Origin of the sequence: Sphingomonas sp. BK235 (genome assembly GCF_004345855.1) — a bacterium.
In the GTDB taxonomy this organism is placed as follows: domain Bacteria; phylum Pseudomonadota; class Alphaproteobacteria; order Sphingomonadales; family Sphingomonadaceae; genus Sphingomonas.
The window spans coordinates 619,581-675,465 of sequence record NZ_SLXN01000001.1; the positions used below are offsets into that span (position 1 = coordinate 619,581).

Here is a 55,885-nt window from a genome sequence, read left to right on the forward strand (position 1 = left end):
TGAGGCCGCGAACAACGCCGCGATTCTCTCGCGCAGCCAGTATCGCACCGGGCTGACCGATTTCACCACGCTCAGCCAGCAGGAGGCGACGCTGCTGAGCACGCGCAACAGCGCGGCGCAGGCGCAGGCCGACGCGGCGACCGCGCTGGTGCAGCTGTTCGGCGCGCTGGGCGGCGGGTGGGACTCGGCCGTGGTACCGGAGGCGCCGCCGCGCGCCGCCGCGGCGCCGACGCTCGCTCAACCCGCGCCGACGCCCGCCCCCATCACCACGCCCAGCGACGGACAGCCCTGATGCCCGAGACACAGCTTGACGACTTCCTGGGCGTCCAGCCGCAGCCGGCGTGGCGGCGCTGGGCCAAGTGGGTGCTGGTGCTCGCCGGCCTGGTCGTGGTGCTGCTGCTGCTCTCGCGCTGTGTCTTCGGCGGCGACGAGCCGGTGCGCTACGCCACCGCCACGGCCAAGCGCGGTGACCTCACCGTCACCGTCTCCGCCACGGGCAAGCTCGTCCCGACCAACCAGGTGACGGTCGGCTCGCAGCTCTCCGGGCTCGTCACCAAGGTCGTGGTCGACGTCAACGACCGCGTCAGCGCGGGCCAGCCGCTCGCGCTGATCGATCCCGAGCAGATCGACGACCAGATCCGCGCCGGGCAGGCGCAGCTCGCCGCCAACGAGGCGCAGGTAGCGCAGGCACGCGCCACGGTGGCGGAGTCGCAGGCGCAGCTCGCCCGCCTCAACGAGGTGTTCAAGCTGTCGAAGGGACGCGTGCCCTCGCGCACCGAGCTGCAGACCGGTCAGGCCGACGCGCAGCGCGCCACCGCGGCGCTGCGCGTCGCCGAGGCGAACGTCGCCGCCGCGCGCGCGACGCTGTCGCAGTCGCAGACGCAGCGCGCGCGCGCGATCATCCGCTCGCCCGTCAACGGCGTGGTGCTGGCGCGGCAGGTCGATCCCGGCCAGACCGTCGCCGCCTCGTTCAACACGCCGACGCTGTTCGTGATCGCCGAGGACCTCTCCAAGATGAAGCTGGAGGTGGCGATCGACGAGGCCGATGTGGGCGAGGTGCAGATCGGGCAGAAGGCCGATTTCACCGTCGACGCTTTCCCCGGCCGCACCTTTCCGGCGACGATCACGCGCGTCGACCTCGGCTCGAACCTGACGGTCAGCAACGCCACGGCTTCGTCCTCGTCGTCGACCAGTTCGAGCACCAGCACCAGCGGGCAAGTGGTGTCCTATGCCGCCGATCTGACGGTGGCGAACCCGACGCTCCAGCTGCGCCCCGGCATGACCGCGACGGCGGACATCGTCACCGCGGACAAGCGCAACGTGCTGCTCGTCCCCAATGCCGCCTTCCGCTTCAAGCCGAGCGCGCAGGGCGGCGGGCGCAGCGGGATCACGGGCACGATCCTGATGGGGCCGCCGCGTCGCGCGCGCGCGGGCGAGCGCAGCGCCACCGTCGGCCGCGGCGCGGCGCAGACCGTCTACGTCAAGGGCGAGGACGGCACGCCGCAGCCGATCCAGGTCACCACCGGCGACACCGACGGCACGCAGACCGAGGTGCTGTCGGGCGGGCTCAAGCCGGGCATGGAGGTGATCACCGGTCAGCTCGCCGCGGGCACCGACCAGGCCGGCGCGGCCAGCGCGAGCGGGCGCGGGCGTCGCAGCGGGGGAGGGGGCGCGGCGGGTGGCCAGTGATGCGCCCCTGATCAGCCTGCGCGGCGTCACCAAGGTGTATGGCGAAGGCGCGACGCAGTTCCAGGCGCTCAAGGGCGTCGACCTCGACATCGCCGCTGGCGACTTCGTCGCGGTGATGGGCCCGTCGGGCTCGGGCAAGTCGACGACGATGAACATCCTCGGGTGCCTCGACGTGCCGAGCGGTGGCACCTTCCTGTTCCAGGGCCATCACGTCGAAACGCTCGACCGCGACCAGCGCGCTCTGCTGCGGCGCCGGCATCTCGGCTTCGTGTTCCAGGGCTTCAACCTGCTCAGCCGCACCACCGCGCTGGAGAATGTCGAGCTGCCGCTGCTGTACCGCGGCGACGAGAAGCGCGCGCGGCGCCAGGCGGCGATGGCGGCGCTGGAGAAGGTCGGGCTCGACCAATGGTGGGACCATACCCCCGCCGAGCTCTCCGGCGGCCAGCAGCAGCGCGTCGCGATCGCGCGCGCGATCGTCACTTCACCCGACGTGCTGCTCGCCGACGAGCCGACCGGCAACCTCGATTCCGAGCGCTCGGTCGAGATCATGGAGCTACTCACCGGCCTCAACCGCGACAGCAACATCACCGTGCTGATGGTGACGCACGAGCCCGACATGGCCGCCTTCGCGCGCACCGTGATCCACTTCAAGGACGGGCTGGTGGAGCGGATCGAGGCGCAGCACCGCCCCGGCGAGACGCCCGAGCGGGTCGAGGCGAACTGATGCTGGGCACCACCTTCCTGCTCGCGCTCCGCTCGATCCGGCGGCACCTGCTGCGCTCGTTCCTGACGATCCTCGGCATCGTCATCGGCGTCGGCGCGGTCGTCACGATGGTCACACTCGGCAAGGCGACCACCGCGGCGGTGCAATCGCAGATCGCGGCGCTGGGCACCAACATCCTCCAGATCCGGCCCGGGCAGGGCTTCGGTCGCGGCGGCGGCGGACCGCGCCCGCCCGACTTCAAGCCCGAGGACGTCACCGCGATCGCGGGGCAGATCGCGGGCGTCACCGCGGTGGCACCGCAGGCGCAGGCGAGCGCCACCGCGATCTACGAGGGTGCCAACTGGTCGACCACGATCAACGGCACCACCGCGGCCTATTTCCAGGTCCAGCCCTGGCCGCTGGTGAGCGGTCGGCAGTGGACGCCGCAGGAGGAGCAGGCGGGCAAGGCGGTCTGCATCATCGGCAACACCGTGCGGCAGAACCTCTTCCGCGGCGGCGAGGCCGTGGGCGAGCGCTTCCGGCTCGGCGACGTCAGCTGCGACGTGATCGGCGTGTTGTCGACCAAGGGGCAGGCCGGGTTCGGCGGCGATCAGGACGATATCGTGATCATGCCGATCAAGACGGTGCAGCGCCGCTTCACCGGCAATCGCGACGTGCGGCTGATGCTGGTCGGGGTCGACCAGGCCTATGCCACCAGCACCGTCCAGGCCTCGATCACCCAGCTGCTGCGCGAGCGCCGCACCATCACCGACGGGCGCGAGGACGATTTCAACATCTTCGACACCAAGCAGATCAGCGACACGCTGACCGGCACCACCACCGCGCTGACCCGCATCGTCGCGGCGGTGGCCGCGATCAGCCTCGTGGTCGGCGGGATCGGCATCATGAACATCATGCTGGTGTCGGTGACCGAGCGGACGCGCGAGATCGGCATCCGGCTCGCGATCGGCGCGGTGGCGCGCGAAGTGCTGCTGCAATTCCTGGTCGAGGCGGTGGCGCTGTCGTGCCTCGGCGGGCTGATCGGGCTGGTGCTGGCGCAGGCGGTGATCGCGGGGCTGACGCCGCTGCTCCAGGTGCCGTGGACGTTCGATCCGCGGATCAACCTGGTGGCGTTCGCGATCTCGGCGGTGATCGGCGTGGTGTTCGGCTATTTCCCGGCGCGGCGCGCGGCGGCGCTCAACCCGATCGACGCGCTGCGGCACGAATAGGGGCGGGGCGGCACGACTAGGGCGGGGCATCTTCTCCCGCGACCCACCCGGCTTTCGCGGGACCTTCGCAAGACCTTCCCGTCATCCCGGACTTGTTCCGGGATCCACCGTCCCGCGAATGCATGGCGCGTTGGTCTCGCGGTGGAGTGGATCCCGGAACAAGTCCGGGATGACGGAAGAGTTTCGCAAAGTATGCCTCAAGGGGAGGGATAAGCCCTCACTCCCCCAGTTCCGCTCTCAGCTCGGCGCGCAGAGCCGCCAGCGCCTCCTCGTCGCCACCGCGCAGCAGGTGCGAGTCCGGCCGCGACAGCGCCTCGGGCGCGTGGACCAGCTCGCGCAGCGCCTCCAATTCCTCCGGCGTGTCGACGTCGATCAGCTCGGCGCCGTTGGTGACGACGTGGCGGCCCGACTGGATCAGGTCGCGCGCGCCCTGGTCGCCGCTGATCGCGAGCAGCTCGTCGAAGCGCGCCCGGCCGAACAGCGCGGGCGGCTTGGGTGAGCGGCCGTCACTCGACGCCACCACCGCCTGCTCGCCCATCTCGCTCGCGTCGAATAGCCGGTAGATATGCGCCGCGGTGACGCGCGGCATGTCGGCGAGCGCGATCAGCACCGCCTTGGCGTCATGCGCCCGCGCGCAATCCACCCCGATCCGCACCGAGGACGCCATGTCGCGCTCGGGATCGTCGTTGTGCGTGACGAAGAAGCCGAACTGCGCGAAGTCGATCTTGCAGCCGTCCACCACCGCGACGCGCTGGCGGAACGGCATGTCCTCCAAGGCCACCGCGACGTGCAGCCCGAGCGGGCGCGCGAGGAATGGCTGGTCCAGCTTGCTGCCGATGTCGCCGAACCGCTCCGAGCGGCCGGCGGCGAGCAGCACGAGCACGGTATCCTCAACGGCGATCATTGAACGCTCCCACCATCGCCGCCGCGATCGACAGCGCGATCTCGGACGGGCCGATCGCGCCGATGTCGATCCCGACGGGACCGTCGATCCGGTCGAGTTGATCCGCATCAACGCCCGAGGCGGCGAGCCGCTCCCGCCGCGCCGCGTGGCTGCGTCGGCTGCCGAGCGCGCCGACATAGCCGGTCTCCGCGGCGAGCGCGGCGATCAGCGCCGGATCGTCGATCTTGGTGTCGTGGCTGAGCGTCACCACGGCGGTGGATGGGCCGGGCTTCCACGCCGCGACCGCCTCGTCGGGCCAGCGATCGTCGAGCGTGACGCCGGGGAAGCGCTCCTCCGTGAGGAAGCGCCCGCGCGGATCGATCACCACCGTCTCGATGCCGAGCGCCTGGCTGAGCGCGGCGAGGCCCTGCGCGATCTGCACCGCGCCGACGATCAGCAGCCTCCGCGGCGGATCGTAGCGGTTGGCGAAGACCTCGCCCGTCTCGAGCGGGCGCAGGTCGGCATGGCCGGTGGCGAGATCGGTGGTGACGGTGAGCGAGCGGCCCTCCGCGCGCGCCTCGGCGATGCGGTCGAACAATTCGGGGTCGAAGCCCTCCGCCGAGACCGGCTGCACCATGACGCTGATCTCGCCGCCGCAGGGCAGGCCGACCTCCCAGGCGCTGTCGTCGGCGACGCCGTAGCGCTTGAGCTGGAACGGGGCGCCCGCGATCACCTGCGCCGCGGTGTCGAGGATGTCGCCCTCGACGCAGCCGCCCGAGACCGAGCCCTCGAAGCGCCCGTCGGCGTGGACCAGCATGTGGCTGCCGCGCGGCCGCGGGGCCGAGCCCCAGGTGGAGACCACCGTGGCGAGCGCGAGCGGAGCGCCCTTCCAGTTCTGCGCGGCGGCGAGGACGGTGTCGTTGTCGGCCATGAGTCAGATGATCCTAGAAGGCGTTGTGCTCCTGCGCACGCAGGAGCCTAGGGGCAAGCGCCGCGCTCGCGGCTCTGGGTTCCTGCGTGCGCAGGAACACGGGGGCTGGCGGTCGGGCGTGGCGAACCCCTCCGTGGAGATGGCCCACCCCGCGCCGATCCTCATCGTCATGCCGGGCTTGACCCGGCATCCAGGCGTCCACGCACGTCGCGCCCAGTTGCGCTCGTGGCGCCATGAATCCCGGCGCAATGCCGGGATGACGGGAGGAGGGTGGTCAGTCGTCGCCCGCTCACACCGGCGGCAGCGCGGCGAGCAGCGTGTCGAGCGTCGCGGCGACGTCGCGCACGCGTACGCCCGTCGCATTGTGGATCGCGTTGATCACCGCCGCGCCCGCGCCCGAGATGCCAAGCTCGCCCACCGCCTTGGCGCCGGTCTGGTTGGCGGCGTCGTCGATCTCCTCGACGAAATGGCACTCGATCCGAGGCACGTCGGCGTTCACCGCGACGTGATACTCGCCGAAGTCTGGGTTGACGAAGCGGCCCGAGCGCGGGTCGACCACCGCTGCCTCGCCGAGCGCGTAGCTGATCCCCCAGATCATGCCGCCGACCAGCTGGTTGGTCGCGGTGGCGCGGTTGAGCACGCGGCCGACGTCGAACACGCCCACCATCCGGCGCACGCGCACCTCGCCGGTGACGGCGTTGACCGCCACCTCGGCGAAATGCGCGCCGTGGCTGGCCTGGCTGGTGCGCTGGGCCTGCTGCCCCGGCGTGCTGCGCCCGCGCGCGACGATCGGCGCGTCGCGGACGAGGTCGGCGAGCGGCACCGTGCGCGGCCCGGCGCTCACCATACCATCGCGCAGCACCAGCTCCTCGGGCGCGGCGTTCATCCGGCGCGCCAGCTCGGCGAGCACCTCCTCGCACGCCAGCGCCGCGGCGGAGGTGGCGCTGCCCGCGCCGAACGACCCGCCCGAGCCCGCGGTGGGCGGCAGGTCGGTGTCGCCGAGCCGGACCGTCACCGCGGCGGGCGCGAGGCCGAGGATCTCGCCCACGGTCTGCGCCATGATCGTGTAGGTGCCGGTGCCGATGTCGGTCATGTCGCACGACACGGTGGCGGCGCCGCCGGCGTCGATCCGCACCTCCGCCTCCGCCGAGACGGTGAAATTCCCGCGCAACGCGGTCGCCATGCCGATGCCGATCAGCCACTCGCCGTCGAACGTGGTGCCGGGATCGGGCACGCGCGCGGGCCAGCCGAAGCGTCGCGCGCCCTCGGCGTAGCAGTCGAGCAGGCGACGGGTGGAGAAGGGACGCGACGTCGTCGGGTCATAGGCCGGCTCGTTGCGGCGGCGCAGCTCGATCGGATCGAGCCCGAGTTGCTCGGCGAGCTCGTCCATCGCGCATTCGGTGGCGAAGGTGCCGATCGCCTCGCCGGGCGCGCGCACCGCGCCGGTCGGCGGCAGGTCGACGCGGACGAGATCGGTCGTCATCCGCCGCGCCGCGCCGGCGTAGAGCGGGATCGTGCCGAATGGCACCGGCTCGACGAAGCCGGCATCGTCGTTCTGCTGCGCCACGCTCTCGTGCGCGATCGCGGCGATGTGACCGTCGCGGTCGCAGGCGATGCGGACGCGCTGCGTCGTCGGGCTGCGATGGTGGACCAGATAGGCGGTGTCGCGCCGCGGCAGCGCCACCTTGACCGGGCGCCGCAATCGCTCGGCGGCGATCGCGGCGAGGATCACCTCGGGGCCGACGCCGGTCTTGCCGCCGAAGCCGCCGCCGACATAGGGCGCGAGCACGCGCACCTTGTCGGGCGCCATGCCCAGCGCGGTGGCGATCGTGTCGCGCGCGGCGCCGATGATCTGGTTGCTCGAGCGGACGGTGAGCACGTCACCCTCCCACCAGATCGTCGAGGCATGCGGTTCGAGCGCGGCGGGGAAATGCGCCGGGGTCGTATAGGTGCGATCGAGCACGACGTCGGCGTCGCGCAGCGCGGCGTCGAGGTCGCCGGTGTCGACGGGCGCGAGGAAGGCGGACGTGGGCCGGCGCTCGATCGGCAGGTCGGCGGCGTCGTAGCGGCCCAGCGCCGCTTCCGCCTCGACGCGGACGAGCGCCGCGGCCTCGCGCGCGATCGCCTGCGTCTGGGCGACGACGACCGCGACGGGCTGGCCGTAGTGGAAGACGCGATCGGTGCCCTGGTGCGGCATCGCGCGCGAGTTGGCGCCGCCGGCGGGAATGCGCGGGTCGTCGTCGATCACCGCGAGCACGCCGGGCAGCGCGCGCGCCGCCGCGGCGTCGATGCGGGTGACGCGGCCGGCGCCGGCCGGGGCGCCGACCACCGCGGCATAGGCAACGCCCTCCGGCGCGCGCTCATAAGCGTAGGTGGCGGCGCCGGTGACCTTGAGCGGCCCCTCGACGCGCGGCACCGCGGCGCCGAGCACGCCCTGCACCGCGCGCGCCAACCCGCCCGGCCGCTCCGCCGTGTCGATCGCCTGTTCGATCATCCCGTCCGTCCAGATTATCCTGCGTTATCCTTAGTATCGGATCCGTCGAAGCGGAAGCGTGCTCCGGCGGACGCGACACCTTCGTGAACGTTGCGGAACGTTCGTCATCGTCCATCATCCGGGGCTCGACCCGGGATCCATCCTTCCACGAGAGCAACGCTCGTGGCGTTCGCGACACGATGAATCCCGGAGCGAGTCCGGGATGACGAAGAGGTTACGCAAAGTACGTGTGAAGGCCCGAGGCCAGCGCCCCGGATCCGGCGTTCGTGGCTCTGGAATCCCTCTTGCACAGTGGACCAGATGCTAGTCCGGCAGGCCGGGCAACAATTTGTCGAGCGTGATCGGATAATCGCGCACGCGCACGCCGGTGGCGTTGTAGATCGCGTTGGCGATCGCTGCGCCAGCGCCCGAGATGCCGAGCTCGCCGATGCCCTTGGCGTGGATCGGGTTGGCATGGTGGTCGCGCCCGTCGAGGAACTCGACCTCCAGCTGCGGGATGTCGGCGTTGACGGGCACGTGATATTCGGCGAGGTCGCGGTTCACCACCTTGCCGTTGCGGCGGTCGTGGACCAGCTCCTCGCTCAGCGCCGCGCCAATCCCGAAGGTCATGCCGCCGAGACACTGCGAGCGCGCGGTCTTGCGGTTGAGGATCCTCCCCGCCTCGAACACGCCGAGCATGCGGACGACGCGCACCTCGCCCGTCACCGCGTTCACCTTCACCTCGGCGAAATGCGCGCCGTAGCTCGCCTGGCGGACCGCTTTCTCCTGGTGCCCCGGCTGGATCGTGCCGACGACCTTCATGCCGTCGCCGACCAGCTCGGTGATCTCCACCGCGCGGTTCTCGGCGATGGCGCGGCCGTCCTTGAGCGTGAGCTCGTCGGGGGCGACGCCCATCGCCTTGGCCAGCTTCTCGCGCAGCGCTTCGCAGGCGACATAGACCGAGGAGCCCGACGAGCCCGCGCCCCACGAACCGCCCGAGCCCGCCGCGGGCGGCGCCTCGCCGTCGCCGAGGTGGACGATCACGCGGTCGAGCGGCAGGCCCAGCGTCTCGGCGGCGATCTGCGCCAGGATCGTGTAGGTGCCGGTGCCGATATCGGTCATGTCGGTCGACACGATCGCGCGGCCGTCCTTGGTCAGCTCGACCGAGGCGGACGACTTCTGCAGCATGTTCGAGCGCACCGCGGCGGCGACGCCCATGCCGTAGAGCCACTCGCCGCGCCGGTCGCCCGCGGTCTTCTTGCGCGCGGACCAGCCGAACGCTTCGGCCCCGCGGTCGAGGCACGGGATCAGCTGGCGGCTGGAGAAGGGCACCTTCTTCTCGGGATCCTGCTCGGGCTCGTTGCGGCGGCGCAGCTCGATCGGGTCGATCCCGATCACCTCGGCCAGCTCGTCCATCGCCGCCTCGAGCGCGAGCATGCCGACCGCCTCGCCCGGCGCGCGCATCGAGCCGGAGAGCAGCCAGTTGAGCCGCACCAATTTGTGATCGGTCAGCCGGTTCTCCGCGGCATAAGCGAAGTGCGTGCCGATGCCGGCCGGCTCGAAATAGTCCTCGCCGGGCAGATTGCTCGCCAGCGTCTCGTGCGCGATCGCGGTGAGCTTGCCGTCATGGTCGGCGGCGAGACGGATGCGCTGCTCGGTATTGGAGCGGCGCACCGTGGCGTCGAACACCTGCTGGCGCGCCATCGCCACCTTCACCGGCCGGTCGAGCCGCTTGGCGGCGATCGCGGCGGCGACGCTCTCGGGCGCGATGCCGAGCTTGGAGCCGAAGCCGCCGCCGACATAGCGCGAGATGATCCGCACCTGATCGTTCTTCACGCCGAGCGCCTGGGCGAGCTGCATCTGGTCCGACGCGACCATCTGATACGAGCCGTGCAGCGTCAGCTTGCCGTCCTTCCACTCGGCGATCGAGGCGTGCGGCTCCATCGCGGCGGAGTTCTGGCTCGGCGTGGTATAGGTCTGGTCGACGGTGTAAGCGGCGGACGCCATCGCCGCCTCGACGTCGCCCTGTTTGGAATGGGGCGGGATCTGGTCGGGCGGGGGGCGATCGGCCTCGTCGCGATGCTCCGCGAAGACGAAGGCGCCTTCCGCCGGCTCATAGGCGACCTTGATGCGCGCCGCGGCATCGCGCGCCGCCTCGAACGTCCCGGCGACGACGATCGCGACGATCTCGCCGTGATAGTCGACCTTCTCCACCCCCTGCGTCGGCGCCTTCTTCTCGCCGCCCTGCTGCGGGTTGCGGATGAAGCTGGGGTAATCGGTGATGACGTCGATCACGCCCGGCAGCGCCTTGGCCTCGTCCGCGACGACGTCGGTGATCTTGCCCGAGCCGAACGGCGCGCGCACCAGCACGCCGTAGCTGAGCCGCTCGGCCGAATATTCCGCCGCATAGGTGGCGCGGCCGGAGACCTTGAGCGGTCCCTCGACGCGGTCGATCGGCTGGCCGATCACGCCCTGCGCGCCGCGGTCGAGCAGGCTGTCGGGGAGGGGCTTGTCCATGCGGAGCGAGCGATGCTCGTCGCGGCCCAGGACGGTGTCGAGCAGGGTCATTGCGTGAGATCCCGGAGCGTGGCGATGAGGACGCGCCGCGCGAGCGGCAATTTGAAGTCGTTGCTGCCGAAGCCCTTCGCCCCATCGAGCAGCGCGTCGGCGGCGGCCTCGAAGGCGGCGGTGCCGGGCGTCTGGCCGATCAGCGCCGCCTCGACCGCGGGATTGCGCCACGGCATGTGCGCGAGGCCGCCGAAGGCGAGCGCGGCGGAGGCGATCCGCCCGTCCTCGACCGCGATCACCGCGGCGACCGAGACGAGCGCGAAGGCATAGGAGGCACGGTCGCGCACCTTGCGGTACGTCTGCTTGCCCTGCGGCGGTGCGGGCAGCTCGACATGGGTGATCAGCTCGCCCGGCTCGAGCACGTTCTCGATGTGCGGCGTGTCGCCGGGCAGGCGATAGAAGTCCGCGATCGGGATGCGGCGCTTGTCGCCGTCGCCGCGCTGGGTGACGATCACCGCGTCGAGCGCGCGCATCGCCACCGGCATGTCGCCGGGGTGGGTGGCGATACACTGGTCGCTGGTGCCGAGGATGGCGTGAATGCGGTTGAAGCCGCCGATCGCCTCGCAGCCGCTGCCGGGTGCACGCTTGTTGCAGCCCGCTGCGGTGTCGTAGAAATAATAGCAGCGCGTGCGCTGGAGCAGGTTGCCGCCGGTCGTCGCCTTGTTGCGCAGCTGGCCGCTCGCGCCCGCGAGCAACGCGCGGCTGAGCACCTCATACTTCTCGATCACGCGCGGGTCGGCGGCGAGGTCGCTGTTGGGCACGAGCGCGCCGATGGTCAGCCCGCCGTCCTCGCGCTCCTCGATCCGGGCGAGATCGAGGCGGCTGATGTCGACCAGCTTCTCGGGCGTCTCGACCTGGAGCTTCATGAGGTCGAGCAGGTTGGTGCCCCCCGCGATGAAGCGGCCGCCCGCCTGCACCGCCTCGGCGACGCTGCCCGCACGGGCATAGTCGAAGGTCTTCATGCCGTCACCTCGCGCTGCTCGGCGGCGACCTCGCGAATCGCCTCGACGATATTGGGGTAAGCGGCGCAGCGGCAGATATTGCCGCTCATCCGCTCGCTGACCTCGTTCTCGTCGAAGGTGACGTCGCTCAGGTCGGCGGAGGCGTGGCTGGGCCAGCCCTTCTTCACCTCGTCGAGCATGCCGACCGCGGAGCAGATCTGCCCCGGCGTGCAATAGCCGCACTGATAGCCGTCGTGCTTGACGAAGGCGGCCTGGAGCGGGTGGAGGTTCTCGACCGTGCCGAGACCCTCGATCGTCATGATCTCGTCATCCTGGTGCATCACGGCGAGCGTGAGGCAGGCGTTGATGCGGCGACCGTTCACCAACATGGTGCAGGCGCCGCACTGGCCGTGGTCGCAGCCCTTCTTGCTGCCGGTGAGCCCGAGATGCTCACGGCACAGGTCGAGCAGCGAGGTGCGGACATCGACCTCGGCCTCGTAAGATTTCCCGTTGATGGTGAAGTGCATGGACCGGCCCCTGACTAATGTGTGCCAAACGTCGCGGCCGCTCGGCGGGTCCGTGCGAACGATTCTCATGGGGCTGGCGCTGGTGGCGCCCGGCACGGCGCTGGCGCAGAAAGCGGGGATGACCGCACCGACTCGCCCGCTCATCATAGCGCACCGCGGCGCCAGCGGCGAGCGGCCCGAGCATACCATCGCCAGCTACACGCGCGCGATCGAGCAGGGCGCCGACGTGATCGAGCCCGACCTGGTGCCGACCAAGGACGACGTGCTGGTCGCGCGTCACGAGAACGAGATTTCCGACACGACCGACGTCGCGCAGCATCCCGAGTTCGCCGACCGCCGCACCACCAAGACGATCGACGGCCAGTCGTTGACCGGCTGGTTCGTCGAGGACTTCACGTTGGCCGAGCTGAAGACGCTGCGTGCCAAGGAGCGGCTGCCGCAGCTGCGCCCCGCGAACACGGCGTGGGACGGCAAGGAGGCGATCCCGACCTTCGCCGAGGTGATCGCGCTGGCCAAGCAGCACCATGTCGGCATCTATCCCGAGACCAAGCACCCGACCTATTTCCGCTCGATCGGCCATCCGACTGACGCGCTGCTGGTCGCGCAGCTGCGCGCCGCCGGCTGGGACTCGCGCGCGGCGCCGGTGTTTATCCAGTCGTTCGAGGTCGACAATCTCAAGCGGCTGGCGACGATGACCAAGATCCGGCTGATCCAGCTCGTCGCCGCCAAGGGCGCCCCGGCCGACGGCGCCGCGCCGAGCTATGCCGCGATGGTGACGCCGGAGGGGCTGCGCGCGGTGGCACGCTACGCTTACGGTCTCGGGCCGGAGAAGGCGATGCTGTGGTCGGGCGCGACCGCGACGCCGCTGGTGCGCGACTCGCACGCGGCGGGGCTCAAGGTGCACCCCTGGACCTATCGCGCCGAGAACGTCTTCCTCGACCCGCGCTTCCGCCGCGGCGACCAGCCCGCCGCGCACGGCGACCTGGTCGGCGAGATCCGCGCCGCGCTGGGGCAGGGGATCGACGGGTTTTTCACCGATTTTCCTGCTATCGGGGCGGAGGCACGGGCGCGGGAGACGAAGTGATGCGTGGGTTGTTGGTGATGGTGGCAGCGGTGCCGCTGCTGGCGACGGGCGGGTGCGTGCGGACGGCGTGGAATGTCGCGACGCTGCCGGTGAAGGCGGTCGGCAAGGGCGCCGACGTGATGACCACCAGCGCCAAGGAGCGCGACGAGAAATACGTCCGCCAGCAGCGCAAACAGGCCGAGCGCGACGAGAAGGAGCGGCGCGAGCGTGAGAAGGAATGCCGCAAGCACCCGGACCGGTGTGAGGCGGCGCCCGGCTATGCAGGGGCGGGGCGCTGAGCCGGTCGGCCGGCGCGGGATGAGGTGAAGAGCGGGCGACCCGTGTTCCTGCGCACGCAGGAACGCAGGGCCGCGAGCGGTATGCTGTCTGACTCTGGGGTCCTGCGTGCGCAGGAGCACGGTAGTTGATGGGACAGCGCGTTCGCAGCGCGCGTCGACCCGGCGGGGGCCGGGGGCGGGGCCGAGCTGGGAAGACCGATGTGAGATCCATCGCGGTCCCTCGCATGGAAGGCGTCCGTGCGGGACTTTTATCAAATCCCTTCGCCATCCCGGACTTGTTCCGGGATCCACGGGTCCGCGAAGTCAGCGCGCGTTGCTCTCGCGGTGGAGTGGATCCCGGAACAAGTCCGGGATGACGGAAGAAGAGGAACGTTCCGCGACGTTCGCAGATACCGCGTCCTTCGGGTGACGATCGGCACGGTATCGATCCGCTTACGCTTATTAGATCGTAAGAGAGCGCGTGCGCGGGACGCTACGCCTTCCCCCGCCACGTCAGCGACTGCCGGTTCAGCACCGCAAGGTCCGCCTCGCCCGCCACCACCGCCTCACCCAGCGCGACGGCGGCGTCGAGCTGCGTGTCCGTCGCGTGACGATACGCAGGCCGCGCCGCGATCGCGTCATACCAGCGCCCGCCACAAGCATGATCGAGCAGGATGCGCTGGAAGCAATGATCCGCGCGCACCGGCCAGCCACGCTCGGCCGCGAGCCCCGGCATCACCTCGCGGGTGAGCGCGAGCCAGCGGCGCTCGCGCTCCTCCCGCGTCACGCGCGTCGGCTCACTTGCCGATCAGGACGTCGCTGGCCTTCACCACGACCGTGACGATATCCCCTACCGCGAGCGCGAGCTCGGCGATCGCCTCCTCGGTGATCGCGGCGGTGACGATGTTGCCCCCGCCAATGTCGACCTTCACCGTGCCGTTGACCGCGCCCGGCGTGATCGCGGTGATCGTGCCGCTGATCTGGTTGCGCGCGCTGAGCTTCATGCTGCCCGTCCTCAGATATGGATCGGCTTGCCGGTGACCGCCATCGCGGCCTCCTTGATCGCCTCCGAGTGGGTCGGGTGCGCGTGGCACGTGTAGGCGATGTCCTCGCTGGTGGCGCCGAACTCCATCGCCTGCGCCGCCTGCGCGATCATCGTGCCGCCGACCGTGGCGATGCACCACACGCCGAGCACGCGGTCGGTCTTGGCGTCGGCGATCACCTTCACGAAGCCGTCGGGCTCGTGGTTGGTCTTGGCGCGACTGTTGGCCATCATCGGGAACTTGCCGACCTTCACCTCGCCGCGCTCGCGCGCGACCTCCTCGGTGAGGCCGACCCCTGCGATCTCGGGCCAGGTATAGACCACCGAGGGGATCACGTCGTGGTTCACGATGCCGTGCTGGCCGGCGATGTTCTCCGCCGCCGCGATGCCCTCGTCCTCGGCCTTGTGCGCCAGCATCGGGCCGGGGACGACGTCGCCGATCGCCCAGATGCCGTCGACCTTGGTGCGGAAGTCGTGATCGATCTCGACCTGACCGCGCTGGTTGGTCGCGAGCCCGGCGGCCTCAAGGTTGAGCCCGTCGGTGTTCGGGCGGCGCCCGATCGACACCAGCACGCAATCGGCCTCGAGCGTGGTCGCCTCGCCGCCCTGCGCGGGCTCGAGCGTCAATACTGCCTTGCCACCCTCGACCGCGACGTTGGTCACCTTGGTCGAGAGCTTGAACTCGATACCCTGCTTCTTGAAGATCTTGTTCGACTCCTTGCGGATATCGCCGTCGAAGCCGGGCAGGATCTGGTCGAGAAACTCGACGCAGGTCACCTTGGCGCCGAGCCGGCGCCACACCGAGCCGAGCTCGAGGCCGATCACCCCGCCGCCGATCACCACCATATGCTCGGGCACGCGCGGCAGCTCGAGCGCGCCGGTGGAGTCGACCACCACCTGCTGGTCGATCGTCACGCCCGGCAGCGCGGTGACCGACGAGCCCGTCGCGATCACGATGTTCTTCGCGGTGACGCGCTGGTCGCCGACGGTGACGCTGTGCGCGTCCTGGAAGGCGGCGCGGCCCTTGAGCCACGTCACCTTGTTCTTCTTGAACAGGAACTCGATGCCGCCGGTGAGCTGCTTCACCGCGTCGCGGCGCTGCCCGTGCATCGTCTCGAGGTCGAGCTCGACCTGGGTCCTGATCCCCAGCTTCGCCATCGCACCGTTGGCGGCATGGTCGTACAGCTCGGAGGCGTGGAGCATCGCCTTGGAGGGGATGCAGCCGACGTTGAGGCAGGTGCCGCCCAGCGTCTCGCGGCTCTCGGCGCAGGCGGTGCGAAGCCCGAGCTGCGCGGCGCGGATCGCGGCGACATAACCGCCCGGCCCGGCGCCGATCACGAGGACGTCATAGTCGTACTGCTGTTCGTCAGCCATCGTCTTCCTCCGCCGCCATACCGGCGTAGGCCGGTATCCAGTCCGACCGTCGAACTGGACCCCGGCCTTCGCCGGGGTGACGGTCATCGCGTATATAGGGAACTTACAGGTCGATCAGGATCCGGGTCGGGTCCTCGATCGCGTTCTTGAGCGCGACCAGGAAGGTCACCGCCTCGCGGCCGTCGATCAGGCGGTGATCGTAGCTGAGCGCGAGGTACATCATCGGGCGCACCACCACCTGGCCGTCGCGGACCACCGGGCGCTCCTCGATACGATGCAGGCCGAGCACCGCCGACTGCGGCGGGTTGATGATCGGGGTCGACATCAGCGATCCGAACACGCCGCCGTTCGAGATGGTGAAGGTGCCGCCCTTCATCTCGTCCATCTTGAGCGTGCCGTCCTTGGCGCGCTTGCCGAAGTCGCCGATCGTCTTCTCGATGCCGGCGACCGACAGCGCCTGCGCGTCGCGGATCACCGGGACGACGAGGCCGTTGGGCGCCGAGACCGCGACCGAGATGTCGGCGTAATCGTGGTAGACGATCTCGTCGCCCTCGATCGAGGCGTTGACCGACGGGATGTCCTTCAGCGCCATCGTCGCGGCCTTCACGAAGAAGCCCATGAAGCCGAGCCGGACGCCGTGCTTCTTCTCGAACAGGTCCTTGTACTTGGCGCGCGCCTCGATCACTGCGGTCATGTCGACGTCGTTGAACGTCGTCAGCATCGCGGCGCTGTTCTGCGCCTCCTTGAGGCGCTTGGCGATCGTCTGGCGCAGCCGCGTCATCTTGACGCGCTCTTCCTTGCGGCCGCTCGACGCGGCGACCGAGGGGGTCTGCGGCGCCGGCGCGGCACTCGCCTCGGCGGGCTTGGTCGAGGCCGCGGCCGCGACGTCCTCCTTGGTAAGGCGGCCGTCCTTGCCGGTGCCCTTCACGGTCGAGGGATCGACGCCATGCTCGAGCACCGCGCGGCGCACCGACGGCGACAGCGCGGCGGGCGCGTTGGTCGTGACCGGCGTCTCGCCGTGATTGCCATAGCCGCCCGCGACCGGCGCGGCCGACGCCGCCGCCGCTTGGGGCGCGCTCGCCGCCGGGGCGGGAGCGGGGCTGCCCGACGCGGCGGCGCCGTCGCCGCTCTCGATCGTGGCGATCAGCGCGCCGACTTCGACCGTGTCACCGACCTTCACCGCGTGCTGGCCCATCACGCCCGCGACGGGGGAGGGGACCTCGACCGAGACCTTGTCGGTCTCGAGGCTGGCGATCGGCTCGTCGGCGGCGACCGCCTCGCCCGGCTGCTTCAGCCACTCGCCGACGGTGGCCTCGGTGATCGACTCGCCCAGCGTGGGGACCAGAACTTCGGTTGCCATTGTGTACCTCGTCATCCCGAGCGCGGGGTCTAGCATCAAACGGGGCGCCCCGGCACGATGCCGGGGCGCTGGATCGATCAGGCGGTCGGCTGCGCCGCCTTCTTGGTCGTGTCGAGCTCGCGCGTGCGGCGGATCTCGTCGCGCACATTGTGTCCGAGCGCGTCGGCGATCAGCGCGCCCTGCTCGGCCTGGTGGCGCTTCATCAGGCCAGTCGCGGGCGAGGCAGCGGCGGCGCGGCCGGCGTAGCGCGGGCGCGCGACGCGCGACTTGGCGAGACCGAGCGCCTCCTCGATCAGCGGCTCGACGAAGAACCAGTAACCGTTGTTGCGTGGCTCCTCCTGCGCCCAGATCACTTCCTCCAGCGCGGTCAGGCGCGAGAGCCGCTCGGCCAGCGCGTCGGTCGGGAAGGGATAGAGCTGCTCGATCCGGACGATCTGCGTCTCGGTGTCACCCGCCGCGTCGCGCGCCTCGATCAGGTCGTACGCCACCTTGCCGGTGCACAGCACCAGCCGCTTGGTCTGCGCGTCGGGCGCGCCGTTGGTGTCCGACAGGATGCGGCGGAAGTGCGTGTCGCCGACGAAGTCCGCTGCGCTGCTGACCGCCAGCTTGTGCCGCAGCAGCGACTTGGGCGTAAACACGATCAGCGGCTTGCGGAAGTTGCGGTGCATCTGCCGGCGCAGCAGGTGGTAATAATTCGCGGGCGTGGTGCAGTTGGCGACCTGGATATTGTCGCCGGCGCACAGCTGGAGGAAGCGCTCCGGGCGCGCCGAGCTGTGCTCGGGGCCCTGGCCCTCGTAGCCGTGCGGCAGCAGCATCACCAGGCCGTTGGCGCGCAGCCACTTGGCCTCGCCCGCGGCGATGAACTGGTCGATCATGATCTGCGCGCCGTTGACGAAGTCGCCGAACTGCGCCTCCCACAGCACCAACGTCTTCGGGTCGGCGAGCGCATAGCCATATTCGAAGCCGAGCACGCCATATTCGGACAGCGGGCTGTCGAGCACCTCGAAGCTGCCGTGCGGCACGGTCCAGAGCGGCACGTATTTGTGCTCGTCGTTCTGGTCGACCCAGACGGCATGGCGCTGCGAGAAGGTGCCTCGGCCCGAGTCTTGCCCCGACAGGCGAACGCCATAGCCCTCGTGGAGCAGCGAGCCGAAGGCCAGCGCCTCGCCGGTAGCCCAGTCGAAGTTCTCACCGGTCGTGAACATCTGGCGCTTGGCGTCGAGCACGCGCGCGAGCGTCTTGTGAATCGCGATGCTGTCGGGGACGGTCGTCAGCGTGCGGCCGATCGAGTCGAACAGTTTCTGCTCGATCCCGGTGTCGACGCTGCGGCGCGAACTCTCCGCATCGGCCGGCGCGTGCAGCCCCGACCAACGGCCCGCGAACCAGTCCGCCTTGTTGGGCTTGTAGCTCGCGCCCGCCTCGAACTCGCCCTCGAGCAGCGTGGTGAACTGGCCGACATTGTCGTCGATGAAGGCCTGGTCGACCACGCCCTCGGCGATCAGGCGCTTGCCGTAGATCTCGCTGACCGGCGGGTGGCTGCGGATCGCCTTGTACATCAGCGGCTGGGTGAAGCCGGGCTCGTCGCCCTCGTTGTGGCCGAAGCGGCGATAGCACCACATGTCGATCACGACGTCGCGGTGGAACTTCTGGCGATACTCGATCGCGATCTTGGTCGCGAAGGTGACCGCCTCGGGATCGTCGCCGTTGACGTGGAAGATCGGCGCCTGGACGCCCTTGGCGACGTCCGACGGATAGGGCGACGAGCGCGCGAACTGCGGGCTGGTGGTGAAGCCGATCTGGTTGTTGATGACGAAGTGGACGCAGCCGCCGGTGTTATAACCGCGGATACCCGAGAAGCCGAAGCACTCCCAGACGATGCCCTGGCCAGCGAAGGCGGCGTCGCCGTGGATCAGCACCGGCAGCGAGCGCGCGTGCGTGTCGAGGTCCTTGGCGATCGTCTGGATCGCGCGGATCTTGCCGAGCACCACCGGGTCCGCCGCCTCGAGGTGCGACGGGTTGGCGACCAGCGACATGTGCACATGGTGCCCGTCGAACTCGCGGTCGGTCGAGGTGCCGAGGTGGTACTTCACGTCACCCGAGCCGCCGATGTCGTCGGGGTGCGCCGAGCCGCCCGCGAACTCGTGGAAGATCACGCGCAGCGGCTTGGCCATGACGTTGGCGAGCACGTTGAGCCGGCCACGGTGCGCCATGCCGAACACGATCTCGTTGACGCCCGCGGCGCCGCCGTACTTGATCACGCTCTCGAGCGCGGGGATCATGCTCTCGCCGCCGTCAAGCCCGAAGCGCTTCGTCCCGACATACTTGCGGCCGAGGAACTTCTCCCACTGCTCGGCCTCGATCACCTTGGTGAGAATGGCCTTCTTGCCGGCGGTGGTGAACTCGACGCCCTTGTCCTTGCCCTCCATCCGCTCCTGGAGGAACTTGCGCTCCTCGACATCGGCGATGTGCATATACTCGAGGCCGACATTGCCGCAGTAATTGGCGCGCAGCGTGTCGACCACCTCGCGGATCGTCGCCCATTGCAGCCCGAGCGAGCCGCCCAGATAAACCGGACGGTCGATGTCGGCGTCGGAGAAGCCGTGATAGTCGGTCTTGAGGTCGGCGGGCAGCTCGCGCGCCGAGGACAGGCCGAGCGGGTCGAGGTTGGCGGCGAGGTGACCGCGGACGCGATAGGTGCGGATCAGCAGCTGCGCGCGGATCGAGTCCGCCGCGGCCTTGACGATCGCGTCCTGCGACGGGGCGGGGGCCGCCGGCGCGGCGGGGGCGGGCTTGCCGCTTTTGGCGGGCTTGGGCGCGGGCTCCATCTGCGTCGGGTCGAGCCCGGCGGTGAGGTCGTCGGTGGTGGTGAGCGGCCAGCGCTTGTTCTGCCACGACGGCGCGCTCATCGATCCCTCCAGCCCCTCGAAGAAGCTGCGCCAGCCGGTCTCGACCGAGTCGGGCGATTCCTTGAAGCGGGCGTAGAGCGCGTCGATGAACGCCGGGCTGACGTTACCCGCGATATCGCTGAAATCCTGGCCTTCGTAGCCCATGACGCCTCTACCTTCGTCGTTCCGGCCCACGCCGGGATCATGCCGCGCGTTGCCCCGGCGGACACCGGGGCAACGGCTGGGTCGCTTACTTGTTCAGCACGCTCAGCAGCGTCGAGCCCAGCTCGCTGGGGCTCGCCGCGACCTTGATGCCGGCCGCCTCCATCGCCGCGATCTTGTCCTCGGCGCCGCCCTGGCCGCCCGAGACGATCGCGCCGGCGTGACCCATGCGGCGCCCCGGGGGGGCGGTGCGGCCCGCGATGAAGCCCGCCATCGGCTTGCTGCGGCCGCGCTTCGCCTCGTCGCGAAGGAACTGCGCCGCCTCTTCCTCGGCCGAGCCGCCGATCTCGCCGATCATGATGATCGACTGGGTCGCCTCGTCGGCGAGGAACAGCTCGAGCACGTCGATGAAGTTGGTGCCGTTGACCGGATCGCCGCCGATGCCGACCGCGGTGGTCTGGCCGAGCCCGGCGTTCGAGGTCTGGAACACCGCCTCATAGGTCAGCGTGCCCGAGCGCGACACGACGCCGACCGAGCCCTTCTTGAAGATGTTGCCCGGCATGATGCCGATCTTGCACTCGCCCGGCGTCAGCACGCCCGGGCAGTTCGGGCCGATCAGCCGCGACTTGCTGCCCGACAGCGCGCGCTTGACGCGGACCATGTCGAGCACCGGGATGCCCTCGGTGATCGCGACGATCAGCGGCACCTCGGCGTCGATCGCCTCCAGGATCGAGTCCGCGGCGAAGGGCGGCGGCACGTAGATCACCGACGCGGTGGCGCCGGTCTTGGCGACCGCCTCGGCGACGGTGTCGAAGTTCGGCAGGCCGAGCTCCTCGTGCGTGGTGCCGCCCTTGCCGGGCGTCACGCCGCCGACCATCTGCGTGCCATAGTCCAGCGCCGCCTTGGTGTGGAAGGTGCCGGTCTTGCCGGTCATCCCCTGGGTGATGACCTTGGTGTTCTTGTCGACGAGGATGCTCAAGTCCGTCTCCCTAGATCGGGCGATGTTCGTGCCCCGGCGAAGGCCGGGGCCCAGTTGCGATGGCGGTCATGGCGACGCGATGCGATCGTACAGGTCGTCCCAATCGGGATTGAGCCCTTCGATCTCGCGCAGCTTCCACGCCCGCTTCCATTCCTTCATCTGCAGCTCGCGATGCCGGGCTGCCTCGATGCTCTCATGCGCCTCGTACCAGACGAGACGATGACAATAATGCTTTTTGGTAAAGCCGCCGATGACGCCGCTGCGATGCTCCCCAACACGTTTGGGCAGATCGCTGGTGACGCCGATGTAGATCGTGCCGTTTCGTCCGCTCGCCATGATGTAGACGAAGCCGGCCTTCTCCACCTCGGGACTTCTCCCAACTGGGCCCCGGCCTTCGCCGGGGCACAGCTATTCGTTCAAGCCCCCAGCGAGCCGTCGATGCCCTTGCACGCCACGAGCAGTTCCTTGACCGCGTCGACCGAGACCTGGAGGTTGGCCTTGGCCTCGTCCGAGAGCGAGACCTCGACGATCTTCTCGACGCCGCCCGCGCCGATCACCACCGGCACGCCGACGTACAGGTCATCGATGCCGTACTGGCCCGAGAGATGCGCCGCCGCGGGCAGGATGCGCTTCTGGTCGTAGAGATAGGCCTCGGCCATCGCGATGCCGCTGGTCGCCGGCGCATAATAGGCCGAGCCGGTCTTGAGCAGCGCGACGATCTCGCCGCCACCGCCGCGCGTGCGCTTGATGATCTCGTCGACCTTCTCCTTGGTGGAGAAGCCCATCGCGATCAGGTCGCTGACCGGGATGCCGCTGACGGTCGAATATTCCAGCACCGGCACCATCGTGTCGCCATGGCCGCCGAGCACGAAGGTGTTGACGTCCTTGACCGACACGCCGAACTCCTCGGCGAGGAAGTGGCTGAAGCGCGCGGAGTCGAGCACGCCCGCCATGCCGACCACCTTCTGGTGCGGCAGGCCGGAGAACTCGCGCAGCGCCCAGACCATCGCGTCGAGCGGGTTGGTGATGCAGATCACGAAAGCGTCGGGCGCGTTGTCGCGGATGCCCTCGCCGACCGCCTTCATCACCTTGAGGTTGATGCCGAGCAGGTCGTCGCGGCTCATGCCGGGCTTGCGCGCGACACCGGCGGTGACGATGATCACGTCGGCGCCGGCGATGTCGGCATAGTCGTTCGAGCCCTTGATCGAGGCGTCGAAGCCCTCGACCGGGCCGCACTGGCTGAGGTCGAGCGCCTTGCCCTGGGGTACGCCCTCGACCACGTCGAACAGGACGATGTCGCCCAGACCCTTGAGTGCCGCGAGGTGCGCGAGCGTGCCGCCGATATTACCGGCGCCGATCAGCGCGATCTTCTTCCGGGCCATCCCATCCCTCTCTGATGCCGAGCCGTGAATGGAACAGCCGCCTACGCCCTTCGGGCGCATCCGGCAACCCGCTAAAACCGCCTAAGCCAAAGTTAAGTTGCACATCGTTCGCAGGAGCAATAAGGGTCAACCGGTGCCGTGCCCCTCGCTCAAGTAGCTCTCGGAGCGCATCTCCTCGAGCCGGCTGGCGGTGCGGCGGAACTCGAACGCGCCGTCGCCGCGCGGGTAGAGCTGGTCGGGCTCGGCGTCCGCGGCGGCGAGCAGCTTGACCTTGTGCTCGTACAAAGCGTCGATCAGCGCGACGAAGCGCGCCGCCTCGTTGCGGTTATCCGGACCCAGGATCGGGATGCCGACGAGGATGACGGTGTGATAGCGCCGCGCGACCGCGAGATAGTCGGCGGCGCCGCGCGCCTCGCCGCACAGTTTCTTGAACGCGAACACCGCCACGCCTTTGAGCGTCTTGGGAACACGCAATGTGCGACCCTGCACCACCAGCTCCTCGCTGGGGACATGGTCGCGGTCCTCGGGCGGATAGTCGGTGAGGCGGTAGAAAGCGGCGGAGAGCTCGGCGGTGGCCTGCTCGCCATTGGGGACGAGCCAGGTCTGGTGCGCGCCGAGCCGGTCGCGGCGGTAATCCACCGGGCCGTTGAGCGCGAGCACGTCGAGCCGCTGCTCGATCAGCGCGATGAAGCCGAGGAAATGCTCGCGGTTGAGGCCGTTCCTGTAGAGGTCGGCGGGGGCGCGGTTGGAGGTGGTGACGACGGTCACGCCGGCCTCGATCAGCGCGGTGAACAGCCGCGACAGGATCATCGCGTCGGGCGAGTTGGTCACCATCATCTCGTCGAAGGCGAGCAGCTGCGCCTCGTCGGCGAGCGCCTCGGCGACGGGGAGGATCGGGTCGCCTTCCTCCTTGCGCCGCTCGACCGCGATGCGGGCGTGGACCTCGAGCATGAACTCGGCGAAATGGACGCGGCGCTTCCTCGCCACCGCGACGTTGGCGAAGAACAGGTCCATCAGCATCGACTTGCCGCGGCCGACGTCGCCCCAGAGGTAGACGCCCCTGGCGGGGACGCGACGGCGGCGGAACAGGCCGATCGTGCGCGGCTTCTCCAGCTCCTGCGCGAGCGCGTCGAGCCGCAGCGCCGCGGTTTCCTGCTCGGGATCGGGGCGGAGTTCGTCGTCGGCGATCAGCCGCCGGTAGGCGTCACTTACTTTTCCCATCGTCACCCTTCGCGGCGCTGCACCGCAGCATGGTGACGTCTGTGGGGATAGCGGGCGAGGGGATCAAGCCTCACGATGGTGACGTTGTGTGGCGTGGAGGGAGCGATACCTGACCCACGACGGGGATGATGCGGTGGGTGGCGCCTTCCGGGCCGCCATCAGACCACCCCGCCGAATGCGGGACTTGTGCGCAACCTCTCCATCATCCCGGACTTGTTCCGGGATCCACCGTGCCGCGCATTCCGAAAGCATTGCTTTTGCGGAAGAGTGGATCCCGGAACAGGTCCGGGATGACGGAAAGTCGGGAGTGTTGCGCGCCTCTTGCAAAGGTCGCGCGGACGCCGAGCTTCCGGTGGGAGGGCCGCGATGGCCTCAAGCAACGTCCCCCAACTGGACCCCGGCGTTCGCCGGGGTGGTCGGGAAGGGGAGGCGAGGAGGGCGCGTCTAAGATAAGGGCGGAGGAGCCGACTTCACGAGCCCGCCACGCTCACCCCGCCGATCACACGATCCGCTCGACTTCCATCTTCTTGATCTCGGCGATCGCCTTAGCGGGCGACAGCCCCTTCGGACAGACGTTGGCGCAGTTCATGATCGTGTGGCAGCGATACAGGCGGAACGGGTCCTCGAGCGCGTCGAGCCGCTCGCCGGTCATCTCGTCGCGGCTGTCGGCAAGCCAGCGATACGCCTGGAGCAGGATCGCCGGGCCGAGGAACTTGTCCGAGTTCCACCAATAGCTCGGGCACGAGGTCGAGCAGCAGGCGCACAGGATGCACTCGTACAGGCCGTCGAGCTTGGCGCGCTCCTCGGGCGACTGGAGCCGCTCCTTGCCCGCGGGCGGCGGCGTCACCGTCTGCAGCCACGGCGTGATCGAGGCGTACTGAGCGTAGAAGCGCGTGAAATCGGGGACGAGGTCCTTGATCACGTCCATCGCGGGCAGCGGGGTGATCTTGATCTCGCCCTTCACGTCCTCGATCGCGGTCGTGCAGGCCAGGCCGTTGCGCCCGTCGATGTTCATCGAGCAGGAACCGCAGATGCCCTCGCGGCACGAGCGGCGGAAGGTCAGCGAGCTGTCCTGCTCCGACTTGATCTTGATCAGTGCGTCGAGGACCATCGGGCCGCACTCGTCGAGATTGACCTCGAACGTGTCGTAGCGCGGGTTCTCGCCCGAATCGGGATCGTAGCGATAGACCTTGAAGTTGCGCATCGTCCCGCCCGGCTGCGGCGAGGCGACCTTGCGGCCACCCTTGATCTTGCTGTTCTTGGGGAGCGTGAACTCGGCCATGCGCGTCTCTACTTCGTTGGGCCGTCGGCGCGCAGGAGGCGCACCGGCGCCGTTCGTGGGGCGGGTACACGATCGCGGGGCGGGCCGCAAACGTGACCGAGGCCGCCTTCCTAGAGATTATGGCCGCGCGCTCAAGAGGCGATCGCGCGCTCCAGCGCGGCGACGTCGATCCGCACCATCGCCATCATCGCCTGCATCGCCTTGGGCCCATGCACCGGATCCTGCATCAGCTCGGTGAGGCGACGCGGGACGATCTGCCACGCCACGCCCCAGCGGTCCTTGATCCAGCCGCACGCCACCTCGGTCCCGCCGTTCGCCAGGATCGCGTCCCAGCAGCGGTCGACCTCGGCCTGGTCGATGCAGTCGACCTGGAGCGACATCGCCTCGCTGTGCGCCGGACCGGCACCGCCGTTGAGCATCGCGAACGATCGCCCCGCCAGCGTGAAGGTGACGGTGAGCACGTCGCCCGCCTTGCCCGCGGGATAGTCCGCCGGCGCGCGCGACACGCCCGTGATCGCGCTGCCGGGGACCAGCCCGGTGTAGAAGGCGGCCTGCTCTTCCGCGGTGCCGTCGCACCACAGCCACACCGACACCTTGTCCATCACGCCCGCCGCTCGCCGACGAAGCCGAACGCCGCGCCCTCCGGATCCGCCGCGACCACCGAGAAGCTGCCGCCGGGGATCTCGTCCGGCCCCTGTACCACACGCCCCCCCCGCGCCGGTCAGCCGCTCCACCGCGGCGTCGACGTCGTCGACCATGAAGTAGAACTGCCAGCCCGGTCCTTTGCCGGCGAAGCTGTTCATCGTCGCGCCGAGGCAGGTCGTGCCCGAGTGGACGAACTTATAGTCGCCGAGCTCGCCCATCGGCAGCGCGCCCTCGTGCCGCCAGCCGAACAGCCCGGCGTAGAAGGCCAGCGCGGCGTCCTGATCGGGCGCGGTCAGCTCGTTCCACACCGCGTGACCCGCGGTGGCGGTATCGGCGGTGCGGAAGGCGCGCGACTCATCGCCGTCGCCGCGCATGACGTAGAAGAGCGTGCCCTGCGGGTCCGCCACCAGCGCGATCCGGCCCACCTCGGGGATGTCGGTCGCCGGCATCGCCACCGCGCCGCCCGCCGCGGTGACCCGCTCCACCGTCGCGTCGACATCGTCGGCGGCGAGATAGAACAGCCAGCCCGGCGCCATCGGCGCGCCCGGCGGCACCGCCATCAGCCCCGCCACGCCGTCGCCGTCGGGCGCGGCGAGCACGCGATAATCGGGCGCGGCGGCAAGCTGCGGCCGCTCCACCGACCAGCCCAGCACGTGCGTGTAGAAGCGCTCGGCCGCGTCGGGGTCGCGGGCGAGCAGCTCGTACCAGATCGGCAGTCCTTCCCGGTCGGTCATCCTCTTCCTCCTCACTTGTCGTTGAGTATGGCGAAGCCGCCGTAGATCATGCGCTTGCTATCGAACGGCAGCGGCGTCGGCAGGTTCGCCATGCGCTCGTCCGCCATCACCAGCGGGGTCGCGCGATCGCGCGTGGCGCGGTCGGGCCACTCGACCCAGGAGAAGACGACGGTCTCGTCCTCCTGGGCTAGCGCGGCGCGGCGGAAATCGACCGTCTCGCCGGCGGGAAGGTCATCGCCCCACGCCTCGACGTGGCGGAGCGCACCATGGTCGAGGAACACCGGCGAGGCGGCTTCCGCCAGAGCCACATAGTCGGCGCGGCGCGTCAGCGGCACCGGCAGGACATAGCCGTCGACGAAGCCCGGCGCTGCACCGCGCCCGGTGTCGACGATCACCTCGAAGCCGCCGAGGATCATGCGCGAGACATCGAACGGCGGCAGGCCGAGCGCGGCGAGCCGCTCGTCGGTGACGATCGCCTCGCCGAAGGCGTCGCGCGCGGCGCGGTCGGCGAACTCGATCCACCCGAAGCTGGGCGTCTCGTCGTTGCCGAGCCGTACCGCGCCGGCGATGTCGTTGCGCTCGCCCGCGGGCACGTCCTCGCCCCAGGTGTCGACCACGCGGTGGGCGCCATGCTCGCGCACGATCGCCGCGGCGACGCGCGCGTGCTCGGCGAAGCGCTCGCGCGCCGCGGTCGCGACCGGGGTGATGAAGCCGTCGACGTAGCTCATGCCGGTTGCTCCGCCATGGTCGCCCGCTTCGCGATCCATTCGGCGAAGCCCGGCGGCGGGCTGCCGGTGAAGCCGGCGAGCTGATCGGCGAGCGCGCGGCGGAAGGCGGGTCGCGCCTCGCCGCGCGCGACATAAGCGGCGAGCGTCGGCTGCGCGGCGAGCAACGGGTGGTCGCGCAGGATACGCAGCACCGCGACCATCAGCAGGTCGCCGGCGGAGAAGGCGCCGTCATACCATTCGCGCTCACCGAGCCGCGCCGCGACCTCGCCGAGTCGCTCGGCGATGCGCGCCTCCACCGCGGGCAGGCGCGGCTTCGACCAGGGCTGGTCCGCCTCGAACAGCGTCGCGATCGCATGGTCCATGATCGGCGGCTCGACCGTGTTGAGCGCGGCGAAGGCCCATTCGGTGGCGCGCGCGCGGCCGAGGCGATCGTCGGGCAGCAGCCCGTCGCGGCTGTCGGCGAGATGCAGCACGATCGCGCCCGACTCGTAGAGCACGAGCTCGCCTTCCTCATAGGTCGGCACCTGGCCGAACGGCTGGCGCGCGCGGTGCGGCGGTGCTTTCTGCTCGCCCTGCGCGAGATAGCGGACACGATAGGGCTGGCCGACCTCCTCAAGCGCCCAGCGCACGCGCAGGTCGCGTACCTGGCCGCGCGCGAAATCAGGGACCCAGTCGAACGCGGTGATCACGGGTTGCATGGGAGCCTCTCCTCTGGCTTTCCCGTCATGCCGGGCTCGACCCGGCATCCATCCCGCCGCGCGCACTACGACTGTTTCGTCGGCGGGACCATGGATCCCGGCTCGAGGCCGGGATGACGGTCTTCTACTCTCCGTTGTCTCGTCAGCCGCCGACGGCGGCGGCCTGCCACAGCAGCGCCGCGGTCGTCACGAACGCGGCCAGCCCGAGCGGCAGCGGCCGGTCGAGCACGCGCCGCGCGGCGCCCGGCTCAGGCCGGCACCGCGGCGTCATGCTGCTCGGCCGGCATGGCGTTCGCATCCATGTGCATCACTTCCCAGCCGTGGCCGTCGAGATCGTCGAAGGCGCGGCCGTACATGAAACCCTTGTCGTCGGCACCGTGCAGCTCGCGCCCGCCCGCCGCCAGCGCCGCCGCGCCGAGCTGGTCGACCTCGTCGCGCGAGGCGCAGGAGAGGCACAGCAGCGCCGCACTGGTGCTGCGCGTGTCCGCGATCGTCTTGGGGGTGAACGTGCGGTAGAAATCGTGCCCGAGCAGCATCACCCAGATCGAGTCCGACCAGACCATCCCGGACGCCTGATCGTTCGAGAAGTCCGGGTTCCGCTTGAACCCCAGCGCCTCGTAGAAGCGGGTGGAGGCGGCCACGTCGGCCACCGGCAGGTTCACGAAAATCATCCTCTCCATGGTGCGATCTCCCTCGCTCGTCTCTTGTGGAACGATGAACCGTGTGGTTATTTAAAGCAACCATGAAGTTAGAAAATGTAACAAAAAGGCCGGCGGCCCGCGAGCGCTGGTATGACGACGCCTGCGGCACCGCGCTGGCGATGGAGCTGCTCGGCGAGCGTTGGGCGCTGCTGATCGTGCGCGAGCTGATGTTCGGGCCGCGCCGCTTCACCGAGCTGCGCGCCGGCCTGCCCGGGATCAGCGCCAACGTGCTGACGCAGCGGCTCGAGCGGCTCGCGGCGACGGCGGTGCTGGAGAAGGTCGAGCTGCCCGGCCGCGCCACCGGCTATGCGCTGACCGAATGGGGCTATGAGGCCGAGCCCGCGATCATGACCTTGGGGCGCTGGGCGGCGCGCTCGCCCGACCACGATCCGACGCTGCCGCTGTCGGCCGCCTCGATGATGATGTCGCTGCGCACGATGGTCGACGTCTCCCGCGCGCGCGGGCCGATGACGATCGGCTTCCTGTTCGGACGCGACTCGTTCGTGGCGCGACTCGCCGACGGCGCGCTGCCGATCGAGCGCGCGCCCGCTTTCGGCGACGCGGTGTTCGACACCGACCCGCAGACCATGGCCGCGATCGTCTACGGCAAGCTGCCGATCGCCGCGGCCGAGGCGGCGGGCAGTCTGCGCTTCGGCGGCGATCGCGCCGCGGCGGAGGCGTTCATCGACCTGTTCCACCTGCCGGCCAAGGCAACCGCGGCGCCCGCGGCGGGTTGACGCGGGCGCGTTCCGTTCCCACTGGAACGGCATCCTCCAGCGAACGGCGTGCCCGCGAATGACCGATCTGCCCAATACCCAGCCCGACAGCCGCGACACGACCATCCTCGACGCGCCCGACAAGATGGTCAGCGTCCGCGACCTGTTCGGCATCGACAGCGACATGCAGGTGCCGGCGTTCAGCGAGGCGGACGAGCGCGTCCCCGATCTCGATCCCGCCTATGTGTTCGATCCCGACACCACGCTGGCGATCGCCGCCGGCTTCGCGCACAACCGCCGCGTGATGGTGCAGGGCTATCACGGCACCGGCAAGTCGAGCCATATCGAGCAGGTCGCCGCGCGGCTGAAATGGCCGTGCATCCGCATCAACCTGGACGCGCACATCAGCCGCATCGACCTGGTCGGGCGCGACGCGATCGTGCTGCGTGACGGCCAGCAGGTCACCGAATTCCGCGAGGGCCTGCTGCCCTGGGCGCTGCAGACGCCGACCGCTTTGGTGTTCGACGAATATGACGCCGGCCGCCCCGACGTGATGTTCGTGATCCAGCGCGTGCTCGAGACCGAGGGCAAGCTGACGCTGCTCGACCAGAATCGCGTGATCCGGCCGAACCCGTGGTTCCGCCTGTTCGCGACCGCCAACACGGTCGGGCTGGGCGACACCAGCGGGCTCTACCACGGCACGCAGCAGATCAACCAGGGCCAGATGGATCGCTGGAACGTGGTGGTCACGCTCAACTATCTGCCGGCCGCGACCGAGGCCAACATCGTGCTCGCCAAGTCGGGCGAGTATGACAAGCCCGAGGGCAAGAAGCTGGTCGAGAACATGGTGCGCGTCGCCGACCTGACCCGCCGCGGCTTCGTCAACGGCGACATCTCGACGGTGATGAGCCCGCGCACGGTGATCAGCTGGGCGCAGAACGCGCTGATCTTCGGCGACGTCGGCTTCGCGTTCCGGCTGTCGTTCCTCAACAAGTGCGACGAGGCCGAGCGTGCCCTGGTCGCCGAATATTACCAGCGCGTGTTCGGCAAGGACCTGCCGGAGAGCGTCGCGGCGAAGGCGTGAGGTGAGGCGAAACGAGGCGATCGACCTGCTCCGTGCGCGCGAGCCGGAGCTGCGTGCGCTCGGCATCCGCGCGCTCTCGCTCTTCGGCTCGACCGCGCGCGACGAGGCGGGCGCGGAGTCGGACATCGATCTCGCCGCTGCGCTCGACTATGACACGGTACGTGCTGCGGGCCCGTTCGCCTTCTTCGGATTGAGCGACACGATCGCCGGGATGATCGGTCGGCGAGTCGACCTTGTCACCGAGCCCGCGCGCAAAGCAACGCTCCAGGCCGAGATCGACCGGGATCGTGTCCGTGTCTACTAAGGACGTCGCGCGGCGCTTGCGCGACATCGTCGACAATGCCGACCGCATCGACGTCTACGCCGATGAGCGTGCTCCTGCAGACGCAGGAGCCCAGGGTCACAGGCGCGACGTTCGTGGCCCTAGGCTCCTGCTTGCGCAGGAGCACGGCTCAGCTGAGGCGGCGCAGGCGAGAGAGCGGATCGCCGAGGCGGTGGTGAAGCTCGGTCCCGAGCAGTTCGCGGCGATCGCCCCGGACGTGCCGTTTGAGCGTGTGCGCGGGCTCGGCAACGTGCTGCGCCACGCCTATGATGACATCGACCTGACCATCCTGTTCGGATTGGTCCGCAATGACGTGCCCGCGTTGCGCCAGGCGGCGCTGCGCGCGTTGGAGGGCTGATGGCCACGGATACCCCGCTCGACCGCTTTAAGTCCGTGCTCGGCGGCACCGCGCGCGCTTTGTCCGACGTGGCCGAGGTGGAGCTCGCCTTCACCGCCGACGCGCCGGCGCAGTCGGGCAAGCACCTGCGCGTGCCGATGCCGGCGCGCACCTTGCCCGCCGACCAGGTCGCCGAGGCGCGCGGCTTCGCCGACTCCTTCGCGCTGCGCCTTCGCCACCACGACACCGCGCTCCATGCCCGCGGCGCGCCCGAGGACGCCACCGCGCGCGGCGTCTATGACGCGATCGAGGACGCGCGCGTCGAGGCGCTCGGCAGCCGCGGCTATCAGGGGATCACCGCCAATCTCGCCACCGCGCTCGACGTGCGGTTGCGCGCCGACCCGATCCTGCGCGCGCGCAACCGCAGCGAGGTGCCGCTCGCCACCGCGCTCGGGCTGATGGTGCGCGAGGCGCTCACCGGCGAGCGACCGCCCGTCGCGACCGAGCCCGGGCTGGCGCTGGTGCGCGAGTGGGTCGAGGAGCGCGCCGATCTCGCGACGCTCGCGCTCGCGCTCGACGACCAGCGCGCCTTCCAGGGGCTCGCGCGCAAGCTGCTCGAGGATCTCGAGCTGGTCGAGGGTGATCGCACCCCCGAGCAGAGCGACGAGGGCGGCGACGAGGAAGAGGGCGAGGAGGGGCAGGACACCGACCAGCCCGACGAGGGCGATGCCGAGGGCAGCGAGGGCGAGTCCGAGGTGGAGGCGCGCGGCCAGCAGCGCGACGACGAGTCGAGCGAGGGCGAGAGCGAGCAGCTCGAGGGCGACGATCTCGACGACGACGCCGAGGGCGAGCCCGGCGACGACGGCGAGGAGGGGATGCAGCCGGTCCGCCCCAACCGCCCCACCGCCGATCTCGGCCCCGACTTCGACTATCGCGTGTGGACCACCCAGTTCGACGAGGTGATCGCCGCGACCGACCTGTGCGACAGCGACGAGCTGGCGCGGCTGCGCGGCTATCTCGACCAGCAGCTGGTGCACCTCCAGTCGGCGGTGTCGCGCCTCGCCAACCGCTTGCAGCGCCGGCTGATGGCGCAGCAATCGCGCTCCTGGGACTTCGATCAGGACGAGGGGCTGCTCGACGCGGCGCGGCTGGCGCGCGTCGTGGTCAACCCGACCCAGTCGCTCAGCTACAAGGTGGAGCGCGACACCGAGTTCCGCGACACGGTGGTGACGCTGCTGATCGACAATTCCGGCTCGATGCGCGGTCGCCCGATCTCGATCGCGGCGATCAGCGCCGACATCCTCGCGCGCACGCTCGAGCGCTGCGGCGTCAAGACCGAGATCCTCGGCTTCACCACGCGCGCCTGGAAGGGCGGGCAGAGTCGCGAGACCTGGCTCGCCGCGGGGCGCCCGCCGCAGCCCGGCCGCCTCAACGACGTACGCCATATCGTCTACAAGAAGGCCGACGAGCCATGGCGGCGCGCGCGCAACGCGCTCGGGCTGATGATGCGCGAGGGGCTCCTCAAGGAGAATATCGACGGCGAGGCTTTGCTCTGGGCGCACGCGCGCATGCTCGCGCGGCCGGAGGAGCGGCGCATCCTGATGGTGATCTCGGACGGTGCGCCGGTCGACGACTCCACCCTGAGCGTCAACACCGGCTCCTATCTGGAGCGCCATCTGCGCCAGGTGATCGGCTGGATCGAGAAGAAGTCGTCGGTCGAGCTGGTCGCGATCGGCATCGGCCACGACGTCACGCGCTATTACAGCCGCGCGGTGACGATCATGGACGCGGAGCAGCTCGGCGGCACGATCATCGAGCAGCTCGCCGCGCTGTTCGACGCCGAATGATCGTGTCCCCGCCGGGCGGCTTCGTCGGCCCGGTCAAACGCTCGATCACCATCGCGGGGCACCAGACCTCGATCAGCCTCGAGCCGATCTTCTGGTCGGCCCTCGAGCGCGCCGCGGCGGCGCAGGCGCTACCGCTGTCCGCTTTGGTGGCGCAGATCGACGCGCTGCGCATCCGCGAGAGCGAACCTGCCAATCTTGCCAGCGCGTTACGGACGTGGCTGATGGCGCTCGCCTGCGACAAGGATGAGAGCGGCTCGCATTAGCATTGACGGTGCGACTGTTTCGCAATAGCTGACCCCGCAACGAAAAGGGGGATCAGCATCATGTCGTCTTCGTCCGCGTCGTTCCTGGCGCTGTCCTGCGTTGGTTTCATCGCCTCTGCGCCCGCCGTCGCCGAGGCGCCGGCGCGCGCGCCGCTGCCGTCGACTCAGGATGGTCGTGGCGCGATCGATCGCGACGACGTGGTCGTCACCGGCAAGGCGGATGCACCGATCACCGTGGAGAGCCCCAAGGCCACGGCCGCGCTGATCGACACGCCGCAGACCATCACGGTCATCCCCGAGCAGGTGCTGCGCAAACAGAATCTGATGACGCTGCGCGACGCGCTCCAGATCATCCCCGGCATCACCTTCGGCGCCGGTGAGGGTGGGGGCGGCTACGGCGATTCCATCAACCTGCGCGGCTATTCGGCCAACAACGACCTCACCGTCGACGGCCTGCGCGACAGCGCGCAATATAGCCGTACCGACCCGTTCAATCTCCAGCAGATCGAGGTCTACAACGGCGCCAACTCGGTGTTCAACGGCTCGGGTTCGGTCGGCGGTACGATCAATCTCGTCAGCAAGGAACCGCTGGCGGAGGATCTCACGATCGCGCAGGCGGCGGTCGGCACCGATCGTTATTATCGCGCCGCGCTCGACGCCAATGAGCGCGTCGGCGACGATGTCGCGGTGCGGCTCAACGCGATGTACCACCACAATGACGTGCCCGGGCGCGACGTGGAGAAGTACGAGCGCTGGGGCGTCGCCCCGGCGGTGACGATCGGCATCGGCGGCCCCACCAGCCTGACGATCGCCTACCTGCACCAGGAGGACAGGAACACGCCGCTCTACGGCGTGCCGTTCAACCGCGGCACCGTGGTCGACGGCGTGCTCCCCGGAGTCGATCGCAGCGATTATTACGGCTACCGCAATCTCGACCGGCAGGACGTCACGGTCGACCGGCTGACGGTGACGCTGCGTCACGCGGTCGACGACCATGTCTCGGTCCGCAACCTGTCACGCTGGCAGCGGGTCGGCCAATATAGCGTCACCAGCGCGCCGCAGGGCACCTTCTGCCTCGGCGCGACCGGACGCCAGCCGGTCGCCGCCAGCGCGACCGACACCGCGGGGCTCGCCTGCCCGACCGGGCTCGCGCCGGGGCAGTGGCTCCCGTCCGGGCCGCGCGGGCTGGTGCGCGATCAGGAGAACCAGCTGCTCGCCAACCAGACCGACCTGCGGCTCGACCATGGCACCGAGGGGCGGGTGCGCAACGTCGCCAACATCGGCATGTCGGCGCTGATCGAGGATTATGCGATCGTCTCCGGCTCGCTGTTGCGCAACGCCGATGGCGCGGCGACGACGCCGCTGCCGGTGCTGGCGATCACCAACCCCGATACGACCTACCGCGGGCCGATCAACTACGTCACCACCGCGCACTCGCGCTCGACCAGTGAGAATATCGCGGTCTACGCGTTCGACACGCTCGAACTCGGTCGCTACTTCGAGCTCAACGGCGGGGTGCGCTGGGAGCAGCAGCACGCCACCTTCCGCGCGTTGCCGCTGCCGTCGCTCGCCCCCGGCGTGACCCAGCCCAATCCCGCGCTGCTGCGGCAGGACAATCGCGAGCGCTTGTTCTCCTGGCGCGTCGGCGCGGTGGTCCATCCGGTCACCGACGTCAGCGTCTATGCCGGGGTCGGCAATGCCCGCACGCCCTCGTCGGCGAGCGTCCGCGCCGGCTGCGTCAGCGTCTCCGGAACGGTGGTGACCGACACGTGCGACGTCGCGCCCGAAACCGCGCGCAACTATGAGGCGGGGATCAAGGCGGGCCTGTTCGCGCGCAAGCTGGAGCTGACCGCGGCGGTGTTCCGCAACGAGCGCACCAATTACCGCATCCCCTCGAACGATCCCGCGCTGCCGACGATCCAGGTGCTCGACGGGCGCAGCCGGGTCAACGGCATCGCGCTCGGGATCTCGGGCAGCATCACCCCGGCGTGGACGATCTTCGCCAATTACACCTATCTCGACAGCGAGGTGCGCCAGTCGGTGTCCGACTTCTGCCTGCGCGCACCGGGATCCGCCGGGTGCGGCAACAGCCTCGCCAACCCCGACCCGCAGCGCGGCTTCGCGCTGGTCCAGACGCCCAAACATTCGGGCAGCCTGTTCACCACCTACAAGCTGCCGTTCGGACTGGAGCTGGGTTACGGCCTGACCTATCAGGGGCGCTTCACCACGTATGTCCCCGGGCTCGCCAGCGCCGCGGCGCCGCTGGTGGACGATTATCTGATCCACCGCGCGTACGTGGGATACACGTTCCGCGACGACATGACGCTACAGCTCAACGTCCAGAACCTCACCGACGAGAAGTATCTCACCAACGTGCGCAACAACGCAAACGCGACGACCGGCGTGGTGACGGGCGGCTGGGCGATGCCGGGCGACCGGCGGCAGGCGGTGCTCAGCCTGTTCTACCGCTTCTGAGCGCGGTACAGGCCGCATCATGCTGATCGCGATCCCCGAGGTGCTCGACGCCGCCGCCCTGGCGCGCGTGCGCGGGCTGATCGACCCCGCCGGGTGGGTCGACGGCAACGCCACCTCGGGGCCGCAGGCCGCGCTGGCCAAGCGCAACGAGCAATTGCCCGAGGACGGCGAGGCGGCGCGCGCGGCGGGCGCGATCGTGCTCGACGCGCTCGGGCGCACCCCGTTGTTCGTCGCCGCGGCGCTGCCGCTCAAGGTCTGGCCGCCGCTGTTCAACCGCTATGCCGGGGGGCAGGAGTTCGGGCTCCACGTCGACAATGCGGTGCGATTGCGGCGTGGCGGCGATTTCCGGCTGCGCTCCGACCTCTCCGCGACGCTGTTTCTCGCCGGTCCCGATGAGTATGACGGCGGCGCGCTGGTGGTCGAGGATCAGTTCGGCGAGCAGCGGGTCAAGCTGCCCGCCGGGCATATGGTGCTCTATCCCGCGTCGAGCCTGCACCGGGTCGAGCCGGTGACGCGCGGCACCCGTGTGGCGAGCTTCTTCTGGATTCAGTCGATGGTGCGCGACGACGGCGCGCGCCGGTTGTTGTTCGAGCTCGACCAGGGGGTGCAGGACGTCGCCGCCGCGCAGGGGCAGGGGGCGTCGGCGACCGTCAGGCTGACGGGCGTGTACCACAATCTGTTGCGCCGCTGGGCGGACGCCTGAGCGCGGTTGGGGCGGCGGCGGCGCCGGGGCGCGCGCTCCGACGCCGGGAAGCCGCCGGACCGCGGCCCCTCCGCTTCGCGCTGTACGACAAGGCCGGGGTGGATCTGAGCGTCGTGCCGCACTGAGGGGATTGTCGGACACCCCTGCCTCGCAGGGGAGCGTCGCATGATCGATACTACACCGGCACCCCCCGTCATCCCGGACTTGGTCCGGGATCCAGCGTGCCGCACACTCCTAAAGCGTTGTTCCTGCGGAAGGCTGGATCCCGGACCCAGTCCGGGATGACGAACGGTTAAAGGCGCGCCGAGGTATTGTCGCCGACGAGGATCGTTCCCCCGCCGCCCTTCCTACCGCCCCAGCAGCACGCGCGCCTGGCTCGCGATCTGCGCCAGCATCGCCGCGTTCGGCGCCTGCGCGTTGCGCGCTCGGTCGATCACCGCGCGGAACTGCGCCACGCGCGCCCCGTTGCGCGCGAGCCAGTCGGCCACCAGCGCCTCCGGATCGCCCGCCCCGCCGCGGCCGAGGAAATCAAGCCGAAGCTGCTGGAAGTCGCGCGCGAGGCCAGCGATCAGCAGCCGCTCCCATGGATCACTCGGCGAGATGCGCGTCGCGGTCGACTGCGCCCAGTCGAGCCCCAGCGCCTGACCGAGCCGCGTGAAGGCGCGCGCCAGCCGCGTCTCCTCGATGCCGGCACGCTCGCCGAGGTCGGCGAGCCCGACCGCGCCGTCCAGTTCGAACAGCCGCACCACGCGGGTGGCGAGGTCGTGCGGCGCGCCGGCCTGCTCGAGCGTGTCGGCGATGCGGCGCGAGTGTGCGCGCGCCTCGTCGAGCAGCAGCTCGCCCGCGGCGACGTCGAGCCGCTCGATCCCCGCCGACAGCCGTGCCAGCACCGCCGAGGGCGGCGTGGCCGGTGCGGTGGTGCGCAGCAGATCGGCGATCTGCGAGCGCACCGCCACCGCGGTCTCGTCGAACAGCGCGATCCGGCCGCTCTCGGGCATCGGCTCGGTCTCGATCGCGTGCCACAGCGCGGTGAGGCCGAACTGGCGCTCCACCACCACGAACATCGCGGCGATATCGGCGAGCGTCGCGCCCTCCTCCTCGGCCAGCTCGAACGGGTGGAGGATGCCGATCCGGTTGATGACGCGGTTGGCCAGCTTGGTGGCGACGATCTGCGGGCGCAGCCGGTGCGCGTCGATCGCGGCGGCGAAGCGCTCGCGCATCGCGGGCGGGAAGGCGGCGTGGAGGTCCTCCGACAGCGCCGGGTCGTCACCGAGCGCCGAATGCTCGATCGCGTCCTGCAGCGCGAGCTTGGCGGTGGCGAGCAGCACCGCCAGCTCGGGGCGGGTGAGCCCGCGCGCGTCGCTGCTGCGGCGAAGCAGGTCGGTGTTGCTGCCGAGCCCCTCGACGCGGCGGTCGAGCCGACCGCTCTCCTCGAACACCTCGATCAGCCGGACATAGCTGGGCAGCGCCTGCACCCCGCCGCCCTCGGCGATCGACAGCGCGAGCGTCTGGAGGCGGTTGTCCTCCAGCACCAGCCGCGCGACATCGTCGGTCATCGCGCCGAGCAATGCGTTGCGGTCGTCGAACCCGAGCCGGTCCTCGATCATCTCGCGGTTGAGCGCGATCTTGATGTTGACCTCATTGTCCGAACAGTCGACGCCGGCCGAATTGTCGATGAAGTCGGTGTTGATCCGCCCGCCCCTCGCCGCGAAGGCGATGCGCGCGGCCTGGGTGACGCCGAGGTTCGCGCCCTCGCCGATCGCGGTGGCGCGCAGCTCCTCGGCGTCGACCCGGAGCCGATCGTTGGCGGGATCGCCGACGGTGGCGTTGTTCTCGGACGCGGCCTTCACATAGGTGCCGATGCCGCCGAACCAGATCAGGTCGACCGGGCTCTTCAGGATCGCCGAGATCAGCGCGGTCGGCTCGAGCCGCTCCGCCGCGATGCCGAGCGCGGCGCGCACCTCGGGCGAGAGCGGGATCGACTTCATGTCGCGCGCGAACACGCCGCCGCCCGGCGAGATCAAAGCGGTGTCGTAATCGGACCAGCTCGACCGCGGCAGCGCGAACAGGCGGTCGCGCTCGGCCCAGCTCGCCGCCGCGTCCGGATCGGGGTCGAGGAAGATGTGGCGGTGGTCGAAGGCGGCGACCAGCCGGATCGCCTTCGACAGCAGCATGCCGTTGCCGAACACGTCGCCCGACATGTCGCCGCAGCCGACGACGCGGATCGGCTGCGTCTGCACGTCCAGCCCGCGCTCGGCGAAATGGCGCTGGACCGAGACCCAGGCGCCCTTGGCGGTGATGCCCATCGCCTTGTGGTCATAACCCTGCGACCCGCCGCTGGCGAAGGCGTCCCCCAGCCAGAAGCCGCGCTCCAGCGCGATCGCGTTGGCGACGTCGCTGAAGGTCGCGGTGCCCTTGTCGGCGGCGACGACGAAGTACGGATCCTCGCCGTCGTGGACGACCACACCGTCGGGATGCACCACCTCGCCGGCGACGATATTGTCGGTGATCGACAGCAGGGTGCGGATGAAGATGCGATAGGCCTCGGTGCCTTCCGCCAGCCACGCGTCGCGGTTGCCCGGCGCCGGCAGCTGCTTGGCGTAGAAGCCGCCCTTGGCGCCGGTCGGCACGATCACCGCGTTCTTGACGCGCTGCGCCTTCATCAGGCCGAGGATCTCGGTGCGGAAATCGTCGCGCCGGTCGGACCAGCGCAGGCCGCCGCGCGCGACCGGGCCGGCGCGCAGGTGGATGCCCTCGACCCGCGGCGAGTAGACCCAGACCTCGCGCCACGGCAGCGGCGCGGGCAGGCCGGGGATCCGGGCGCTGTCGAGCTTGAACGCCAGCGCCTCGTTCGCCGCCTCGGTATAAGCGTTGGTACGCAGCGTCGCATCGATCACCGCGCGGAAGGCGCGCAGGATGCGGTCGTCGTCGATCCCCGTGATCGCGTCGAGCCCGGCGTCGATCGCGGCGGCGGCGGCATCGGCATCGCCGGGACGCGCGGGGTCGTGGCGGGCGGCGAAAAGGTCGACCAGCGCCTTGGTCACATCGCGCGCGCGCGTCAGCGTCTCCACCACCGTCGCCATGCCGTAGCTCATCCCGGCCTGGCGCAGGTAGCGGAACCAGGCGCGGAACAGCACCACCGCCGACGGCGACAGGCCGGCCTCGAGCATCAGCCGGTTGAAGCCGTCGTCCTCGGCGCGGCCCTCAAGCACCTGCGCGATCGCCTCCTGCAGCGTCTCCGCCGCGGCGAGCACCGCGGGCACGTCGGCGGCGGTCTCGAGCGTGAAGTCGTGGATCGAGGAGCGCTCCTCGTCGGTCAGCCCGGTCGGCATCTCCTCGATCACGCGGAAGCCGAAATGCTCCAGCGCGGGCACCGCGTCGGACAGCGCCAGCGGGCCTCCCTGGCGATAGACCTTGAGGTGGAGCATGCCGTCGCCGCCGGCGGTGAAGCGCACCTCGCGGTCGGCGTCGTCGACCAGGTTGGCGATCGAGACGATGTCGCGCGCCGCCTCGTCGGGGGTGGCGCCGGTGCGGTAGCGCGGCGGGAAGGCGGCGGCGTGGCGCAGCGCCAGTCGCGCCGCACGCGCCGGCCCGACCTCGTCGGCCAGCGCCGCCTCGATCGACGGCGCCCAGCCGCGCACCATCTTCTCCAGCCGCGCGTCGAGCAGCGAGGCGTCGGGCAGACGGCCGGCGCCGCGCAGGTCGATCGTGTAGCGCAGCAGCGCGGTGCGGCTGTCCTCGACGCTGGTCGTCCAGTTGAGGATCTGGCCGTTGGCCTCCTCCGCCAGCATGTCGCCGATCGCGACGCGGCGCGCGGTCGTCATCTCGTCGCGCGGCAGCCAGACGAAGGCGTAGAGGTGGCGGCCGAGCGGGGAGCGCGCCAGCACCAGCTTGGGACGCGGCCGGTCGGCAAGGCTCATCGCGGTGAGCGCGAGCTCCTCCATCCCCGCGGCGTCGACCGCGATCATCAGGTCGTGCGGCAGCGTCGCGATCGCGTGGGTCAGCGCCTTGCCGGTATGGCCGGCGGGATCGAAGCCGAACTTGGCCTCGCTCGCCGCCAGCCGCTGGCGCAGCACCGGCACGCTGCGCGGCGGCGCATTGAGCGCGGCCGAGGTCCACAGGCCGGCGTGGATCGACAGCCCCGTCACCGTACCGCCCGTGGCGAGCGGCACCACCAGCAGATCGAGCGGAACGCGGCGGTGCACCGGCGAGATCAGGCTCGATTTGAGCAGCAGCGGCGCGGCGTTGCCGGCGGTGAAATATTCCACCGCGAGCCGGCGCGAGCGCTCCGCGAGCAGCGGCACCTCATGGTCGTTGCGCGCGATGCCGAGCGGTTCGGCCGCGTCGGCATGGCCGTCGACGTGCCAGCGCTCGTGGCCCAGCAGCGTGAAGTGACGGTCGAGGAACCAGCGCAGCAGGTTGGCGCCCTCGGGATCGTGCCCGGTGTCGTCGAGCATGCCCGCGTCGGCGGCGAGCGCGGCCTGCATCTGGCGCCAGTCGCCCACCGCCACGCGCACGTCGCGCAGCAGCCGCTCGATCTCGTCGGTCAGCGCGCGACGGTCCTTGGCGTCGACGCGCTCGAGCTCGACGTAGATCATCGACTCGGCGTGGCCGCTGGCCTCCTCGATCGCGGTCAGCGTGCCGTCGGCGTCGCGCGAGACGCGAATGACGGGGTGGATCACGCGATCGACCGCGATGTCGCGGTCACCGATCGCGGCGGCGACCGAATCGACCAGGAAGGGCATGTCGTCGTTGACGATGGCGAGCCGCATGCGGCGCCGCGCGCCGTCGCCGGGCAGCTGCTCCAGCGCGAGCGCGGCAGTGCCGGGGGCGCGATGCGCCGCGGTCTCGGCCAGGAAGGCGGCCGCCTCGGCCTGCTTGTCCTCGCCGAAGCCGGCGATCTCCCCGGGAAGCGCGCGATGGGTGAGCCGCGCCGCGAGCGCGGCAGACAGTTTCTGCAGAGACTTCTCGACCATGACCTGCGCTATGCGCCGGGCAGCGACGCGGCTCAACCCCGCCGGGGAAGGAACAGCGGATGCGGAGCGGGGAGGGGGGCGTCGCCCAACGCCAGCGTCATCCTGAGCTTGTCTCAGGATCCACCGATCCTCGGGCGCAACTGCCGGCGCGTTTGCCGTGCCGTGGCTCCGGACCCAAAAGGCGGCTTGCATCTTCGGCGGTCTGATCTGCCGCTACTATTCGCGGGTGATACGCTGCGATGAGGGAGGCCGCTTTCTCTTCCCTCATTCGTCATCCCGGCCTCGCGCCGGGATCCATTCCTCCGTGAGAGCAACGCCGGCGGCTCTCGCAGCACCATGGATCCCGGATCGAGGCTCTCCTGAGCTTGTCGAAGGGCCCGGGATGACGGGAGTAAGCCGCTTCCGCGACAATGAACCCTTTTTGTGTACGGACCCGTGGATCCCGAAACGAGTTCGGGATGACGGTGGATAATGTGGTGATGCCTGAAGCCGCTTAGCCCGAGTGGCGACCTCGCAGTCCAGCGACCGCCGCCTTCAACCGAGCCGCCGCAGTACCTGCGCCGCGAGCCTGGCATCGTCGCCGACGGTGCCGACCACCACGATCCCACCCGCGACGGCGCGGCCGAGCAGCACCACCGGCTCGCCCTCGGGCAAACCGCTGTCGAGCGCGAGCTCGGCCAGCGGCGCGCGCGCCGCGATCACCGGCGCCAGCCGCGGCGCGGCCCGCGGTGCCGGCCGGCGCGCGGCGCGCTCGTCGGCGACGAGGCGCTTGATCCCGCCCTCGACCGAGTCGAGCACGCCGGCCAGCTCGCCCTCGGCGACGCCGGTGCGCGCGGCCCAGGCGAGCACCGTGGCCAGCTCGGTCAGCCGCGTCTTGTCGTGATCGGTGCCGAAGATCAGCTTGGCGATCGCGGTCATCGGCGCGCGCGCCTGCACCTTGATCGCTGCCTCGTCGAGGATCGCGGCAAGCCGCTCCGGCGCGTCCGCGGCGGCCAGCGCGAAATCGTGCGCACGGCCGAGCGCGCGGTACAGCGCGGCGTGGCTGCGCGTCGCGGCGGTGCGCGCCGAGGCCGCGCTCTCGCGCGCGGCGGCGAGCCGGTCGTCGAGCGAGGCGACGGGCGCGGCCTCGGGCCAGGGCAGCGCGTCGAACTCGGCGTCGGCGTGCGGCCCGTCGGCCCAGGCGGCGGCGGGGACCGGATCATGCCGCGGCGCGCGCGCCACCGACAGCTCGCGGTCGAGCGCAGCCTGATGATCGGCGGTGACCAGCTCCTTCCAGTTGATCACGCCGTAGATGAAGTCGATCGCCGAACCGTCGGAGGAGAAGGGCATCAGGATGCCGCGGTACAAGGTGGCGTGGCCGCGCGTGCCGACGAACTCGGCCTCGAAGCCGATCGGCGCCTGGTTGGCGATGATCTGGAGGTAATGGTCGGTCAGCCGCGACAGCAGCGAGCGCGCGGGCACGTCGCTGATCCGCGCGATCGTCTGATCGGCGCCGCACTCGTCGCGCAGCGCGCGGCCGATGAACTGGACCGACGGATCGTCCACGCCCGCGGAGAAGTCGAGCAGCACGCTGTTGGCGCCGAAGTCGGCGATGCTGGCGGGCTCGAGGTCGGCGATGGCGGGGTAGGGGCGGTCGCCGAGCAGCGAGACCCAGTAATTATAGGCGCGCACGTGCATGCGCCGTTCGTCGCCGCCGATCGCGAGCACGGCCTCGCCGACGCCGCCCTCGGTCGGGTCGAGGTCGTGGCGGAGGTCGTCGTAACCGCGCGGGGTGTCCATGCTCATCGTCCCAGTGAGGCCTGCGGAGTCGGCCTGTCACGCTTGATCTGCACCACGGATGGTAAACTCCGCGTAAAGCCCGGAAGCGCTTGCCACGTCCGGGAGCCGCTGCTAAGCGCGCGCTCCACGATGCGGTGCCCCCGGGCGCGATCGGGCCGCTTTAGCTCAGTTGGTAGAGCACATCATTCGTAATGATGGGGTCACAGGTTCGAGTCCTGTAAGCGGCACCACCTTACAGTCTCATCCTTCGGGTATTCGCGCAGCACCAGCAGGTCGATGCGGCCGGCTGTTCCTTCGCCCGGCAGGAGCGGCGGTCTTCCTGACGTAGTTGACGGCGGGTCGTTGAACGGCGTGCCGGATCACAGGCACGCCGTGCCTTACCCGCGCCATGATTCCCGCGTGTCGCACCGCCTCTACGCGAAAGAGGCGCCGCGTTGCCGCAGCGCCTCTCCAAAGCGAGCCGCGCTTGGGAGCAGCTCACCTATGTCGTGACTCAGATGCCGTTCTTCAGGTTCGTGTCGGCGTCGTGGCTCCGCATGTCGTCGGCCTTCTTCTCGCCAGCCTCTTCCACCGCGTCCGCACGATTCTCGAGCGCCTGCTCGGCATTCTCGGTGGTGGCATTATCGGCGAGGTCTTCGAGGTTGTCCGCGACCGCGTCGGCATTCGCCTCAATGTTGTCCGCCGCCTGCTCACGCGGGCTCTGATTGCATGCGCCGAGCGTGGTCAGCGCAGCGGCGGCAGCGAATGCGAGAACCTTCTTCATCTTCTACCCCTTCGATCGTCTTCGTCTTTCCCGGGCCAGAACGGCGTCGATCGCGCGTTTGTTCCGGATGCGACATGTCGGGCGCGACCACGACGCGATCGTGACAGACCCGGACGAACGGCTGCTTGTCCCGAGCGGCCTATCAAGCACCCGCGCAAGCCGGCGTGACCCACGCTCAATCGTGGAGCGGTGCGACCTCCTGCCGGTGCAGGTTGATCGTCAGCTGCAAGGTGAGCGCGTGGTCCATCTGGTCACGCCCGCCGTCGCGTCCGGGGCGGAACTGGTTCAGGTAGCCGATGTCGAGGCTGGTGTCGCCGCCCGGGCGCAGCATGATGCCGACGATGTTGCGCATCCGCTCATAGCCGCGCCGCTGCCCCCAGCGCGTGCCGTTGGGCAGATAGAAGCTCTCGTGGCTGACGAAGAGCGCGGTGCCGCGCCGATCGATGCGATGATTGTAGCGCAGCAGCGGGCGGATGCGGAACCCGATCTCGCCGCCGCGCGGGTTGAAGCGCTCGTCGATGCGGAAGCGCGAGCTGAAGCGGCCGAAGGTCGCCACCATCTGCTGGCGCAAGCGGTCCTCGTTCGCGGCGCTGTTGCGATTGTGCGTGCCGACCTTGCGATAGCCGGCACCGATCTCCACCCCGCGCGCGACGCGATAGGAGAAAAGTGCGCCGAACTCGGTCTGGTACAGCCCTTCCTGTCGGTCGCTGAACCGCGCGATCTGCTCGAGCGTGACGCGCACCTCGTCGCTCAGCGGCACGTTGGTGTTGGCCTGCAGCCAGAGCTGCTCGTCCTCCTGCTGCGCCCGCGCGGTCGGCGCGACGAGCAGGAGCAAGGCGCCCGCGCCACCACGGATAGCGCGCGCGCCGCGCCGACAGGAGAGGATCGCCGCGGCGCGGGTCATCCGGCCGCTATGGCCGCTTCCCCCGCGCCCGGCAATGCACGTTTACACGACGGAAGCGTCTAGAGAATCTGTCGCGTCAGCCGGGCATCGGCGAGGTCCAGCTCGCGCCCGAGCTGCTCGGCGAGGCTCAGCCCGATCTCGCGGCGCCGTCCGAGGTCGAACAGGGCCTGGCGCTCGGCGCGGACCGCGGCGAGGCGGAGCTGACGCTCGATCTCGGCCTCGTGGCTGCGGCGATCACGCGTGCCCGCGTCGGCATCGAGGTGATCAATGCGGGCGCGATAATGCGCCATCAGCCGCGCGGCGACGTCGGTGTAGCGGTCGGCGTCGCCGCGATCGCGCGCCATCTCGTGCTGGACATGCTCGATCGCGGCGATGGCCGCCTCGGCGGTGGCGACCCGCGCGCGGTAGCGCTCGCCCGCGGCGCCTTCCTCGGCGGGCAGCGTCAGACCGCGCAGCAGCAGCGGCAGCCCCGCCGCGGCGATCGCGAGCGACGCCAGGATCACCCCCGAGGCGAGCAGGATCACCAGGTCGCGCCCGGGGAAGGGCGCGCCGCTGGGCAGCGCGAGCGGCAGCGTGAGCGCACCCGCGAGCGTGATCGCGCCGCGCGCGCCGGCGACCGACATGGCCGCGATGATCCGTCGCGGCGGGCTCCCCGCCAGTCCCTCGCCGCGCTGGCGGGCACGGAACAGCGTCAGCTGCAACGCCACCCACACCCAGCCGAAGCGCAGCGCGGCCAGCACCGCGACGATCGCCGCGACATAACCGACCAGCCACCAGCCGCTGTCATGCCCCGTCTCCGCGATCGCGCCGCGCGCGCCCGCGAACAGCGCGGGGAGTTGCTCGCCGAGCAGCACGAAGATCACGCCGTTGAGCGTGAACTGCAGCATGTCCCACACGCCGCGACGGCGGATGCGCGTGGTGGCGCTCACCGCGACGCCGCTGCCCGCGAAGGTCATCGCGATCCCCGCCGCCGCGGCGGCGAGCACGCCCGAGGCATGGACGTGCTCCGCCGCGAGATAGGCGCCGAACGGGATCAGCAGGCTGACGAGGATGTTCGATCCGACGTCGTCGCCGCCGGTGTACCGCGCGAGAAGCGCCTTGCCGCTGATCGCGAGCCAGGTGATCGCCGCGCCGATCGCCACCCCCGCGAGCGCCATCCAGGCGAAGGTGCCCAGCGCGGCGCCGAGCGAGAAGCTGCCGCTCAGCGCCGCCGCGATGGCGAAGCGCAGGCACACCAGCCCCGAGGCATCGTTGAGCAGCGACTCGCCCTCGAGGATGTGCATCATCCTCTTGGGGATCGGCACCTTCTGCGCGATCGCGCCGACCGCGATCGGGTCGGTCGGCGATACCACCGCGGCGAGCGCGAAGGCGACCGCGAGCGGCAGCGCCGGCACCAGCCAATGCACGAACAGCCCCAGTCCCAGTACCGTCAGGAACACCAGCCCGAGCGCCAGCCCCAGCACCGCGCCGCCGTCGCGCAGCAACTCGTCCTTGGGGATGCGCCAGCCGTCGAGGAACAGCAGCGGGGGCACCAGCAGCAGGAAGAACAGCTCGGGATCCAGCACGACGCGCACCCCCGCGAAGGCGCCGATCAAGGCCCCCAGCGCGATCTGGACGAGCGGGCGGGGCAGGGCAGAGGGCAGCAGCCGCGACAGGGTGCCGCTGACGACCACCGCCAGCAACAGGAACAGACACAGGGTAACGACTTCCAAGACGCGGCTCTCCCGACGCTATTCCTCTTCAAGGGTCGTGGCCGCGGCGGGGTTCCGCCGCGCCCGAGGAAGACGCCCGCCGTCGCCGGGCGCGCCGCGGCGCCGGGACGGCCGCGCGCTCACAGCCGCGGCAGCGTCACCCCGCGCTGACCCATATATTTGCCCGCGCGATCGGCGTAGCTGATCTCGCACGGTTCGTTGCCCTGCAGGAACAGGAACTGGCACGCGCCCTCGTTGGCGTAGATCTTCGCGGGCAGCGGCGTGGTGTTCGAGAATTCGAGCGTGACATGCCCCTCCCAGCCGGGTTCGAGCGGGGTGACGTTCACGATGATGCCGCAGCGCGCATAGGTCGACTTGCCGAGGCAGATCACCAGCACGTCGCGCGGCACCCGGAAATATTCCACCGTGCGCGCCAGCGCGAAGCTGTTGGGCGGGATGATGCACACATCGGTCTTGCGATCGACGAAGCTGTTCGAGGCAAAATCCTTGGGATCGACGATCGCGTTGTCGACGTTGGTGAAGATCTTGAACTCGTCGGCGACGCGCGCGTCATAGCCGTAGCTGGAGAGGCCGTAGCTGATACAGCCGTCGCGACGCTGCGCCTCGACGAAGGGCTCGATCATGGCCTCGTCGAGCGCGCGCTCGCGGATCCAGCGGTCTGACAGGATCGACATGCGCACTCCCTTGGTGGCGCCCGCTTTCGACGCTGCGCGCGCCGAGCGCAAGGGGGCGGTGACTCATCCTGCCGATCCGCGCGCGCGGCGCGCTTCCCCTGCGGCGATCGGCGTATTAGGCACGCCGGCGATGAAGAACCGTCTGCTGCCGCTCGCCCTGCTCCCGCTGATCGCCGCGGCCGCACCCGCCGCCGATCCGTATCTCTGGCTCGAGGACATCGAGGGCAGCCGCGCGCTCGATCAGGTCAAGGCGTGGAACGCGGAAACCGAGGCGGCGCTCAGCAAGGACCCGCGCTTCCAGCAGGATCGCGCCCGCGCGCGCGAGATCCTCGATGACGAGGCGCAGATCGCCGACCCCGACGCGGTGCTCGGCCAGCAGGTCACCAACCTGTGGCGCGACGCGCGCAACCCGCGCGGGCTGTGGCGGGTCTCGCCGCTGGCCGATTATCAGGCGGGCAAGCCGCGGTGGCGGACGCTGATCGACGTCGACGCGCTCGGCAAGGCGGAAGGCAAGAGCTGGGTATGGCACGGCGCCTCCTGCCTGGAGCCGAGCTTCACGCGCTGCCTCGTCAAGCTCAGCGACGGCGGCACCGACGCGCAGGTGGTGCGCGAGTTCGACGTCGCCGCCGGCCGCTTCGTCGACGGCGGGTTCGTGGTGCCCGAGGCCAAGAACGACGCGGTCTGGGTTGACCGGGACACGTTGCTGGTCGCGACCGACTGGGGCGCGGGATCGCTGACGCAATCGGGCTATCCGCGCATCGTCAAGCTGTGGAAACGCGGCACCCCGCTCGCCGCGGCGCGCCTGGTCCATGAATCGCCGGCGACGATGGTGGAGGTGTCCCCGGTCGCCTTCGTCGACGATCAGCGCCGCTGGCCGATGATCAGCGTCGGGCGCAGCTTCTTCGACCGCGCGCTGTTGCTCGGCACCGGCGACGGACGCTTCGTCCCGCTCGACCTGCCCAAGGGGGCCGACGTGCTCGAGGTGATCGAGGAACGCGTCGTCGCGCGGCTGAGCCGGCCCGCGCTCGGCTTCCCCTCGGGCGCGCTGGTCGCCTGGTCGCTCGCCGACATCGCCGCGGGGCGCCGTGCCACCCCCGAGCTGGTGATCGCGCCGACCGAGCGTCAGGCGATCGAGGAGGCGGGCGCGAGCGACCATGTGCTGTGGGTCAAGCTGCTCGACGACGTCTCGGGCAAGCTGCTGGCGCTGCGGCGCGGCGCCGATGGGACGTGGGCGCGGCAGGCGGTGGCGCTGCCCGACAACAGCACGGTCCATCTCGCCGCGCAGGTCGGTGCGCGCGATGCCACGTTCGTCAGCGTCGAGGGCATGCTGACCCCGCCGACGCTCTATCTCGCGGCCGAGCGCGGCGCGCCGCGCGTCGTCCAGTCGCTGCCGGCGCGGTTCGACGCCAGCCGGTTCACGGTGACGCAGCGCTTCGCCACCTCGCGCGACGGCACGCGCGTGCCCTATTTCCTCGTCACCAAGAAGGGCGCCGCGGCGCCCGCGCCCGCGCTGATCCACGCGTACGGCGGGTTCAAGCTGGCGCAGACGCCCACCTATCTCACCGGCCAACCCTATCGCGCCGGGCCGCTGGCGCTGTTCTGGGTCGAGCAGGGCGGCGCCTATGTGCTCGCCAACCTGCGCGGCGGCGGCGAATATGGCCCGCGCTGGCACCAGGCCGGGCTGCGCGAGAAGCGCCAGAACGTCTACGACGATCTCCACGCGGTGGCGGAGGATCTGGTCCGCACCGGTGTATCGGCCAAGAAGAAGATCGCGGTGTCGGGGCGCTCCAACGGCGGATTGCTGGTGGGCGTGGCGCTGACGCAGCGGCCCGACCTGTACGGCGCGATCATCGCGGGCTCGCCGCTGGAGGACATGAAGCGCTACGCGCATCTGTCCGCCGGCGCGTCCTGGGTCGACGAGTTCGGCGACCCGGACAAGCCTGCCGACTGGGCCTTCATCCGCCGCTACTCGCCCTATCAGAACGTGCGCGACGGGGTGCGCTATCCGCCCGCCTTCTTCTATCTCTCGACCAAGGACGATCGCGTCCATCCCGGCCACGCGCGCAAGCTCGCGGCGCTGCTCAAGGCCAAGGGCAATCCGGTCTATTATCATGAGTATCTGGAGGGCGGCCATTCGGTGGGCGCCGACCATGCCGAGGACGCGCACCGTGCCGCGCTGCTCGACGCCTTCCTGCGGCGCGAGCTGATGGGGAAGTAAGGGAGTATGGGTACGGCCTCGCTGACGATGGGCGCGCCGGTGATGACGAGCCTCCCGCCCAGACGTTCGCGCGACGTCTGCGAACGCCGCGGAACAGTCCTCATCTTCCGTCATCCCGGACTTGGTCCGGGATCCACGGGTCCGGACCCGAAAGATTCATTGTCGCGGAAGCCGCCTACCCCCGTCATCCCGGGCTTGACCCGGGATCCATCGCGCCGCGAGAGCCGCCGGCGTTGCTCTCGTGGAGCAGGGGATCCCGGACCAAGTCCGGGATGACGGAAGGGTTGAGCGAAAGTGTTTCGTTCGCCGGGGTGGGCCGATGCGATGGCGCACCGTCACTCGTCCAAATACCTTGACTTGCCCCCGTCCGCATCCAGACAAGGGCGCCATCCAAGACACTTACGGGAGCAAGCGCGTGGAGAGCAGCCGGCGGGACCTGATGATGATGATGGCGCTCGGCGGCGCCGGTGCGGCGGCCGCGACCGGCGCCGAGGCGGCGGCGCCGGCGATCCCCGCCAAGGTGGTTCACCACGTCTTCTTCTGGCTCAACAATGCGGGCTCGGCCGAGGATCGCGCCAAGCTGATCGCCGGGCTGCGCACGCTGGCGGGCATCCCCGCGCTGCGCGGGCTGCATATCGGCCTGCCCGCGCCCACCGAGCAGCGCGACGTGATCGACTCGAGCTGGGACGTGTCCGAGCTGATGTTCTTCGACACGGTCGCCGACCAGAAGGCCTATCAGGACCATCCGATCCACCGCGCCTTCGTCGCCGAGTGCGAGAAGCTGTGGCGCAAGGTGACGGTGTACGACGTGCTCAGCGCGTGAGGTGAGGGGGGCGGGCGGTCGCCCCCGTCCTCCCGTTCCCCGGCGAAGGCCGGGGCCTAGTTGGGAAAGCCGTCGTGAGTCTCACCGGCGTTCCCCAGCTGGACCCCGGCCTTCGCCGGGGAACGGGAGCGCGCGAAGCGAGGTGGATGGGGCGCAGACGAAAGAGCGGAGGGCGCGCGACAGCTGGGCCGCGCCGCGCCTCAGTTCATCAGCTCGACCGCCATCGCCACGGCCTCGCCGCCGCCGATGCACAGCGAGCCGACGCCGCGCTTCGCCCCGCGATTCTCCAGCGCCGCCAGCAGCGTCGCGAGGATGCGCGCGCCCGAGGCGCCGATCGGGTGACCCAAAGCGCAGGCGCCGCCGTTGACGTTCACCACCTCGTGATCGAGCGACAGCTCCTGCATCGCCACCATCGCGACGCAGGCGAAGGCCTCGTTGACCTCCCACAGGTCGACCTCGTCCTTGCTCCACCCGGCGCGCTCCAGCACCTTCTTCATCGCCGGCACCGGCGCGGTGGTGAAGCGCGCGGGGCGGTGCGCATGGCCCGCGTGCGCGACGATCCGCGCCACCGGCGTGATGCCGAGCTTCTCCGCCACCGACAGCCGGGTCAGCACCAGCGCGGCGGCGCCGTCCGAGATCGACGAGGCGTTGGCCGCGGTGATCGTGCCCTCCTTGGCGAAGGCGGGCTTGAGCGTCGGGATCTTGGTGATGTCGCCCTTGCTCGGCTGCTCGTCGGCGCTCACCGTCGTCGTGCCCTTGCGCCCGACCACGTCGACGCTGACGATCTCGCGGTCGAACGCGCCGCTCTGCTGCGCCGCCTGCGCGCGCTGGAGCGAGGCGATGGCGAAATCGTCCTGCGCCTTGCGGGTGAACTGATATTCCTGCGCGGTGTCCTCCGCGAAGATGCCCATCGCCTTGCCGGGCTCATAGGCGTCCTCGAGCCCGTCGAGGAACATATGGTCGAACAGCCGGTCGTGGCCGATCCGCGCGCCGCCGCGATGCGCCTTGGAGAGATAGGGCGCGTTGGTCATGCTCTCCATGCCGCCGGCGATCACCAGATCGACCGAGCCGGCGGCGAGCGCGTCGCTGCCGAGGATCGCGGCCTGCATGCCCGAGCCGCACACCTTGTTGAGCGTGGTGGCCTCGACATGCTCGCCGAGCCCGGCGCGGATCGCGGCCTGGCGCGCGGGGGCCTGGCCGACCCCGGCGGAGAGCACGTTGCCCATGTAGATCCGCTCCACCGCGGCGGAGTCGACCCCGGCGCGCTCGACCGCGGCCTTCACCGCCGCCGCGCCGAGCTCGCTGGCGCTCAGCCCCGCCAGACTGCCCTGCATCGAGCCCATCGGGGTGCGCGCGTAGGACAGGATGACGACGGGATCGGTGGCCATGACGGGGTTCCTCTCGTGCGATATGCTGCGCCGCATCTAATCGCTCGCGGGGTGCTTTACAAACCGCTAGGCGGTCGCGGGTGACCGGTCGGACGATAGTGGGCGCGCGAACGGGGCGGGGTGAGCGCGCGAGCGGCGAGCCCGTCGGTGAGCGCTTCTTCCTCCTTGTTCCCCGGCGCAGGCCGGGGCCCAGGTGGGAGGCGTCGCGATTTTATCACCTCGGCCCTCCTGACTGGCCCCCGGCCTGCGCCGGGGAACAGCGAGTGGTTCGTGGCGCGGCCCCTTCGAGCCGCCGTCTAGCCCCGCCCCATGGTTGACCCGCTCGTCTGGCCCGCGCTGCTCGGCGTGCTCGGCGCGATCGTCGGCAGTTTTCTCGCCACGATCGCGGTGCGCTGGCCGGCGGGGCGGTCCGTGCTGACCGGCCGCTCGGCCTGTGATTCGTGCGGACGGACGCTCGCGGCGCATGAGCTGGTCCCGCTCGTCAGCGGCGCGGTCGCGCGCGGCAAGTGTCGCAGCTGCGGCGCCGCGATCGACCAGCGCCACCTGCTGGTCGAGGCCGGCTGCGCCGCGATCGGGGTCGCCGCGGGGCTCGCCGCGCCGGGCTGGCAGGGCGCGGCGGGGGCGGTGTTCGGCTGGCTGCTGCTGGTGCTCGCCATCCTCGACGCCAGCGACTTCTGGCTGCCCGACGAGCTGGTCGCCGCGCTCGCGCTCGGCGGCGCGATGAGCGCCTGGTGGTGTCCGCCCGACCTCGCCGAGCGCGTGATCGGCGGGGTCGCCGGCTTCGCGCTGCTGTGGCTCGTCGCGGCCGGCTATCGCCGCTGGCGCGGGCGCGACGGGATGGGCGGCGGTGACCCCAAATTGCTCGGTGCGATCGGGCTGTGGCTCGGCTGGCGGCTGCTCCCCGCGGTGTTGCTGGTGGCGGGGCTGGTCGGGCTCGGCTGGGTCGCCTTCCAGCATCTGCGCGGGCGCGGGCTGGCGCGCGACGACGCGCTGCCGCTCGGTACGCTGCTGGCGATCGCGGCTTATCCGGCGTGGCTCGTCATGATAATGTCGGCGCCATGATCGTCGCGTTCCTCTTCGCGCTGGCGCAGGCGACTGCCGCTCCCGCGCCGCCGCCCGACTCGATCGACGGCCTCCCGCTCAGCACCTTGCCGCGGCAGGAACTGCCGGCGCGGGGCTGTGCCGCCTATCTCTTCTCCACCGGCCAGACGCGCGGCCTCGCCGCGGTGGTCACCGCGGACCCGGCGTCGTTGCGGATCGCGCTCGACGGCGCGGTGCGCGACCTCGCGCGCACCGCTGCGGCGGGCAACGCCGCCTTCGGCTTCAACGGCGAGACGGTCTACCGCGGCGGCGAGGTCAGCGCGACGGTGACGCTGACGATCGAGCAGCGCCCCAATCTCAACAACGGCGCCGCGGTGCCCAGCGCGGCGCTGCGGCTCGACCGCGTGGGGCAGGACACGCTGGTGGTGCCGCTGGCCGGGCTGGTCGGTTGCGCGCCCGGCGCGGCCAAGACGCGCTGAGCCTCAAAGCGGGCAGCGCTGGGCCGCGTGCATGAGAAAGGCCCGGCGGAACGTGTCCGCCGGGCCCCGCTCTCGGCTCGTGCCGTTGACGCCGGGGGCGTCAGTGCAGCGAGTCGATCTCCTCTTTCAGCCTGAGCTTCTGCTTTTTCAGGCCCGCGATCACGATCGTGTCCGGCGCCGGACGTTGCGACTCGCTGGCGATCCGCTGCTCGAGCGTCGCATGCTTCGCTTCCAGGGCCGAGAGGTGCGCGGTCTGCATGGCAGTAGCCTCCTTCTTGGTTGAACGGAACTGAGGAGTGAACCACGAAACACGCAGGAAGTCGCGTGTCATTTGGTGTCGATCGACCGTCCGCGGCGACAATGCGACGACCCGTGCATGGCGCCCCGAATCGGCTAGGGACGAACGGCGCGGCTCTGCTAGGGCGGGGTCAGGACGGGGCGCGGGTCGGGACGCGGCGACGGGGGGATCGGCACATGCAGGCGGACGCGGACGAGGCGGAGATCGCGGCACGGCTCGGCGTGCTGCGGCTCGAGCATCGCGATCTGGACGCCGCGATCGCGGCGCTGGGGGAGGGCGGCACCGCCGACCAGCTCCAGCTGATGCGGCTGAAGAAGCGCAAGCTGCGGCTGCGCGACGAGATCGCGCTGCTCGAGGACCAGATCATCCCCGACATCATCGCCTGAGCGGGCGCGGCGCCGGACGATCGGGAAAGATGGTCAACGCGCTTGGCGCCGCCGGGCGGTTCATGGCAGAATCAACGACATGGCGCAGTTACTCGATGCCGAGCCGATGCAGCGGCGACTGATCGACTCCTTCTATATGGAGGCGATGGTGCTCGCCGACGAGGCGCGCCATTATTTCGACGAGGGCGGGCGCATCGAGCGTGAGTCGCTCGCGCCGATCGATCGCGTCGCCTTCAGCTGCGAGTCGCTCAAGGTGACGACGCGGCTGATGCACGTCATCGCCTGGCTGCTGACCCAGCGCGCGGTGATCGCGGGTGAGCTGACCCAGGGCGAGGCGACCGAACCGTCGCGCCGGCTCGGCGCCGCCCCCACCACCGAGGGCGAGGTGATCGAGGCGCTGCCCGAGCGCGCGCGCGCGATGATCGTCGCGAGCAGCGACCTGCATCGCCGGGTCGAGCGGCTCGACCGGCTGCAGGTCGCCGAGCCGACAACCAACAGCCCCGCGCGCTCGATGCTCGATCGGCTCGCTACCGCCTTCTGACCCGTCGCGGGAAGCGTGCCAGCCCGGGTCATGGCGCGCGCTTGACCGCATCCCGAACGAGGCGCACCATCCGTCTCCGGAGCTCGCCGATGTCGGGCAGCAAGGCCGCCACGGCACTCCTGGATGGAGGGTTGTCTCATGGCTTATGCAGACCGGGTCCCCAGTTCCAGACGTCTCACCACCTTGGCCGCGGTCGCGGCGATCCATGGCCTGATCGGCTATGCGTTCGTCAGTGGGCTGGCGGCGAGTTTCGTCAGAGAGGTCGCTACCGAGCTCGAGATCCGCAATATCCCGCTCGACACGCCGCCACCCCCCGACACGCCGCCACCGCCCGACCGCGCGCTGCCGCGCCAGAAGGCGGTGACGCCGCCGCTCCACGTGCCGCCGCGGGTGGTCGACCCGCCGATCATCGACGCGCCGCTCGCGGTCGACCCTGCGCCGCCGATCATCACGATCACGCCCCCGACGACGGCGGCCGGCACGGTCGCGGTCACCCCGCCCCCCGCGGCGGTCAGCAAGGCGAGCGGCGTGCGCGCGCGCGGCAATCGCGCCGACTGGATCGCCACTGAGGATTATCCATCCTCCTCGATCCGCGCGGGCGAGCAGGGCGTCGTCGCGATCGCGGTCCAGGTCGACGCGGCGGGCAAGGTGACCGGGTGCAGCGTCACCGCGTCGAGCGGGCACGACGCGCTCGATCAGGCGACGTGCCGTCTGTATCAGCGGCGCGGCCGCTTCACCGCCGCACTCGACGAGGCGGGCACGCCGATCGCCGCCGTCTTCACCGACCGCGTCCGCTGGGTGCTGCCACGGTGAGCTGAGCGCGCCGGCCCCGGGGGCGGGCGCCCGGTGAGGCGAGCGGCGGTGGATCGCGCCGCCGGCGCCCGACCGGACGCTCGTCGTCGCCGGGGTATCTACTTCAAATACGGGCGCGCTAACCCCAGCGCGCCGCCGCGGCGTCGTCGCCGTCGCGCGCCTCGACCCAGCGCGATCGGTCGCCGACCGTCTCGCGCTTCCAGAAGGGCGCGTCGGTCTTGAGCCGGTCGATCAGATAGGCGCAGGCCTCCAGCGCGGCGCCGCGGTGGGGCGCGCAGGTGCCGACGAAGACGATCCGCTCGCCCGGGGCCATCGCGCCGACGCGGTGGACGATCGTCGCCGCGGTGAGCGACCAGCGCGCGCGCGCCGTCGCCGCCAGCCGCTCCAGCGCCGCCTCGGTCGCGCCGGGATAATGTTCGAGCTCGAGCGTCGCGACGCCGTCGTCACCGCGCACCAGCCCGGTGAAGCTCGCCACCGCGCCGTCGCGCTCGATTCCCGCGAGCTCGGCCGCGAGGTCGATCGCGGCGGGCGAGACCAGCACGCGGATCACCCGCCCGTCACCGGCGGGAAGATCGCCACCTCGCGCGCGCCCGCGATCGGCGCGTCCAGCGCGACGAACGCCTGGTCCACCGCGGCGCGCAGCCGCGCCGGCTCGGCGAAGGCGGCGGCGTGGCGATCGCTCGCGGCGGCGCGCCACGCCACCAGCTCGGCCACGGTGGTCACCTCGGGCGGGGGCGCCACCTCTTCCTCGCCCACGCCGACGCGCTCGCGCACCCAGGCGAAATACAACAGCCGCATCGCGCTCAGTCCATGTGCCGCAGGCCGACGCGGAGATAGTCCCAGCCGGTCACGATCGTCAGCGCCG

The 55,885-nt window shown here is 70.4% G+C and carries 53 protein-coding genes and 1 tRNA gene (2 of these 54 only partly in view); 22 read left to right on the plus strand and 32 right to left on the minus strand.

Features of this window, described 5'->3' with window-relative positions; translation table 11 throughout:
- The 4 genes in view from EV292_RS02845 to EV292_RS02860 are tightly spaced (each overlapping or abutting the next) and all read left to right on the plus strand, a layout consistent with a single transcriptional unit that may run on beyond the window.
- A protein-coding gene (locus EV292_RS02845) for an efflux transporter outer membrane subunit (RefSeq protein ID WP_132907650.1) crosses the window boundary here: on the plus strand, positions 1-292 show its 3' end. It extends 1,226 nt beyond the left edge of the window; 292 of the gene's 1,518 nt are visible here — the last part of the coding sequence; its start codon lies beyond the left edge, outside the window; its stop codon occupies positions 290-292.
- On the plus strand, positions 292-1,689 hold the full coding sequence (locus tag EV292_RS02850) for an efflux RND transporter periplasmic adaptor subunit (protein ID WP_132907651.1): 1,398 nt from the start codon (positions 292-294) through the stop codon (positions 1,687-1,689). Before EV292_RS02845 ends, EV292_RS02850 begins: the two co-directional genes overlap by 1 nt.
- Complete coding sequence (locus tag EV292_RS02855; RefSeq protein ID WP_132907652.1) at positions 1,679-2,413, plus strand: ABC transporter ATP-binding protein; 735 nt, start codon at positions 1,679-1,681, stop codon at positions 2,411-2,413. Before EV292_RS02850 ends, EV292_RS02855 begins: the two co-directional genes overlap by 11 nt.
- Positions 2,413-3,621: an ABC transporter permease gene (locus tag EV292_RS02860; RefSeq protein WP_132907653.1), complete on the plus strand. Its 1,209-nt coding sequence runs from the start codon at positions 2,413-2,415 to the stop codon at positions 3,619-3,621. The genes EV292_RS02855 and EV292_RS02860 overlap by 1 nt, the downstream gene beginning before the upstream one ends.
- 217 nt (positions 3,622-3,838) lie before the next feature.
- Here EV292_RS02860 and EV292_RS02865 read toward each other — a convergent pair whose 3' ends face one another.
- The 6 genes from EV292_RS02865 to EV292_RS02890 all read right to left on the minus strand — a co-directional run bounded on the left by EV292_RS02865 (position 3,839) and on the right by EV292_RS02890 (position 11,944).
- The gene (locus tag EV292_RS02865; protein WP_132907654.1) at positions 3,839-4,525 is read right to left on the minus strand and encodes a nucleotidyltransferase family protein; all 687 of its coding nucleotides are present in this window, start codon (positions 4,523-4,525) and stop codon (positions 3,839-3,841) included.
- Complete coding sequence (locus tag EV292_RS02870; RefSeq protein WP_132907655.1) at positions 4,512-5,435, minus strand: XdhC family protein; 924 nt, start codon at positions 5,433-5,435, stop codon at positions 4,512-4,514. The genes EV292_RS02865 and EV292_RS02870 overlap by 14 nt, the downstream gene beginning before the upstream one ends.
- A gap of 289 nt (positions 5,436-5,724) precedes the next feature.
- Entirely contained in the window at positions 5,725-7,929 is a 2,205-nt protein-coding gene (locus EV292_RS02875) for a xanthine dehydrogenase family protein molybdopterin-binding subunit (protein WP_132907656.1), read from the minus strand.
- 303 nt (positions 7,930-8,232) lie between these two features.
- Complete coding sequence (locus tag EV292_RS02880) at positions 8,233-10,476, minus strand: xanthine dehydrogenase family protein molybdopterin-binding subunit (protein WP_132907657.1); 2,244 nt, start codon at positions 10,474-10,476, stop codon at positions 8,233-8,235.
- The gene (locus EV292_RS02885) at positions 10,473-11,438 is read right to left on the minus strand and encodes a xanthine dehydrogenase family protein subunit M (protein ID WP_132907658.1); all 966 of its coding nucleotides are present in this window, start codon (positions 11,436-11,438) and stop codon (positions 10,473-10,475) included. The genes EV292_RS02880 and EV292_RS02885 overlap by 4 nt, the downstream gene beginning before the upstream one ends.
- Entirely contained in the window at positions 11,435-11,944 is a 510-nt protein-coding gene (locus tag EV292_RS02890) for a 2Fe-2S iron-sulfur cluster-binding protein (protein WP_132907659.1), read from the minus strand. The genes EV292_RS02885 and EV292_RS02890 overlap by 4 nt, the downstream gene beginning before the upstream one ends.
- A 118-nt stretch (positions 11,945-12,062) precedes the next feature.
- Here EV292_RS02890 and EV292_RS02895 point away from each other — a divergent pair, with 118 nt between their 5' ends.
- Together EV292_RS02895 and EV292_RS02900 are read left to right on the plus strand one after the other, a co-directional pair.
- Positions 12,063-13,028, plus strand: coding sequence for a glycerophosphodiester phosphodiesterase (locus tag EV292_RS02895; RefSeq protein WP_243693625.1), 966 nt, complete (start codon positions 12,063-12,065; stop codon positions 13,026-13,028).
- A complete protein-coding gene (locus tag EV292_RS02900) occupies positions 13,028-13,306 on the plus strand; it encodes a hypothetical protein (protein WP_132907660.1) in 279 nt (92 codons plus the stop codon). Before EV292_RS02895 ends, EV292_RS02900 begins: the two co-directional genes overlap by 1 nt.
- Positions 13,307-13,778: 472 nt before the next feature.
- Here EV292_RS02900 and EV292_RS02905 read toward each other — a convergent pair whose 3' ends face one another.
- From EV292_RS02905 to EV292_RS02975, 15 genes are all read right to left on the minus strand, one after another.
- Positions 13,779-14,072 (minus strand): GCN5-related N-acetyltransferase, encoded by a 294-nt coding sequence (locus tag EV292_RS02905; protein ID WP_132907661.1) that lies wholly within the window; start codon positions 14,070-14,072, stop codon positions 13,779-13,781.
- Between the two features lie 10 nt (positions 14,073-14,082).
- A complete protein-coding gene (locus EV292_RS02910; protein WP_132907662.1) occupies positions 14,083-14,289 on the minus strand; it encodes a TOBE domain-containing protein in 207 nt (68 codons plus the stop codon).
- Between the two features lie 11 nt (positions 14,290-14,300).
- Positions 14,301-15,701 carry a dihydrolipoyl dehydrogenase gene (gene lpdA / locus EV292_RS02915; RefSeq protein WP_132907663.1) on the minus strand — a complete coding sequence of 467 codons (1,401 nt, stop codon included), beginning with the start codon at positions 15,699-15,701 and terminating at the stop codon, positions 14,301-14,303.
- A gap of 103 nt (positions 15,702-15,804) precedes the next feature.
- Positions 15,805-17,061, minus strand: coding sequence for a 2-oxoglutarate dehydrogenase complex dihydrolipoyllysine-residue succinyltransferase (gene odhB, locus EV292_RS02920; protein WP_132907664.1), 1,257 nt, complete (start codon positions 17,059-17,061; stop codon positions 15,805-15,807).
- A 77-nt stretch (positions 17,062-17,138) separates the two neighbouring features.
- Positions 17,139-20,111, minus strand: coding sequence for a 2-oxoglutarate dehydrogenase E1 component (locus tag EV292_RS02925; protein WP_132907665.1), 2,973 nt, complete (start codon positions 20,109-20,111; stop codon positions 17,139-17,141).
- An 85-nt stretch (positions 20,112-20,196) separates the two neighbouring features.
- On the minus strand, positions 20,197-21,087 hold the full coding sequence (gene sucD, locus EV292_RS02930) for a succinate--CoA ligase subunit alpha (RefSeq protein WP_132907666.1): 891 nt from the start codon (positions 21,085-21,087) through the stop codon (positions 20,197-20,199).
- A 66-nt stretch (positions 21,088-21,153) separates the two neighbouring features.
- A complete protein-coding gene (locus tag EV292_RS02935; RefSeq protein ID WP_132907667.1) occupies positions 21,154-21,450 on the minus strand; it encodes a GIY-YIG nuclease family protein in 297 nt (98 codons plus the stop codon).
- A gap of 53 nt (positions 21,451-21,503) precedes the next feature.
- Positions 21,504-22,469, minus strand: coding sequence for a malate dehydrogenase (gene mdh, locus EV292_RS02940; protein WP_132907668.1), 966 nt, complete (start codon positions 22,467-22,469; stop codon positions 21,504-21,506).
- 126 nt (positions 22,470-22,595) lie between these two features.
- The gene (gene zapE, locus EV292_RS02945) at positions 22,596-23,690 is read right to left on the minus strand and encodes a cell division protein ZapE (protein ID WP_132907669.1); all 1,095 of its coding nucleotides are present in this window, start codon (positions 23,688-23,690) and stop codon (positions 22,596-22,598) included.
- Positions 23,691-24,189: 499 nt separating this feature from the next.
- Positions 24,190-24,972 carry a succinate dehydrogenase iron-sulfur subunit gene (locus EV292_RS02950; RefSeq protein WP_132907670.1) on the minus strand — a complete coding sequence of 261 codons (783 nt, stop codon included), beginning with the start codon at positions 24,970-24,972 and terminating at the stop codon, positions 24,190-24,192.
- A 131-nt stretch (positions 24,973-25,103) separates the two neighbouring features.
- Positions 25,104-26,351, minus strand: coding sequence for a VOC family protein (locus tag EV292_RS23420; RefSeq protein ID WP_207913323.1), 1,248 nt, complete (start codon positions 26,349-26,351; stop codon positions 25,104-25,106).
- An 11-nt stretch (positions 26,352-26,362) separates the two neighbouring features.
- The gene (locus EV292_RS02965; protein ID WP_132907672.1) at positions 26,363-27,079 is read right to left on the minus strand and encodes a DUF1428 domain-containing protein; all 717 of its coding nucleotides are present in this window, start codon (positions 27,077-27,079) and stop codon (positions 26,363-26,365) included.
- On the minus strand, positions 27,076-27,777 hold the full coding sequence (locus EV292_RS02970) for a glutathione S-transferase family protein (RefSeq protein WP_132907673.1): 702 nt from the start codon (positions 27,775-27,777) through the stop codon (positions 27,076-27,078). The genes EV292_RS02965 and EV292_RS02970 overlap by 4 nt, the downstream gene beginning before the upstream one ends.
- Before the next feature lie 142 nt (positions 27,778-27,919).
- The gene (locus tag EV292_RS23320) at positions 27,920-28,048 is read right to left on the minus strand and encodes a hypothetical protein (protein WP_279432392.1); all 129 of its coding nucleotides are present in this window, start codon (positions 28,046-28,048) and stop codon (positions 27,920-27,922) included.
- Positions 28,026-28,457, minus strand: a complete 432-nt coding sequence (locus EV292_RS02975) for a VOC family protein (RefSeq protein WP_132907674.1) — start codon at positions 28,455-28,457, stop codon at positions 28,026-28,028. The genes EV292_RS23320 and EV292_RS02975 overlap by 23 nt, the downstream gene beginning before the upstream one ends.
- A 62-nt stretch (positions 28,458-28,519) precedes the next feature.
- Here EV292_RS02975 and EV292_RS02980 point away from each other — a divergent pair, with 62 nt between their 5' ends.
- From EV292_RS02980 to EV292_RS03015, 8 genes are read left to right on the plus strand one after another with little or no spacing between them, the layout of a single operon-like run.
- Entirely contained in the window at positions 28,520-29,215 is a 696-nt protein-coding gene (locus EV292_RS02980) for a helix-turn-helix domain-containing protein (protein WP_132907675.1), read from the plus strand.
- A 58-nt stretch (positions 29,216-29,273) separates the two neighbouring features.
- Complete coding sequence (gene cobS, locus EV292_RS02985; RefSeq protein ID WP_132907676.1) at positions 29,274-30,278, plus strand: cobaltochelatase subunit CobS; 1,005 nt, start codon at positions 29,274-29,276, stop codon at positions 30,276-30,278.
- A 1-nt stretch (position 30,279) separates the two neighbouring features.
- Positions 30,280-30,582: a nucleotidyltransferase domain-containing protein gene (locus tag EV292_RS02990; protein WP_132907677.1), complete on the plus strand. Its 303-nt coding sequence runs from the start codon at positions 30,280-30,282 to the stop codon at positions 30,580-30,582.
- Positions 30,583-30,598: 16 nt separating this feature from the next.
- Positions 30,599-30,958: a HepT-like ribonuclease domain-containing protein gene (locus EV292_RS02995; protein ID WP_165926999.1), complete on the plus strand. Its 360-nt coding sequence runs from the start codon at positions 30,599-30,601 to the stop codon at positions 30,956-30,958.
- On the plus strand, positions 30,958-32,784 hold the full coding sequence (gene cobT, locus EV292_RS03000) for a cobaltochelatase subunit CobT (RefSeq protein WP_132907679.1): 1,827 nt from the start codon (positions 30,958-30,960) through the stop codon (positions 32,782-32,784). Before EV292_RS02995 ends, cobT begins: the two co-directional genes overlap by 1 nt.
- Positions 32,781-33,047 carry a ribbon-helix-helix domain-containing protein gene (locus EV292_RS03005; RefSeq protein WP_132907680.1) on the plus strand — a complete coding sequence of 89 codons (267 nt, stop codon included), beginning with the start codon at positions 32,781-32,783 and terminating at the stop codon, positions 33,045-33,047. The genes cobT and EV292_RS03005 overlap by 4 nt, the downstream gene beginning before the upstream one ends.
- Positions 33,048-33,107: 60 nt before the next feature.
- Positions 33,108-35,522, plus strand: coding sequence for a TonB-dependent receptor (locus EV292_RS03010; RefSeq protein WP_132907681.1), 2,415 nt, complete (start codon positions 33,108-33,110; stop codon positions 35,520-35,522).
- 19 nt (positions 35,523-35,541) lie between these two features.
- Positions 35,542-36,225, plus strand: a complete 684-nt coding sequence (locus EV292_RS03015; RefSeq protein WP_132907682.1) for a Fe2+-dependent dioxygenase — start codon at positions 35,542-35,544, stop codon at positions 36,223-36,225.
- Between the two features lie 347 nt (positions 36,226-36,572).
- On the opposite strand, the gene EV292_RS03020 is transcribed toward EV292_RS03015, so the two are convergent.
- Together EV292_RS03020 and EV292_RS03025 are read right to left on the minus strand one after the other, a co-directional pair.
- Positions 36,573-41,201: an NAD-glutamate dehydrogenase domain-containing protein gene (locus EV292_RS03020; protein ID WP_132907683.1), complete on the minus strand. Its 4,629-nt coding sequence runs from the start codon at positions 41,199-41,201 to the stop codon at positions 36,573-36,575.
- A 534-nt stretch (positions 41,202-41,735) separates the two neighbouring features.
- Positions 41,736-42,980 carry a hypothetical protein gene (locus tag EV292_RS03025; RefSeq protein WP_132908159.1) on the minus strand — a complete coding sequence of 415 codons (1,245 nt, stop codon included), beginning with the start codon at positions 42,978-42,980 and terminating at the stop codon, positions 41,736-41,738.
- Positions 42,981-43,134: 154 nt separating this feature from the next.
- Here EV292_RS03025 and EV292_RS03030 point away from each other — a divergent pair.
- Positions 43,135-43,210, plus strand: a tRNA-Thr gene (locus tag EV292_RS03030).
- A 263-nt stretch (positions 43,211-43,473) separates the two neighbouring features.
- Here EV292_RS03030 and EV292_RS03035 read toward each other — a convergent pair.
- From EV292_RS03035 to dcd, 4 genes are all read right to left on the minus strand, one after another.
- Positions 43,474-43,743, minus strand: coding sequence for a hypothetical protein (locus EV292_RS03035; RefSeq protein ID WP_132907684.1), 270 nt, complete (start codon positions 43,741-43,743; stop codon positions 43,474-43,476).
- 175 nt (positions 43,744-43,918) lie between these two features.
- Entirely contained in the window at positions 43,919-44,647 is a 729-nt protein-coding gene (locus EV292_RS03040) for a DUF2490 domain-containing protein (protein WP_132907685.1), read from the minus strand.
- Positions 44,648-44,706: 59 nt separating this feature from the next.
- Positions 44,707-46,359, minus strand: a complete 1,653-nt coding sequence (locus EV292_RS03045) for a Na+/H+ antiporter (RefSeq protein WP_132907686.1) — start codon at positions 46,357-46,359, stop codon at positions 44,707-44,709.
- A 119-nt stretch (positions 46,360-46,478) separates the two neighbouring features.
- Entirely contained in the window at positions 46,479-47,033 is a 555-nt protein-coding gene (gene dcd / locus EV292_RS03050) for a dCTP deaminase (RefSeq protein ID WP_132907687.1), read from the minus strand.
- Between dcd and EV292_RS03055 the strand changes: the two genes are divergently transcribed.
- Positions 47,032-49,251: a prolyl oligopeptidase family serine peptidase gene (locus EV292_RS03055; protein WP_243693573.1), complete on the plus strand. Its 2,220-nt coding sequence runs from the start codon at positions 47,032-47,034 to the stop codon at positions 49,249-49,251. The two genes, dcd and EV292_RS03055, sit on opposite strands and share 2 nt — an antisense overlap.
- Positions 49,252-49,666: 415 nt before the next feature.
- Positions 49,667-50,074, plus strand: coding sequence for a Dabb family protein (locus EV292_RS03060; protein WP_243693574.1), 408 nt, complete (start codon positions 49,667-49,669; stop codon positions 50,072-50,074).
- A 200-nt stretch (positions 50,075-50,274) separates the two neighbouring features.
- On the opposite strand, the gene EV292_RS03065 is transcribed toward EV292_RS03060, so the two are convergent.
- Positions 50,275-51,462, minus strand: coding sequence for an acetyl-CoA C-acyltransferase (locus tag EV292_RS03065; protein WP_132907688.1), 1,188 nt, complete (start codon positions 51,460-51,462; stop codon positions 50,275-50,277).
- Between the two features lie 309 nt (positions 51,463-51,771).
- On the opposite strand from EV292_RS03065, the gene EV292_RS03070 reads away from it, so the two are divergent.
- Positions 51,772-52,524: an A24 family peptidase gene (locus tag EV292_RS03070; RefSeq protein ID WP_132907689.1), complete on the plus strand. Its 753-nt coding sequence runs from the start codon at positions 51,772-51,774 to the stop codon at positions 52,522-52,524.
- Positions 52,521-52,982, plus strand: a complete 462-nt coding sequence (locus tag EV292_RS03075) for a hypothetical protein (protein WP_243693575.1) — start codon at positions 52,521-52,523, stop codon at positions 52,980-52,982. Before EV292_RS03070 ends, EV292_RS03075 begins: the two co-directional genes overlap by 4 nt.
- 100 nt (positions 52,983-53,082) lie before the next feature.
- Here EV292_RS03075 and EV292_RS03080 read toward each other — a convergent pair whose 3' ends face one another.
- A complete protein-coding gene (locus EV292_RS03080) occupies positions 53,083-53,241 on the minus strand; it encodes a YdcH family protein (protein ID WP_132907690.1) in 159 nt (52 codons plus the stop codon).
- 215 nt (positions 53,242-53,456) lie between these two features.
- Here EV292_RS03080 and EV292_RS03085 point away from each other — a divergent pair, with 215 nt between their 5' ends.
- From EV292_RS03085 to EV292_RS03095, 3 genes are all read left to right on the plus strand, one after another.
- Positions 53,457-53,666, plus strand: coding sequence for a DUF465 domain-containing protein (locus tag EV292_RS03085; RefSeq protein WP_132907691.1), 210 nt, complete (start codon positions 53,457-53,459; stop codon positions 53,664-53,666).
- A 79-nt stretch (positions 53,667-53,745) separates the two neighbouring features.
- Positions 53,746-54,207, plus strand: a complete 462-nt coding sequence (locus EV292_RS03090; RefSeq protein ID WP_243693576.1) for a DUF1465 family protein — start codon at positions 53,746-53,748, stop codon at positions 54,205-54,207.
- A 138-nt stretch (positions 54,208-54,345) separates the two neighbouring features.
- Entirely contained in the window at positions 54,346-55,020 is a 675-nt protein-coding gene (locus tag EV292_RS03095; RefSeq protein WP_132907692.1) for an energy transducer TonB, read from the plus strand.
- Positions 55,021-55,138: 118 nt separating this feature from the next.
- On the opposite strand, the gene EV292_RS03100 is transcribed toward EV292_RS03095, so the two are convergent.
- The 3 genes in view from EV292_RS03100 to pgsA are tightly spaced (at most 5 nt apart) and all read right to left on the minus strand, a layout consistent with a single transcriptional unit that may run on beyond the window.
- Positions 55,139-55,570, minus strand: a complete 432-nt coding sequence (locus EV292_RS03100) for a molybdenum cofactor biosynthesis protein MoaE (protein WP_132907693.1) — start codon at positions 55,568-55,570, stop codon at positions 55,139-55,141.
- On the minus strand, positions 55,567-55,818 hold the full coding sequence (gene moaD / locus EV292_RS03105; RefSeq protein WP_132907694.1) for a molybdopterin converting factor subunit 1: 252 nt from the start codon (positions 55,816-55,818) through the stop codon (positions 55,567-55,569). Before moaD ends, EV292_RS03100 begins: the two co-directional genes overlap by 4 nt.
- A gap of 5 nt (positions 55,819-55,823) precedes the next feature.
- A protein-coding gene (pgsA, locus tag EV292_RS03110; RefSeq protein WP_132907695.1) for a CDP-diacylglycerol--glycerol-3-phosphate 3-phosphatidyltransferase crosses the window boundary here: on the minus strand, positions 55,824-55,885 show its end. 505 nt of this gene lie beyond the right edge of the window; only the last 62 of its 567 coding nucleotides appear in the window; its start codon lies beyond the right edge, outside the window — the gene reads right to left on this strand; it ends in the stop codon at positions 55,824-55,826.

What these genes read in the sequence shown, in the direction of transcription:
- EV292_RS02850 (WP_132907651.1), top strand. Translation starts at nt 292, where the DNA reads ATGCCCGAGACACAGCTTGACGACTTCCTGGGCGTCCAGCCGCAGCCG.
- EV292_RS02860 (WP_132907653.1), top strand. Translation starts at nt 2,413, where the DNA reads ATGCTGGGCACCACCTTCCTGCTCGCGCTCCGCTCGATCCGGCGGCAC.
- EV292_RS02865 (WP_132907654.1), bottom strand. Translation starts at nt 4,525, where the DNA reads ATGATCGCCGTTGAGGATACCGTGCTCGTGCTGCTCGCCGCCGGCCGC.
- EV292_RS02870 (WP_132907655.1), bottom strand. Translation starts at nt 5,435, where the DNA reads ATGGCCGACAACGACACCGTCCTCGCCGCCGCGCAGAACTGGAAGGGC.
- EV292_RS02875 (WP_132907656.1), bottom strand. Translation starts at nt 7,929, where the DNA reads ATGATCGAACAGGCGATCGACACGGCGGAGCGGCCGGGCGGGTTGGCG.
- EV292_RS02880 (WP_132907657.1), bottom strand. Translation starts at nt 10,476, where the DNA reads ATGACCCTGCTCGACACCGTCCTGGGCCGCGACGAGCATCGCTCGCTC.
- EV292_RS02885 (WP_132907658.1), bottom strand. Translation starts at nt 11,438, where the DNA reads ATGAAGACCTTCGACTATGCCCGTGCGGGCAGCGTCGCCGAGGCGGTG.
- EV292_RS02890 (WP_132907659.1), bottom strand. Translation starts at nt 11,944, where the DNA reads ATGCACTTCACCATCAACGGGAAATCTTACGAGGCCGAGGTCGATGTC.
- EV292_RS02895 (WP_243693625.1), top strand. Translation starts at nt 12,063, where the DNA reads ATGACCGCACCGACTCGCCCGCTCATCATAGCGCACCGCGGCGCCAGC.
- EV292_RS02900 (WP_132907660.1), top strand. Translation starts at nt 13,028, where the DNA reads ATGCGTGGGTTGTTGGTGATGGTGGCAGCGGTGCCGCTGCTGGCGACG.
- EV292_RS02910 (WP_132907662.1), bottom strand. Translation starts at nt 14,289, where the DNA reads ATGAAGCTCAGCGCGCGCAACCAGATCAGCGGCACGATCACCGCGATC.
- lpdA (WP_132907663.1), bottom strand. Translation starts at nt 15,701, where the DNA reads ATGGCTGACGAACAGCAGTACGACTATGACGTCCTCGTGATCGGCGCC.
- odhB (WP_132907664.1), bottom strand. Translation starts at nt 17,061, where the DNA reads ATGGCAACCGAAGTTCTGGTCCCCACGCTGGGCGAGTCGATCACCGAG.
- EV292_RS02925 (WP_132907665.1), bottom strand. Translation starts at nt 20,111, where the DNA reads ATGGGCTACGAAGGCCAGGATTTCAGCGATATCGCGGGTAACGTCAGC.
- mdh (WP_132907668.1), bottom strand. Translation starts at nt 22,469, where the DNA reads ATGGCCCGGAAGAAGATCGCGCTGATCGGCGCCGGTAATATCGGCGGC.
- zapE (WP_132907669.1), bottom strand. Translation starts at nt 23,690, where the DNA reads ATGGGAAAAGTAAGTGACGCCTACCGGCGGCTGATCGCCGACGACGAA.
- EV292_RS02950 (WP_132907670.1), bottom strand. Translation starts at nt 24,972, where the DNA reads ATGGCCGAGTTCACGCTCCCCAAGAACAGCAAGATCAAGGGTGGCCGC.
- EV292_RS23420 (WP_207913323.1), bottom strand. Translation starts at nt 26,351, where the DNA reads ATGACCGACCGGGAAGGACTGCCGATCTGGTACGAGCTGCTCGCCCGC.
- EV292_RS02965 (WP_132907672.1), bottom strand. Translation starts at nt 27,079, where the DNA reads ATGAGCTACGTCGACGGCTTCATCACCCCGGTCGCGACCGCGGCGCGC.
- EV292_RS02970 (WP_132907673.1), bottom strand. Translation starts at nt 27,777, where the DNA reads ATGCAACCCGTGATCACCGCGTTCGACTGGGTCCCTGATTTCGCGCGC.
- EV292_RS23320 (WP_279432392.1), bottom strand. Translation starts at nt 28,048, where the DNA reads ATGACGCCGCGGTGCCGGCCTGAGCCGGGCGCCGCGCGGCGCGTGCTC.
- EV292_RS02975 (WP_132907674.1), bottom strand. Translation starts at nt 28,457, where the DNA reads ATGGAGAGGATGATTTTCGTGAACCTGCCGGTGGCCGACGTGGCCGCC.
- EV292_RS02980 (WP_132907675.1), top strand. Translation starts at nt 28,520, where the DNA reads ATGAAGTTAGAAAATGTAACAAAAAGGCCGGCGGCCCGCGAGCGCTGG.
- cobS (WP_132907676.1), top strand. Translation starts at nt 29,274, where the DNA reads ATGACCGATCTGCCCAATACCCAGCCCGACAGCCGCGACACGACCATC.
- cobT (WP_132907679.1), top strand. Translation starts at nt 30,958, where the DNA reads ATGGCCACGGATACCCCGCTCGACCGCTTTAAGTCCGTGCTCGGCGGC.
- EV292_RS03005 (WP_132907680.1), top strand. Translation starts at nt 32,781, where the DNA reads ATGATCGTGTCCCCGCCGGGCGGCTTCGTCGGCCCGGTCAAACGCTCG.
- EV292_RS03010 (WP_132907681.1), top strand. Translation starts at nt 33,108, where the DNA reads ATGTCGTCTTCGTCCGCGTCGTTCCTGGCGCTGTCCTGCGTTGGTTTC.
- EV292_RS03015 (WP_132907682.1), top strand. Translation starts at nt 35,542, where the DNA reads ATGCTGATCGCGATCCCCGAGGTGCTCGACGCCGCCGCCCTGGCGCGC.
- EV292_RS03020 (WP_132907683.1), bottom strand. Translation starts at nt 41,201, where the DNA reads ATGGTCGAGAAGTCTCTGCAGAAACTGTCTGCCGCGCTCGCGGCGCGG.
- EV292_RS03025 (WP_132908159.1), bottom strand. Translation starts at nt 42,980, where the DNA reads ATGGACACCCCGCGCGGTTACGACGACCTCCGCCACGACCTCGACCCG.
- EV292_RS03035 (WP_132907684.1), bottom strand. Translation starts at nt 43,743, where the DNA reads ATGAAGAAGGTTCTCGCATTCGCTGCCGCCGCTGCGCTGACCACGCTC.
- EV292_RS03040 (WP_132907685.1), bottom strand. Translation starts at nt 44,647, where the DNA reads ATGACCCGCGCCGCGGCGATCCTCTCCTGTCGGCGCGGCGCGCGCGCT.
- EV292_RS03055 (WP_243693573.1), top strand. Translation starts at nt 47,032, where the DNA reads ATGCGCACTCCCTTGGTGGCGCCCGCTTTCGACGCTGCGCGCGCCGAG.
- dcd (WP_132907687.1), bottom strand. Translation starts at nt 47,033, where the DNA reads ATGTCGATCCTGTCAGACCGCTGGATCCGCGAGCGCGCGCTCGACGAG.
- EV292_RS03065 (WP_132907688.1), bottom strand. Translation starts at nt 51,462, where the DNA reads ATGGCCACCGATCCCGTCGTCATCCTGTCCTACGCGCGCACCCCGATG.
- EV292_RS03070 (WP_132907689.1), top strand. Translation starts at nt 51,772, where the DNA reads ATGGTTGACCCGCTCGTCTGGCCCGCGCTGCTCGGCGTGCTCGGCGCG.
- EV292_RS03075 (WP_243693575.1), top strand. Translation starts at nt 52,521, where the DNA reads ATGATCGTCGCGTTCCTCTTCGCGCTGGCGCAGGCGACTGCCGCTCCC.
- EV292_RS03080 (WP_132907690.1), bottom strand. Translation starts at nt 53,241, where the DNA reads ATGCAGACCGCGCACCTCTCGGCCCTGGAAGCGAAGCATGCGACGCTC.
- EV292_RS03085 (WP_132907691.1), top strand. Translation starts at nt 53,457, where the DNA reads ATGCAGGCGGACGCGGACGAGGCGGAGATCGCGGCACGGCTCGGCGTG.
- EV292_RS03090 (WP_243693576.1), top strand. Translation starts at nt 53,746, where the DNA reads ATGGCGCAGTTACTCGATGCCGAGCCGATGCAGCGGCGACTGATCGAC.
- EV292_RS03095 (WP_132907692.1), top strand. Translation starts at nt 54,346, where the DNA reads ATGGCTTATGCAGACCGGGTCCCCAGTTCCAGACGTCTCACCACCTTG.
- moaD (WP_132907694.1), bottom strand. Translation starts at nt 55,818, where the DNA reads ATGCGGCTGTTGTATTTCGCCTGGGTGCGCGAGCGCGTCGGCGTGGGC.